This window comes from Streptomyces yokosukanensis, from assembly GCF_001514035.1.
Classification (GTDB): domain Bacteria; phylum Actinomycetota; class Actinomycetes; order Streptomycetales; family Streptomycetaceae; genus Streptomyces; species Streptomyces yokosukanensis.
Genome location: NZ_KQ948236.1, coordinates 1 through 43,981 on the forward strand (window position 1 = coordinate 1; position 43,981 = coordinate 43,981).

Below are 43,981 nucleotides of genomic sequence, written 5' to 3' on the forward strand. Positions count from 1 at the left end.
ACGTGCTGAGCCAGCAGGTAGCCGGACAGGCCCGCGCCGAAGGTACCGGTGCCCTCCACACCGGCCCGGCGCACCGTCCCCAGCTTGCGGGCCTAGGTCAGCAGCCGACGGTAGCGGCCGCTGTGGCCGGAAAAGACTCGGTGCTCAAGATCTGGCCCAGTGGGCGCACTGCTGCGGCGACATGGACCTCGCCGTTCGTGTCCACGCCCAGGACGACTCGCCCGGAACAGGAGGATCCGTGCTGGTGGAGTGTCGGCGACGGCACTGCGCAACCGTCCCATCGAACCCGGCACAACGGCCCGACTCGATCACTGCCGGATGGCTTCGTCCGAACCGGTACTCAACCTGGCCCGGACGGGCCGACAATGAGTCGACTCTTCGTCAACTCATGACCGGCATCGACGAACAGCCCTGTGGCCCGCCGTACCGGCTGTCCTTCGTCGACCGCCGCTGGAACGGCCCGACGAACGCTCGACAGGGCTGACCCCGCAAAGCGCGGCGAAGGACGCCTCGCTGCCCAGGTGTTCCGGGTTGTCCCCCGCCGTGTTGATGGGCCTCAGGCTGCGATCGTGGGCGGACGAGCGGCGGCTCGATCCTGCGGTTGCGTCCGTACGTCGTCGACCGCGGCGGTCTCGTACGGGCGAGCCGCGTCCAGCAGGGCGTTCAAGCCGAGAGGCCAGGAGGGTGGAGTCCACGCGGGGCCACGCCCGATAGCACGGGCCAGAGGCGGGCTTGCCATGATGTCTTACATGCCTTCTCTGGTCACCCCCGTCATGCCGCCCGGCGTCCTTAGCATGTCTGCCCAGCCGACACTGCGGATCGACGGTAATCTAGTGCTGCGGCCCTGGTTGCTTTCCGATGCAGCCGCTGTCACGCGAGTGTTTCAGGATCCGAGCATTCAGCACTGGCATCTACGCAGAGCGGACTCGGAAGACGAAGCCCGAGAGTGGATTAAGCAGTGGCGCGGCAGCTGGGAGGACGAGACCGCCTGCCACTGGGCCGTGGTCGATGCCAGCAACAACAAGGTCCTTGGCCGGGTCTCTCTCCAGTCGATCGTCACAGTGGGTGGCCAAGCAGCAATCTCCTATTGGACCGCCCCGGAGACCCGCGGCAAGGGCGTCTGTTCCCGGGCCGTAGCTCGAGTGTCGAGATGGGCATTGGAAGAGGTCGGATTCAATCGACTAGAACTCGGCCACTCCACGGAAAACGTGGCATCCTGCCGCATCGCTGAGAAGACTGGCTTCGCCCTGGAAGGCGTACGGCGTCGGGCACTGCTCCACGCCGATGGCTGGCACGACATGCATCTGCATGCCCGTGTCCACGAAAGCTGACGAAGTGACTGCAGAGCGAGGCTCGGCCGAGTGGCAACATGAGTTCATCGAGCTGCCGAACACGGACGGCCTGCACTTCCTACTGGCCGTTCTCTACTCATTCGCTGGGATGGGCGGTGGCGAGTTCGTCGGGCATGTGCGCGGCGTGCTGGGGCTGGAGGAGGACGTACAGCGCGGCAGGACTCTGACCGCACACTGCGGCATCACCGCACGGTCATCCGCGGACGGCTCGGCGTGGAGTACGACAAGGAGAAGGCCCGGCAGATCGCCTCGGCGGCGATCTACGAGGCGGTGCAGACCAAGGACAATCCGGCGGACCTGATCAACATGGCAGCAACCAGCTGATGTTCGCCTCCGGCCTGCTCGCCGACAACGACCCGGAGGACCGAGCTGCTGGCGAACTGCCTCATCCTTCATACCGCGGTGGACAACACGACGGTGGTCAACGACCTCATCGAGGAGGACTGGGAGGACGACGCGGTCGGCCTGGCCACCATCACCCCGTACATGCCCAGCAAGCTCCGGCGCTTCGGCACGTGACACCGGGACATGGAGCCCCCTGACGGGCAGGCGGTCGGGCATCTGCGGCTCGCGTCACCGTCCCGCGCACTGGGGTGCGCAGGGCCCATGGATCAGTGGGTTTGTTCCGCAGGTATCGCGGTGTGTTGTGTCCCGGTCATCGCGTTGTTCTTGTGGCCCTTCCCCGGGAGCAGGAGCAGGAGGCAGCCGAGCAGCGACGCAGCGGCGAAGGTGAAGCACCCCCACAGGCTGTACGGGCCGGTCCAGAAGGTGCCGGGGGCGATGCTCTGGATGCCGGTCACAGCCGCGACCCCGATGGCTCCGCCTGCCTGTTGGCAGGTGACCAGGAACCCTGACGCAGTGCCCTGGTCATCGAGGGACGCAGCCGCGCTCGCGAGCATGACCGCTGCCGGGTAGGCGACGGCGATGCCCGTGCCGACCAGGAGGGCCGCGGGCAGCAGGTGTGTGGCGTAACTGCCGTGCTCCACGGTGGTGTACAGCAGCTGCCCGGCGGTGATGACAGCGAGTCCGACGAGCAGCAGCCGGGACGCGGGCCTGCGGTTGGCCATGCGGGCGGCCGGTGTGGACAGAAGGCCCACGGCGAGTCCTTGCGGCAGGAAGGCCAGTCCGGCTGTCAGCGCCGAGTACCCCTGGTGTTCCTGCAGTTTGGTTGCCACGAGGAACAGGGCGCCTGTGATCGCCGCGAAGGCACCGGCGAGTGCGAGACAGGCTGCTGCCATGCGGCGGTTGGTGATGAGAGAGAGGGGCAGCAGCGGCACTGGGGCCTTGGCCTGGACGATGAGGAACGTGATGACTCCCCCCGTGCCCACGGCTGCGCTCAGCGCGACCTCGGCAAGGGAGCCGGTGCCGACGCGCCCCACGGCGTATACAACAGCGATAAGCCCACCGGTGATCAGAAGGGCAGGCAGCCAAGGCATCCGGCTTTGCGGTGTCCTCGTGTCGGTCTCGCGTTTGAGTACGCGTACGCTGGTGGCCAGGACCGCCAGGCCCAAGGGGACGTAGAGGAGGAAGGCCCCGCGCCAGCCGACTCCTTGGGTCAGGAGGCCGCCGATGACGACACCGAGCGAGAAGCCCGCCGCTCCCATGGCGCTGAAGACTCCAAGTGCTCGGTTGCGCGCGGCTCCTTCCGGGAATCCCCGGACGATCAGGGCAACAGCCGCGGGCGCGGTGATCGCGGCGCCGACTCCCTGAACGGCCCGGGCCGTGATGAGCAGGACTGCCTCTTGGGACAGCGCCGCGCCGAGCGATCCCATACCGAAGATTCCCACGCCGGTCAGGAACATCCGGCGGTGCCCCCACTGGTCCGCGCATTTGCCGCCGGCCAGGAGCAGCGCCGCGTACATGGTGAGGAACGAACTCGCGACCAACTGGAGCTGGTCGGGCCGCAGGTCGAGTGAGCGCTGGATACCGGCCAGCTGCACATTGATGCTCGACAGGCTCATCCCCTCGAAGAGGACGGCAGTGCACAGCACCAGTAGCTTGGTCCATGCGCGCCCGTCGAACCGGAAACCGTCCGTGGCTGACCGGGAACTGGGGGTCACTGATGCTCCTTGGAGTCGGGAGAGAGCAGTTTGCCGCGGGCGGGTGGCTGAGTCCGGGCGATCCGGTAGGCCACCCGCAAGTCGTCACCGTCGTACTGGTAGCGGGCGAGACCACGCAGGGCGTCATCGGCGTTCACGGCCATGGTGTGGCTCAGCTCTCGGAACAAGGGGATGTCCGAAGCGGAGTCTCCGTAAGCAATGCAGGAGTCCCGGCCGAGCCCCAGGGCCCTACAGACCCGGTCCACGGCCGTGACCTTATCCGCAGGCGAAAGGATCTTCCTGGGATCGGGCGCGGTGCAAAACGGCAGAGAGGGAAAGCCGGAGGCCACCACCTCGTCGACCCCATAAGCCCTCAGCCGGTCCGCGAAGAAGTCCGGCGACATCGTCACCACGATCGACCGCTCACCGCGGTGGCGGATGTCCGCAAGCACTTCCGCTATCCCGCCGATCCAAGGCGCCCGTGTGAAGATGTCTGCCACCAGCTCGGGGGTCAGGTCCTGCCACAATCGGCAGACCTCCGCCGCAAAACCACGGGTGTCGACCGCGCCGCGTGTGAACTCCGCCTCCAGCCGGATCAGGTCGGGCAGACACCCCAGGCGACGCGCGATTTCCAGGCTGGCGGTGGTCCCACGCAGCAAGGTGCCGTCCATGTCGAAGACATGGAGGCGGCTCACTGTCCTTCCTCCGCAGACGCGACCGTGGCGGCGGCCGGATATACCGTCCATCCCTCGGGCACGGGCTTTTCCTGCCAGACCGCGAGCAGTGCGGCGCTCGCGGGGAACAGCGGAACGGGGAGCTCCTCGGGGCTGGCCCAAACCCAGCGGTCGAAGACCTCGGGCTCCAAAGTGGCCGCCACGGCAACCTTGTCCGTCGGCCGCACCACCACGCCAGCGGTCACCTGGGTTCGGTCCGCCTCGGTGTGGAGTACGACGGCGAACACCCGTGCCCCGGTGACCTCCCTGATGCCACTCTCCTCGGCGATCTCCCGCACGGCGGCGGTCTCGAAGTCCTCACCCGCCTCGACGTGTCCGCCGGGCAGGCACCAGGACGCTGTCTCACCGGGTTTGATCCGGTGCCCGATCAGCACAGCACCGTCGGGCCGCATCACGATGGCCCCGACGCCGACGACCGGTTCACGGCGTTTCACGGACGCTGTCATCGCAGCACTTCCAGTTCCAGCAGTGCGGACTCGGCCGCATAATGGCCGCTGATCATGGCCGCGACTATGCCGCGGAACAGTCCGCATGCGTCGCCGGCCACCCAGGCGGGGGTGTCCAGGAGCCTGAGGTCACCGTCCACTTTCGGATACCAGCCGACGCCTTCCAGGGTGGGGCCGATCAGCTGTGTACCGTTGTCCCGAATGACGGGATATGCAGCCGCCAGTCGGGACAGACCCCGCACCATGATCTCACGCAGCTCAGGCCCGTAGACCCCTTCGAAAGCGGCAACCGTCTCCCGCTCGCTGTCCATGAGCGCGTCCAGGGACAGCGTGAAGTAGGACTCCTCCTTCGCCATCGCGGCGAGCGCGGGTGCCATGGCCCGTGTCGCCACTGCCTCGTCCAGGATGCGGGTGTTGAAGCCCACGTTGGACCGGCCAGTCGGCGGGCAGTCTGAGCGGCCGGACACCGTCCACAGCCCCTGCGTCTCGGTCAGCGCCGCCTCGCCGTCCCGGCAGGCGCAGAACGTACGCCATTCCACGCTGTCGTCCTCCTCGCGGAAGCGGAGCTTCGGATCGAGCTGCTTCATGTCCTTGAAGAACGCCTGGTCGGCCGGCTGCTCGATACGGAACCCGACCTCCAGACGGCGGAACGACCGCTCGTCCGTGAGGGCTCGCAGGCCGAGGGGGCCGAACCGGCCGCTGGCCAGGACCAAGCGACGAGCCAGCACCTGCGACTCCTGCCCCTTGGAGTCACTGAGCGTTAGCCGGAACACGTCGGTGGCAGGCTCGTACTCGGCCTTCACCACCTCGGTCTCGGTAAGGACAGTGGCGTCCGTGGCGGCGACCATGTCGGCGGTGAGCCGCAGGCGCGCCTCCAACGAGAGGTAGTCCGAGGGGTATTCCTTGAGAACCCATTCACCACTGCCCACCGTGAAGGCCGAGGGATCAGAGGGGAACGGAGGAGTGTCGAGCCCATAGGAGCCGAGCAGTTCGCAGGTCCAGTCGTACGCGGCCCGCAGATCGGCGGATCGAGGCAGCGCCCACAACTCGCTGGCCGAGGGGAAGAACGAGAACTTTCCGTCCGAGAACAGACCGGCCCCGCCGTGTCCGCGCGTCATATCGGCCGCGGCATGCCGGTCTCGCTCGCCGACCGGCTTTCCGCCGTCGACGAGCGCAACACGGTAGGACGATCCGGCAAGTCGCTGCGCGGCAGCGAGTCCGGCGGGACCGGCACCGATGATGACAAGATCGAAGGTTTCCACGATTCTCCAAGCAGGCATGACTGGTCACTGCTCCGCCAGTTGGGCGTCGGGCAGCGTCTTTGATGTGGAGGTTCTTCAGGCAGATGCCGTCAGCGCGGCTGAAGGAAGGCGTACCTCGTGGATGTCGCTGAGGTTGCGGTGCCGCTCGGCGTAGTCGATGCCGTAGCCGGCGACCCAGTGTTCGGTGATGTCGAATCCGACATACCGGGGCTCCATCGGCTTCGCGACGGTGTGAGGCTTGCGCAGCAGCACGCAACAATTCACCGAGGCGGGAGCCTGCTTCCGCAACCGTGCCATGAGCCATGACAGCGTGGCGCCGGAATCCAGGATGTCCTCGACGACCAGGACGTCACGTCCGGCCAGTTCTTCACCGATGTCCTTGAGCAGCGTGGGCGTTCCCGCTGTGCTGCCCCGTCCGTAAGTGGATACTGCGGTCCAGTCCATGACGACGGGCAGATCAATGGCCCGAGCCAGGTCGACCGTGAAAGCGGCCGCCCCCTTGAGCACGCCGATGATCACTAGATCCCGACCTCGGTAGTCCCGGGTGATCTCGGTGCCGAGCTGGCGGACCCGATCCGCTATCTGCTGGCTCGTTAACATCACACGAGCGAGTTCCTCGTGAGCAGTCACGCCTCATCCCCCTGGTGGCCGGTCGAAGGCATCCCCCTGTTGGCCGGCATCAGATTGCCGGCCGGAAGAAGTAGGTCCGTCGGCTGACGATCCTGCCGTCACGGACGTTGTACGTGTCCGCGAACTGCTCGTCGAGGTGCTCGCCGGTGCGGCTGGTACCGGTGAACCGGCCCCAGCAGGCGGCAACCGCCAGGTCACTCACGACGTGCCGAACGTCATGACGGCCGACAGCGACGATGCGCTCGACGCGGTAGAACTGCTCGATCTGTGCCAAGCCGCGCAGCGACTCGTAGCCGGGACGGTCGTAGACACAATCCTCGGCGAAGACACGGCCGAGGTCGTCCCAGCGTGCCGCATCGATGATGGAGAAGAGCTCCGTCACCAGTTTCTCGGCGGACCGGATGCCCGCCGTCTGTGAAATCACATCGTCCCTTTCTGCACGCGGTTCCGTGCACCCCAGGTCAGGCGAGTGACGCGGGGGGCACGCATCATCCCTTCCGCATACTTGAACTCGTAGGAAGAAGAACCGTCGGGCTCATCAAGATCGCGGCGGTGGTGTCTTACCGTCACAGGCGCCGAGATAACATGCCCATCTCATGAACCATCCCCCTGTCCGGGACGGCGAGCCGACAGCTCCACGGGGACAGCGTCCAGCCCTCGGTGGAGATACACCTTAGGTAGTCGGGCCGTGCGACTCAGGCAGCCGGAAACTTATATCAGCTGAAAACTCCCTCACGTCCATCTGCGCCTTCTGGAGGTTGCCCGAGTAATCCCAGTTCATAGACTGCCACCTCGTGAACTGATCGAGAACCCACATACCGGATTGCCTGCTGCCGTTCCCCGATTTTCCGTTCCCGCCGAAGGGCAGATGTGCCTCGGCGCCGGACGTGGAGTTGTTGACACTCACCATGCCGGCTGACACCGCGGCTCGGAATGAGAACGCTGCCTTCGCGTCGCTTGTGTAGATCGAGGCCGACAGTCCGTATCCTGGCGCGTTGGCGAGGTCAATCGCCTCCGAGAGTGTGTCGAAGGATGTCACACAGATCAGAGGACCGAACGTCTCCTCACGGAACAAGCGGTCTTCGGCACGGACGCCGTCAACTATGACGGGATGGTAATAGAGCCCTTCTTCCGGGGACCCCAGGAAGCCTGGCCGGGCATTGTCGGCTGAGATACGACCGATCCGTTCGGTCACCACCGTATGGTGTGGCTCGATCCAGCCGCAGTACTCTTCAAAACGCTCAGCGAACCGCACGCTCAACAGCGGACCGTAGAGGACGTCAGCCATCGGATCGCCGAGCGGTGCCTGGGCGACGGCCTTCTTCAGGCGGGCGATGAACTCCTCGTGCACCGACTCGTGCACGATCGCGGTGCCCAGCGACGTGCATCGCTGTCCTGCCGTTCCGAAGCCGGAGAAGACGGCACCCTCCACCGCGAGGTCCAGATCGGCATCAGGCATGACCACCATGGGATTCTTGCCGCCAAGTTCGAGGCAGGGCGTCTGCAGGTACCTGCCGCAGAGCTCGCCGATCCTGGCTCCGACCGCGGAGGAACCTGTGAAGCCGACCTTGTCGACCAACCCCTTGGCCAGGCCCTCTTCCAGGCCGGCGTATGTCTCCTCGCCGTCGCAGAAGACGATGTTGAGTACACCGTCGGGGAGTCCGGAGGCCACACAGAGACGGTGGAGCGCCTGTGCACTCGCTGCGGCATACTCGGCAGGTTTCCACACCACGCTGTTGCCGCACAGCAGGGCCGGAATGATGTACCAGGCGGGCACGGCCACAGGGAAGTTCCCAGCAGTGATCACTGCCACTGTTCCGACAGGGTTACGGAAGGTGAACAGGCTTTTCTGCGGCATCTCGGAGGGGACCGTCTGCCCGTAGAGGCGTCTGCCTTCTCCCAGAAAGAAATCACAGGTGTCCACGATCTCGCGAACTTCGCCGAGTGCCTCTTTGAAGGGCTTGCCGATCTCAGCGGCGACCAGAGCGGCCAATGTCTCCATGTTCGCCTCGACCAGGCGGCCGATGGAGGCGATCACCCTGCCTCGGACAGGTGCCGGTACTGCACCCCATTCCCGCTTCATGTCCGACGCGGCCGCGCAGGCTTGTGTGAAGACACTGGCATCCGCCATCCGCACCTCTGCCACCGTCTGGCCGAGTGCAGAGGGATTCTTCGAGCGGTAGACGCTTCCAGTGGTTCCGGAGATCTCACGTCCGGCTACGACAGACACTACATCGATCATCAGCTTTCTCCGTTATCAGCTAGAAGATGGCCTGACGCGGCATCAGTAGACAGGCCGTTCCTTCGCCCCGTCTTCCAGGGCCGCCCGCCAGGACGCGACGGGTGGCGGCGACACCAGGTGTTCGGGGATACGTACGTGGATCACTCGGGGTCCCGCGGCGTGGAGTGATTCCTTGGCCAGCTTGCGCAGCTGCGCAAGGTCAGCCGCCCGCACACCGTCCAGTCCCATGCCGCGCGCGAGAAGGACCGGCTCGACAGGTCCGGGCTCCACGCCGAAGTAACGTTTCTCCATATACAAGTGCTGGAGCATTTTGATCCATGCCATGGAAGTGTTGTCGAGCACCACATAGGTGATGGGGAGGGCCAGCCGCTGCGCTGTCTCCCAGTCGGCGACTCCCATCGCCAGGCTGCTCTCCGTTGTCACGCACAGGACGCGCTCCCCAGGATGGGCCACGGACACGCCGATGGCTGCGGGGATAGCGAAACCCATGGGCCCGATTCCCCGGGGGATCATCACCCGCCAGGCGCAGCCGGTGGATTCCCAGTAGGCCGCCAGGTTGGGCGTGGGGGTGCCGGGATCCGCCACCACCCAAGCGTCACCGCCGAAGACGTCGTGGAGACACTGCACCACCTCGCGGGGGTCCAGCACCCCCTCCTCCAGGCTCGCCCTCTTCTGGGCAGCTTCCTGTGCCCGCCACTCCTCCCGACGCCTGCCGATCCACCGCTTCCGCTCGGCAGCGACCGTGGGGGACGCGGCCGGCAGAACCTCTCGCAGGGCGCGCAGCGTGCCGGCAGCGTCGCCCACGAGGGCGAGGCCACGGGGGAAGTTCCTTCCCGCCCTCGATGGGTCGATGTCGATATGGACCACCTGGCAGGAGCCGTCGCGAGGTGGAGCGGTGAAGCCGTTCGTGTCCGTGGCGTTGGCCCTGCTGCCCACGATCAGCGTCACGTCGCAGTCGGCCAGGTAATCGTTGGCATAGCCACGACATCCGTTCCCGCCGGCTACGCCCAGCGACAAAGCATGAGCCTCAGGGAGTGCTCCCTTGCCATGGATGGAGGTGGCAACGGGAATGGCCGCGTGCTCCGTCAGGGCGAGCAATTCAGGCCAGGCGCCGCTCATGTGGACTCCGCCCCCCGCGAGGATCGCCGGCTGTGACGCCGACGCCAGGATTCGGCCGGCTGCCCCAACGGCCTCATCCGGAGCCTGCAGCCGGACGGTCGCCGCACGCGGCGGGAGCGGAGCCGAAGAGGTCTTCGCGCTCAGCACGTTCTCCGGGAAGACCAGGGCGACCGGGCCGGGTCGCCCTGACGTAGCCCTGATCGCGGCCTCGGCCACGGAATCAGCTATCTCGTCGGCGTCCTCCACCGTCTTCGACCACTTCGTCACCCCGGAGAAGAGCGCAGTCTGGTCGATCTCGGTTACGGCGCCCGACCTTCGGCTGCGCTTGTGGATGTCCGTGGTGATCACCAGGACCGGAACGCTGGAGGCGTAGGCCTCCGCAAGGCCGCTGGCCAGGTAGACAGCCCCCGCCCCGCTCGAGGCCTCGCACGCCGCGAGCCTGCCGGTACTACGGGCGTATCCGTCCGCCATGTACGCGGCATGACGCTCGTCGCGTGCCAGCACATGACGGATGACGTCGGTAGCAGCGGCTAATTCGTCGTAAAGGGCGATTCCCGTGTCCCCGGGAACACCAAAGACAACCCCGATTTCCATCTCGGCGAGTGCAGCAACAAGCCTGCGGGCACCGGAGACCTGGTCCGGCATATTCACGATATGTGTCATCTTCCTCAGGTGTTCAAGTCAGCAAGAGGTCGGAGCGCTGGGGTGGGGCGGTGTCTCAGCCGCCGGCCGATCGTTCAGAGCCGGTGGTTGGCGGTCAGGTCATCGACCAGGGAACGCAGTCTGTCCAGCCCGAGATCGATCTGCTCCGGCACTACCGAACTCACGCTCAGTCTCAACTGCCGTTCTCCGCCCTCACCCTGATAGAAGTGGCTCATGGGCGTCCACAGCAAGCGGTGCTTACCGGCCGAGTACTCGAGCGTCGCGTTGTCGGCTTGGAAGGGTACGGTGACCACGACGAAGAAACCTCCGATCGGCCGACTCCAGGAAATCCCGGGTTGGTGGCCGAAGCGGTCCTGAAGTCCGGTCAGCAGTCGTTCAAGGTTGCGGCTGTATCCGGCAATGGTGTCGGCGTTGGCCTTCACCAGGCTGCAGTCGCTCTCCAGCAGCTTGCCGCCGACGAGCGCCTGGGCCATGGGTGACGTGTTGACCGTCAACATGCTCTTGATCTTGGCCATCTCGTCGGCCAACAGTGAGCGGTCGGTACCGGGCGAGCGGACGGTCTGGTCTGCCACCGCGTAGCCGACTCGCGCACCGGGGAATGCCGTCTTCGCCAGCGACCCCAAATACACCACTTGACTGGTCGTGTCCAAGGATTTGAGCGTGGGCAGTCGCTCACCACCGTCGGCCCGGAAGAGACCGTATGGGTTGTCCTCCAGGAGGAGCAGCCCCAGTTCACGAGCCGCTGCCAACAGGCTGTGCCGAGCGTTCAAAGGCATGGTCAGGCCCGACGGGTTCGCGAAGTCCGGGATCAGGTACAGCGCTCGTGGGCGCAGACCCGCAGCACGGGCCGCCCGTACCTGTGCCGCGAGATCATCGAGGAGTACGCCATCCGCGCCCTCGCGTACGGGCAGCAGCTTCATGTCGACCAGTCGGGCAGCGCCCGCGATCCCCACGTAGCTGGGCGACACCGCCAACAGAACGTCCCGTTCGTCCCGGCGCAGGGCCCTGAGTGCGAGGAACATCGCCTCCTGGCATCCTACGGTGACGACAACGGCTTCCGGGTCGACATCGATCCCTTCGTCCACGCGGAGGTTGGCCGCGATCAGTTCATGGATGATTCCCTTGGTCCTCCCGTACTGGAATACGGTCCTTCGGACATCGCTCTCCGTGGCGTTCTTCTCCTCCCGCAGGTAACGACAGAAGGTCTCCAGGTGACGCGGAAGGTCGGCCAGGTCGAAGACAGCCTCGGTGGGACGGCCGGCAGCCAGCGACAGGGCGGTGGGGTACTGTTCGGCGATCTGGTTCAGGAAGTTCATCGACTCCATCGCCGGGTCGGCGAGGGACCCATGCAGTTCTGCCCGGTCAAACGAGTATGGATGATGGGTCATTCGTGCCTCTCCAGCCGCCGCGGCAGTTCGCCCATGAGTCCCAGTCCGGCGGCTGCTTTGAGATCGGCGCAGCCCGACAGGGCCAAGGCATCCTCCAGTTCGTCCCGCAGAAGGTCGAGGACCTTGCCGACGCCGTCCTCTCCGCCGAGAGCGAGTCCCCACAGCACCGGACGCCCGATCAAGGCGGCGGTCGCACCGCTCGCGAGTGCTTTGAGCACGTCTACGCCCGACCGGAAGCCTCCGTCGACCCACACTTCGCATGCCTCGCTCACGGCCTCCCGGACTGCGGGAAGCACGGAGAACCCCGGCACGGCTCCGTCCAACTGGCGTCCGCCGTGATTGGAGACGACGACTGCATGCGCTCCGAGGGACTCGGCGAGTACCGCGTCGCGGGGATCGAGGACTCCTTTGACCACGATGGGCAGGTCCGTGTGGCTGCGGAGCCACTCCAGGCAGGACCAGTCGAAGGCGGGGTCGAAGGACTGGCGCGTATGGGAAGCCACCGCCGACCGACCCGGCACCTGGTGCTGAGCCGCGAGCATGTCAGCGTCGGTGAGATGGACGGCGCCGACGTCCTCGGGTAGTGCGAAGGCGTTGCGGACGTCACGCAGGCGTCTGCCCATACGCGGGACGTCGACCGTCACCATCAGCGCGGCGCAGCCAGCGGCCTTGGCGCGGTCCACCAGCTCTGTGAGGAGCCCCCGGTCGCGCAGCCAGTACAGCTGGAGCCACAGCGTGCCGGCGCCCTCGGCGATTCGCTCGACAGGGACGCTGCTCAGCATGGGCACGACGAAGGGGACTCCCGCCGCCCTCGCCGCCCGGCCGACGGCGACTTCCCCCCCGGGGTGGACAAGCCGCTGATACGCCATGGGCGCGACTACGAGAGGAAGCGCGACTGGCGCGCCCAGAAGCCGGGTGCCCGTGTTCGGTTGGGCCGATGCTTGAAGGACCCTTGGCACCAGGAAGACGGAGTCCAGGACGGTGCGGTTGGCCCGCAGCGATCCTTCCTGACCACTGCCACCCTCGATGAAGTCCCAGACGGGCCGTGGAACGCGCTGCTCGGCGGTCCTCGCCACATCGTGGAGGTCGTACAGCGCTTCGAGATCAGTGCTCACGGCCGGTGCCTCCGCCACCGGACGCAGGAGCCGTCATGTCCTGCTCGACCGCCTCGTAGAGCGCCTTGATGTTGCCGCTGCCGAACGTCTCGGCGCCAAGCCGCTCGATGAGTTCCAGGAAGAAGGTGCCACGCGGGTGTGTGGACCGCGTGAATATCTGGAACAACTGTCCGGCGTGGTCACTGTCGGCGAGCAGCCCCAGATCCCGCAGTTCAGCGACGTCGTACTTGCGGAGACTCAACCGCTTGGGGAGGTTTTCGTAATAAGTGTCCGGACTGCTGAGGAAGACGACGCCCGCGGCCCGCAGCATCCGTACGGAGTCGACCACGTCACAGCAGGAGAACGCGATGTGCTGAACGCCTGCGCCACCGTGTTCACGGATGAACTTGTCGATCTGCCCGGGCTCCCGGGTGGTGTCGGGCTCAATGATGGTGAGCGTGACATCGCCCGCGGCGTTCTGCACCACCTGCGAGAGCATCGACTGACGCCCGACGATAATTTGCTCTTCGAAGATCTTCCGAAAACCCAAGGCCTGTTCGTAGTAGGCGATGGTGGCGTCCAGTTGCCCCGCCGGCACACACACAGCGAAGTGGTCCACCGCCAACAGGCCCACGCCTTCGTTCGGCCGGTCCTGAGCCGAGGCGATGATTCCCGGCGCGATGTGCTTAGTGTCCGCGCCGGGAAGCCACTGCAGGAAGGTGTGCCGGACGTTGCCGAAGGCCCGGATCGTTGCCGTGACGCACCGGGAGACGGAGTCCTCCACGGGCTCCTGCAACGCTATCGCACCCGCGGCCACGGCCTCCTGGAATGCGGCGCGGGCGTCGTCACATGCCAGCCAGATCACCGCCGGTGCATCACCGTGCGTGTCGGTATACGTATGAGCGGCATGTTCGGGAGTGAGGGCCTGCGTGTAGACGAAGGTTATGTCGCCCTGCCGTACGGCCACCGACCGGTGGTCGTCGGCGGTATTGCGACCGAACACCCGGAAGCCGTAGACCTCTACCATCTCCGCGGCGCGTGCTTCGGCGTCGGACACATAGAATTCCACATGGTGCAGCGTCGCACGATGCGCGTATTGCATGGATTGCCCACCTTCACATGGTCACAGTGGTCGGTTGTCGGAGCCGCCTCACCCTGTGGTCGCCGGTCCGGCCCACCTCTCGTCGGCTGACACAGCCTTGGAAATGCGCCTACAGACGTCGAGAACGCGTTCGACCCAGGCTCCGGGCCGGTCCTCCGAGTAGTCGCGCATGGTCTCGATAGCCCAGTACTCGTTGCTGCTAAGCAGCGTCGACTCCACTTCTTGGAATCGCCGTGCATGCCATTTCGGGTTGCGGGAATAGTCCCCTGCAGCGGTCAGAAGCGCGTCAACGACGTAGGTGAAGGCGATCCGGGCGGCCAGTACAGCGCTCCGGTGGTCCCCTGACCGCAGCATGCCCACGGCGTCCTCAATGGCTTCCCCGGCCAGCCTGGCAGCACGTCCCACCATGATCGCCTGGAACGCCGACTGCTCCACCCGCTCCCGGTGCTCTTGCCACCAGTCGGCACCGTGCAGCGGCACCGCGTACAAGAGCCTTTCGAGGAAGTCGCGTTCAGGAACGGTCACCGGACCGGCGGACGCTCCGTGCCTCCGGTATTCATCCCAGCCAACTCGGGCGAGCAGCGCTTCGACCTGCTCCGACAGCCAATATTCGAGGTCCCAGGCCCGCTCCGCGACCTTGGTCGTCTCCAGCGCTATGGGGTGCCGGCCGTTCGTCCCCTTCACGAAGTCAGCGGTGTCGCTCACCCAGGGACGGTCGGAAATCACGTACAGGTCGTAGTCGCTACCGGCATTCCCCCAGCCCCGAATGATGGATCCCGTGACATAGACGCACTCGTACGTCTCGGGAAGCAGTCCGCGTTGCTTCAGGATGCCGATGTCCGGGAAGTACTCATCAGACGTCATGTTCCGCTGGTCCCTCCAAAGGCTCCGGCCGCGATGTGAGTTCGGCGATCCGGCTGTTCAAGTAGTCGGCGACAAGAATCCGGCCGTGCTGGCCAAATGCCGCGTACTTCGGCACGCGCAGTTCGGGTACCGCTGCGGGAATGGCCTCGATGTCGAGCACCGGCCCTACCGACCACAGCCGTTCCCCGGCGCGCGTCGCGGCCGTCAAGCGACACGCGTCCGTGTCCACGATCAGGAGCGCCCCGCTGCCGTCAGGCATGGGCATGGCAAATCGTGGATAGAGCAGTGGACGGTGGTCCCCCGTGCCGGTGAGAGCGGTGCGGGCGATCTGGTACCGCAGGTTTCCGTCAGGGTCGAACTCGACGACGCGGTCGTTCGCGGAGTCGGCGACGACGATTCCGCCGTCGGCCAGCAGACATGCCTGATGCGGGTCCGACAGCCGCTCCTCCCCAGCACCCCACTGGCGAAGCACCGTGTCGTCCTCGCCGACCAACAGGACCCGTTCGAGGTCGGAGTCGACGATCAGCAGAACACCGCCCGGAAGCAGTTCCGCGTAGTGCGGATCCATCAGACGGACAGGCAGTCCGTCGGACGACACCTTGTCGACCTCGCGTGTGACCTGGCCCAAGTCGTCGAGGACGAGGACTCGTCCGTTGAGGCCATCGGACAGAGCGATCCGGCCGTCCTCCCCCTGCCGGGCCGAACGGGGCAGGTTCAGCCCCATTCCTTCACCGAAGGCCCACCGCTCGGCACCCGAGGGATCGATGGACACTACTCTGTCGGCATAGGTGTCGCACACCAATAGGTCGTCCGATGCCCGCAGCGGCTCGACCGTGCGCGGGAAGGAAAGCGTGTGACGTGGAAGGGTCCTCGGCCCGTATTCCCAGCGCACCTCGCCCTCTATCGAGCGCACGACGAGTCGGCGGTGAACAGTCTCCGTGACCAGCAAGTCTCCGTCAGGCAGCTGGCGTACGTAGGACGGCCCCGCGGTCAAGCCGCGGCCGATTCCCGGCAGATCGCGCACCCAGCGACCGTCGGTATCGAACTCGGCGAGCCGACTGCCGCGCCAGTCCGCGACGATGGTCCGGCCGTCCCGGAGCCGGCAGGCGGAGTACGGTGCCCCGACCCGGCCGTGACGCAGCCCCGGACGCCGCCACTGACCGAAGATCCGAACGCGCCGCCCGTATTCGTCCAGCTCGATCGCGCAACAGGTGAGCGCGTCGGACATGAGGATGTTGCCCGACGGCAACAACTGCACGTCCGAGGGTTCGATGAAACTGTCTTCGCTCGGTTTCAGATGACGCAGCAGCGTCCCGTCGAGCGTGAGCAGGAGTATCCCGTCGTCCCCGGCGAGGAGCAGCCGGTCGTCCAGCACCGAGCCGCAGTTGAATGCCCGGGTGACCGGAAGCGGCCGGTGCAGGGTCCGGCGGCCGGAGCGGTCGGCCCAGTACAGATCTGTCCCTTGACAGAAGAGGACACTCTCGGTGCCAATCCGGTGGGCGAAGTTCATCCGCGGCGGAGCGCTCAGGCTCCAAACCGTCTCCCCTTCGGCAGACACTTCGATCAGCCGGTTCTCGGGGAGCCTGCGGTCTACGATCAGATACGTCCCGTCCGCCGTGCGCTGGCCGAGGAATGGGAAAGCGAGGGGTGACGCGTCGCTGTCCGCGGGATGCTCGATACCCCATTGCCGGACCAGCCGGAATTGGTCGAGAGTCTCCCGTTTCACGATGCCTCTCGCAGCAGGGCCACGGCCGACTCGACGTCGTCAACGAGACTGATCCGTCCGCCGAGACGCCGCCCCTCTCCGAGCGCGCTGAGCAACGCCCAGGCCGGCAGCTTCGTCGTCCAGTGCTCCTTGCCGACCAGGATGATCGGCCTGATCGGGCCGTCGGTGTAATAGCTCGGCATCGCGGCCTCGAAGATCTCCTGGACAGTGCCTGCAGCACCGGGCAGGAAGACCAGGCCGGCGTTGGCCAGCCCCAGCACGCCGAAGTCTTCCAGGGTACGGGTGAGGAACTTGGCCATGACGGTGGTGAACGCGTTGGCGGGGTCCTCGCCGTAGACGTTGGTCCAGGGCGCCACGCCCAGGGAGGCGGTGCTGCGCGCGCCGGCCGGGTGCAGGTCCCGCACCTCGAAGGCGGACCGCGCCCAATCAGTGACCGAGGGCTCCACGTCAGGGATGGCGGCCAGGCGGCCGAGTGCGCTGTCCAGCACGTGGTCGTCTGCGTCGGCGAGGTAGGCACCGAGGTTGGCGGCCTCCATAGCGCCGGGGCCGCCTTCCGTCCCGACAACGAAGCCGTGCCTGGCCAGCGTACGGCCAAGACGCGCCGCCACGGCGAACCCATCGGTGCCGCGCTTGAGCGAGTGTCCGCCCATGATGCCCACGATCCGCTTACCCGCCGCGTACCTGTGCAGGGCGGCCGTCATCGCGCTGTCGTGCAGACCCTTGAGGATGCCGTCGTGGACACCCACTGTGTCCGCGACCTTGTGCGCCCACTCCCGAACACGCGCGTCCGGGGTCTGCTCGTAGGGCATCCCTTCGATGCCCTGCAGGAGTTCGGCCGAGGTGTAGAGGTCGAGCCGGTACGGATTGAAAGGCAGCTCGGGCGCGGAGGACAACACCAGAGCGCCTGCCTTGTGCAACTCGTTCTCGGCTTGCGAATCCATCGGGCACCCGAGGAAGGCAGTCCGATGGTGCGGCCGCCCGGCAAGCTGCAGGAGAACCTCCGTACGCCCGGTCAGATCCACTTCGTGGACGCGTGCTTCGTCCTCTCTGTCCGACGCGGCCCAATGGTCGAATGCGTCGAGGGACGTGATGGTGGGCATACCGAAGACTCCTCACTTCAAAGGGCGTGAAGACGCGCGCGACGTCGGGTCGACACGCCGCGGGTAACCGGTCTGTGGAGCGGGAGAAGACCGCGTTGCTATGCGAGGCCGCTCAGGAAGCGTCGAACAGAGCGCTCACGGACTCACCGTTGTGGATACGGCGCATGGCCTCGGCGAGGGCAGGGGCGACGGACAGGACCCGCAGCTTGCCGGTGACCTGTTCCGCCGGGATGGGAACCGTGTTGGTGCAGACGATTTCCAGTACGTCTTCCTGCTCCGACAGCCGCTTCAGGGCACCGGCCGCGAAGAGACCATGGGTGCAAGCGACCCGGATGGACCGCGGGCCCAGTTCCCGCAGCTTTCCGAGGAGTTCCAGCACTGTGCTGCCCTTGGCGATCTCATCGTCCAGGACGATGACGTCCTGGCCGGCGATGTCACCGATCACATGGCTGATGCTGACCCGGTCGTCGGGGAAGCGCTGCTTGGCGCCGGCGGCCACCTTGGCTCCCAGCAATCGCGCGAAGGCGGCCGCTTCCTTGGCATTGCCCAGGTCCGGGGAGACCACTGTGGTCCTCGACAGGTCGTACTGCCGGAAGTGCGACGCCAGTTCCCGCAGAGCGTGCAGATGGTCAACCGGCACCGAGAAAAATCCGTGTACCTGGGGCGAGTGCAGGGTCATCGCGAGGACCCGGTTGGCACCCGCCGAAGTCAGCAGATCGGCAACGAGACGGCCACCGATAGAGATACGCGGAGCATCCTTCTTGTCAGAACGGGCATAGGCATAGTGAGGCATGACGACAGTGATCCGGCCAGCGGACGCACCCCGAGCCGCGTCGCACATGAGGAGGAGTTCGAAGAGGTGCTCCTGCACCGGCGCGACGAGCGGCTGGATCAGGAAGACGTCCCGCTCTCGGCAGTTGGCCTGTAGCTGTACCTCAAGGCAGTCGTTGGCGAAGCGACTTACCGAGACCGGGCTCTGAGTGACTTCGAGGTGAGCACATACCTCTGCCGTGAGCTCGGGGTGGGCACTCCCACCGAATACAACGATGTCCTTCACCAACGGCTCCCTGAGAAGATCACTTGGGTCAGATCATGCTGACACAAAGACGATCATCTGGCCACGCTCCGCTGCCTCTTGACCATCCGTTTGTTCACGGACGTCAACTGGCCTGTGCTGCACGGCGCTTGAGCACATGCCCGGTGACCTGGTCTTTTCTGCGCAAGCAGCGCCAGGCCGATTCATGGTCGACGCAAGCTACTGTGGCCATGCTCACGCGTCAACCACTCGACGGTTCGTCCGAGGCGCCGGAGTCGCGTCCGTTCAGCTGGGTATCCCGCCTCCTGTCCTGACTTCATCAGGATTTTCGCGGGAAGATCGGGGCCTTGTGCTCAGTACCCGGGCCGGTCGCCCGTCGCGCGGTACGGAAGGCGGTTGGCGCAACTGAGCGTGCCGATCATTCCCGCCGAAATCCTCCCCGGCAGCGACGCCAAGGTGATGGCACGCACGTCCGAGGTGTGAGGAGAGCACTCCACCAAGTGCGTCGACGTACTCATGCCCGCTCGCATGAGCGGAACGCTTGCGCCTGCCCCCCCGGCTGACTGAGAATGTGGGTTCGAGTCCGAGTCGGAGTACTTGAGGACGCGTTCCGGCCCGATGTGCCATCGGATCATTGGCGTGTGCCTGCAAAAGACCCAGGAAGCACATGGTCTCCGCGCCTGGTCGGCCATCGGGATGTCCTTACTGCCGCCCTCCGCGGACTCCACAGGTGCAGGCCCCACAGCAAGCTCGCGCGGACCGCCGCACCGGCCCGAACGGCGCATAGCCGCGGGGCGTTCGGCCGCCGTCACCGCTGCGCTGGCGTATGCCCTCGGACTCGGCCCACATCGCCTAGAAAGAGATCCACAGGTGTCCCAAGACAGCTTGCCCGATGTCTCCGTCACCCGGTCCGGGGGACCGTCCGGCGGCCTTCCCGTGCTGATCGTGGTGTTCGACAAGGGAGCCGCCACAGCGGCGGACCTGTCGGTCGGCCTCGGCGATGTCGCACACCTGGTGTTCGCGGTGCCACGGTCGGACTTCACTGAAGCCGTGCTACCCACGCTCGGCGAGCTGGGGCTCGTAGTGGAGCTGTCGGAGGACGAGGAATGCGACGCCGAGGCGTTGAGGGCACTCTCGCCGTCCGGGATAGTGACGTTCTCCGAGTCCCGGCTGCGGCTCACCGCAGCGATCGCCCAGCGGCTGGGGCTACCCTTCCATTCACCGTCGACCGCGCTCGCACTGACGGACAAACACAGACAGCGTTCCGTACTGAACGCCGCGGGCGTGAGCCCGGTACGCACCGCTCTCGTGCGCGAACCACGGGACTGGGAGGACGCATGGGCCACCGTGGGGCTTCCGGCCGTGGTCAAACCGGTGCACGGGGAGGGCAGCCGAAACACCTTCTTCGTGCGTTCCACCGACGACGCCGTTCGCATCCAGGACGAGATGACGGTTGCCGGGGAGCTGGTCGCTCCGCTCGTGGTCGAGGAGTTCCTGCGTGGACGGCCATCGTCACCCTACGGCGACTATGTGTCCGTGGAAAGTGTGTCGGCTCCCAACGGGGTGACGCACATCGCCGTGACCGGGAAGTTCCCCCTGGAGCACCCCTTTCGCGAGCGCGGCCAGTTCTGGCCCTCCGCGCTCACACCGGAGGAGGAGACCACAGTCCGTCAACTGACCGACAAGGCGCTGACGGCACTGGGGATCGAGCGGGGTATTACCCACACCGAAATCAAGCTCACGCCCGACGGGCCTCGTGTCATCGAGGTGAACGGCCGACTCGGTGGCAACATCCAGGATCTTTCGGTGCGTGCGGGCGCGGGGAATCCGGTGAGGGCCGGCGGGCTGCTGGCACTCAACGCGCCGACCGGCCTGACGACGGCCCAACCGGACCGGGTTTGCTTCCAGTACATCTATCTCGCACCGGCCGTGCCCTGCCGGATGACGGCTGCCCGGGGCCTCGCCGAGGTACGGAGGGTGCCCGGAGTGGTCCGCTACCTCGCACATGTGCGACCGGGGGACGTCTTGCCCGGCGGCATCGGTACCCAGCGCGTGGCGGATCTCCGGGGCGAAGCGCCGGACCACAAGGCGATGTTCGAGGTACTCGACACGGCGCTCGGCTTGCTGGAGTACGACTTCCAGCAACAGGACGGATCGACCTTCACTCTGCGCCGGTCGCTGCCGGGCTCAGGGGCGTGAGACGACCAGACCCTGCCGATCGAACCGAAAAGTCCGTACCTGCGGCATACAGATGAGGGCGAGACAGGGCAGCCCCAGCACGGCGGCGGCCAGGCCCAGGGTGGCCTCGGCACCGATCCAGGTAGAGAGCGGACCCCAGACGGCCATGCCGAAGGGCAGCGCGACCATGCTCAGCATGAGGTCGTAGGAGTTGACACGCCCCATTACCTCCATGGGGAACGATTGACTCACGACCGCGGTCCAGACCTCGTTGAGAACGGCCAGGCCGAGACTGCTGAGACCGCAGCACACAACGACCACGGCAAGAGGGAGCCCATGCCCCAGACTCAACAGGGGCAGGGCTCCGGGAAGTAGCGCCGCGTTGGCGACGACCAGCGGCCTCCGCGGTGCCCACGTCAGCGAGATGAGGCAGCCCACGACCGCGCCCACGCCGAGCCCGGCGGACATCATCCCCCATGCCTTCGCCCCACCGAACTCCGACCGGCTCAGCACCGGAGCGATGACGAGGAACGCGGAGAAACCCATGTTCCAGCAGGCGTGCGCGATGATGTTCATCAGGAACCAGCCGCGGCCACGCACCTCCGCCCAGCCGGCCCGCAAATCCGCAACGAAGTCCTGGCGTTGCCCAGGGACCACGTTGGTCGTGTAGAGGACGAGAAGGCTTGCGGCGAGCAGGAAACTGAGTCCGTCCACCAGGTAAGCAAGAGGGACCCCGACGTACGCGAGCAGCAGGCCGCCGACCGCCGGCCCCACGACGTCCGCGATGCTTCGGGTGAGGCTGTTCAGCGAACTCGCGGGCTGAATCTGGGACGCTGGAACACTTTCTCGGAGCATCGCCGTCAATGCCGGCCGGGAAAAGGCGAAACCAGCGCCGAGAACCGCCGCCGCCAGGACCAGGTGCCACATTCGGCAGTGACCGGTCCACAGGAGAAAGGCCACCAGCAGTTGGACGGCGGCGCCGAGAACGAACGTGGAAAGCGCGACCAGACGCCGGGGAAGACGGTCCGACCACACTCCCCCCACGAGCACTAGCACAAGCCGTACCAGGGCTCTCACCGCGAGAACCATACCCACCTGGCTCACTGACCCGCCGACTTCGAGGACAGCGAAGGGCACGGCGACGGAGGCCACGGCGTCGCCCGCACTGGACAGTGACTGAGCTGCCCAGAGCAGCCGGAAATCGCGCTGCCGTATAGCACCGGTGGCGCGCTTGAACCTGGACACGAGTGAATACCCCTCAATTCATGGCCTATGCCCGGCGCAAACCAAGCGACAAAGCACTCTGCTCGCATTTCACGCACGGAGGAGATTTCGGGCAAGCGACCTTCGCCGGAGATCGTCACGATCCGGGACTCCGGCAGCCGTCCTGTCGTGCACCGCTGCTCTCGACCGCCGGGAGACTCGTTGTCCGAGTCGGCATTTGCCCTTACAGTTCATACAGTCAACATGATCACACGCGAGCGCGGCAATCCAGGCGGCGGGCGGCGAACTTTTTACCACGGCAGACGCCGCGCCCACCTCAAGAGTCGAGACCGCGTTCGTCCAGAATCGCCTCCGGTGCGGCCGGGACTGCGCTACATGCACACCTGGTCCCCCAGGCGGCATCTGCAGAGCCGGAGTCATTTTGTCCTCAACGACGAACACCGTCGAAGCCTGGCTGTCCGCGCGCCTTCCCGCCCACTTCGAGCAGGGCCGTGGCGCCGCCGTTCCGGTGCACGAGCGTCCATGGGCCAGCGTCTACCGTGTGCCCGTGGACGCCGGAGAGCTGTGGTTGAAATGCACCACGGGCCTGGCACGCCATGAGGCCTCACTCGTGGCCTTTCTGCGCGACCGCTTGGGTCCGGTCGTCCCCGAGGTGGTTGTCCAGGACGAGGCCGATGGGTGGTTCGTGACCCGCAGTGCGCTGACGCTACCGAGTGTGGACGGGGACCCCGACCGAGCCCGGCACCTCTGGGAAGCGGTTCTCGAACAGTACGGCGCGATGCAGCGCGAGATCGCGAAGAACACCGACGAGCTGATCGGCCTGGGTGTGCCGGATTTGCGTCCCGAGCGGCTGATGAGCCATCTCGACATACTCCTCGACGGGCCTGGCATGAACAGCCACGCAGAGCTGCTCCACCGGATCGCCGCCATGCGGCCGCAGCTCGAAGAGTGGTGCGCTCGACTGCGCGACACCGGCGTGCCCGCCAGCATCCAGCACGATGATCTGCATCTGGGCAATGTATTGCGCGAGTCCGGCGGAGCCGCCTTCGTGATCATCGACTGGGCCGACGCCGTTGTGACTCATCCCTTCGGGAGCCTGCTGTACCCCTTGTACGCCGCCCGTCGCAGAGGTGACACCCCGGCCCAGATGAACCGCCTCGTGGATGCCTATCTGTCCGGCCTGGGGCAGCCGGCGCGCAGCGCGGAAACCGATGCGACGATCACCGCGGCGCTGCGGTTGGCCAGCATCCCTCGGGCCCTGATGTGGCAGTCCTTGGCCGACATCACCGACCCAACGGCGCTGACGGACTACTACGGCTCGGGCGCACCGCGCTGGCTGGGCCGCATGGCTGACGGTACGTGGGCCCTGACAGGCACTGAAGAACACTCGTGAACAGGAACAGCGCATGACGAACGCAGCATTCGCGCGGACAACCCTGGAGGCGATATGGAAGGAGGTCCTGGGCGACGCCTACGCGTCGGGAACGCACGACATGTCCTTCTTCGAATTCGGAGGCAGCTCGATCCAGCTGCTGGAACTGTCACGACGCATCATGGCGGCCTTTGACGTGAAGATCCCGCTGCGGCAGCTCTTCGAGTTCTCCACCATCGAGCAGCAGGTGTCCTTGGTCGAGGGGTTGCGCGGGACGGGTGCCGAGGAGGTGCCGCCGCCTGCGCGGGGCGGCGCTCGCCCGACTGCTCATGGTGACCGGGCACTGGTCCCGCAGCAGGCGGTGAAGTTGAGACGGCTCAAGACGTCCAGCGGCGGGCGGCGCGTGTTCGCGGCTCTGCGCGTGGACGGCTCCTTCGATCCGCACCGCCTGTTCGACGCGTTCCGAGCCGTGGTGACGTCCCGCGACGCCCTGTGCGGCACCTTCGCCTGGCGGGAAGGGGAACCCGTCTGGCGCACTCTGCCCGCACAGGACATGCGCTTCGAAGCACCGCACGTCGAAGCGGTGAGCGACGAGGACGAGGCCCTCGCCTACCTCGCCGGACAGGCGGAACGTGAGCTGGCGCCCTGGGAGGGACAACTGGCCCGCCTCTCCGTCGCACGCGTGGACGAGACCACTCACTATGTCCTGATGGTGGTGTCCCACTTGGCGGTGGACGGCTGGTCGTTGGGCGTTCTCCTGGACCAACTGGCCCAGGAGTACAGCGGTGCAGCAGCAGATGTGGCGGACCTGCCGTCCTTCTACGACTGGGCCGAGCACTACAACAGCCAGATCGCTGAGCGCGGTGGCATGGCCGGTGTCGTACGGGACTGGCGGGAATACCTGGGGCCCCCCCCGTATCAGCGGGGGACACCGATGCCTCCGGCGGTGCCCGGTGCCGAGCGGGGCTGCACCAAGGCATACGTCCGGCTCGACGCCGCCACGACCCAGCTCCTCCGTCGTGCGGCGGCTCGCCACGATGCGACGGTGTTCAGCCTTCTGGTGGCCGCGCTGCACCGGCAGGAGTCCGATGGCTCCCGCCACGACCTGCAGTACTCCACCGCGACAAGTGTGCGGCACGAGCTGGGGTCCGAACATATCGCCGGGCTCCTGTCGGACGCTCGGGTCCTCGTGCGCTGCGTATCCGCTCCGGACACCCCCGCGGCCGCTGCCCTCGTAGAGACCGAGCGATCACGGCGGCAGGCTCTCGGCCTGCTCGCGCCGCCGTATCGGACATTGCGTGCCCACATGGGAGAGGACGTACTCGACGAGAGCACCACGCCGTACGTCGCGCTCAACCCGGCATGGCTGAGTACGCCCCGCAAAATGGGGTCCGCGATTGCGACGCCGGCCCCTTTGACAGCTCCTGAGGACTACCCGAAGTACGTGCAGTACTGGTGGACCGACGAGGGAGAGCAACTCGTCTGCACCTTGCGCGTGCCGTCCGACCGCTTCACCCCCGGCCAGGCGGACGCGTTGCTGAGGCGCACGGTGGACTCGACGCTCGCGTTCGCCCGCGCCTGCGACACCTGACCGTAAAGGGCTGCCGGTGAGGAGGCCGCTGAAACGCGGTCTCCTCACCCCCATGCCGATCAACCTCTGACAACCTGGAAATCGAGCCGGGGCAGACGCTCCGTCACATTACGGGTGTCGATCACGAGCGGCGCTCCCCCGACGAGCTGCTCCCAGTCAATGTCCGAATGGTCGACCAGGATCAGCACCGCGTCGTACTCCGCGGCCAGCCGGGTGCTCAAGGTCTTCGACTTGACGGCATCGGGGCCGACCGCGTTTTCGGGCAACTGCGGCACGTGGGGGTCGTGGTAGTCGACCGTGGCGCCCTCCTGACCGAGTAGCCGCATGATCTCCAGCGAAGGGCTCTCCCGGATGTCGTCCACGTCCCGCTTGTAGGCGACCCCGGCCACCAGCAGCCGGGCGCCCGTCAACTCCTTGTCATGCGCCAGCAAGGCCTCGGCCGTGCGCTGGACCACGTAACCGGGCATGCTTGAGTTGATCCGGCCGGCCAGCGATACGAACCGTGCCTCCATGCCGACCTGCCTGGCGTTCCAGGCCAGGTAGTACGGGTCCACGGGAATGCAATGGCCGCCGACTCCGGGCCCTGGGAAGAACGGGAGGAAGCCGAAGGGCTTGGTACTGGCCGCGCTGATCACCTCCCAGACGTCCAGTCCCATGCTGTCGCACATCATCTTCAGCTCGTTGACCAGGCCGATGTTGACCCACCGAAAGGTGTTCTCGAAGAGCTTGCTCACCTCGGCCGCACGTATGGAGGAGACCAGACGCACGCTTTCGAAGACCTGGGAGTACAACGCACGGACCGCTTCCTGACAGTCCGGCCCGTGGCCGCTGACGAGACGCGGTATGGATTCGAGGGCGAACTGCCGATTGCCGGGGTCGATGCGCTCCGGGGCGTAGCCGAGCAGGAAGTCCCGTCCGGCCACCAGGCCGCTCGCTTCGAGCAGCGGGCGCAGTACGTCTTCGGTCGTGCCGGCGAAAGTGGTCGACTCCAGCACCACCAGGCTGCCCGGCTTCAGCCTGGGGGCGATCGCCTGCGCAGCTGCCCGCACATGACTCAGGTCAGGCTCCGGATCGACCGTGTCACGCCGAACCGGTGTCGGTACGCACACGAGGACGCAGTCGAGGGTGGACACCACGTCGAAGTCGGTCGCCGCGCTCAGTCGCTGCGCCCTGACCTGTTCCGCCACTGCTTCACCGGGGACGTGCTCCAGATGGCTCTCCCCGCGGTTGATCTTCGCAACGCGCTCGGACTCGATGTCGATTCCGATGACGCGGAACCCTGCCTCGGCGAACGCCACGGCGTTCGACAGGCCCACGTATCCAAGACCGACTACACCGATGACGGCCGTGCGGTGTGTGATGGCAGAGATCAGCGCCTTTCCCGGGGTCTCGGTGATCATTTCACGGCTCCCTGTGCATCGCGCATGGCACGGATCAGCGAGGCAACACCGGTTTCCAAGTCGACCTCCGGCCGGTAGCCGAGCAGTCGTCGGGCCTTGTCGATGTCGGGTGACCGGTCCACCACGTCGGGGGTGTCGTCCCCGAGGAGGCGCACGGAGGAACGCGATCCGCTCAACTCAATGATCAGCTCCGCGAGTTCCCGAATGGTCAGCGCCGCGGAATCATTACCGAGGTTGAAGGTCTCGCCGAGTGCGGCGTCCATGGCCAGGCATCGATTGATTCCGTCGACGAAGTCGGTGACATGACACCAGGATCTGCGCTGCTTGCCGTCGCCGGTGACCGTGATCTCCTCGTCACGAAGGGCCCTGCTGACAAATGTGGTCATCGCGTTCCCCAGCGAACGATGTGGCCCGTAGACGTTGAAAGGCCGAACAATGGTCGTGGGGACTCCGCGCTCCGCCCGGTACGCCATGGCCAGGAACTCCGCGGCGACCTTGCTCGCCGCGTAGCTCCAGCGCAGCGAGTCGGTGTCGAGACGCAGGGAGGCCGTTTCCGGCGTGGCGTTCGCCTGCCGGCCGTAGACCTCACTGGTGCTCAGCACCACCGCGCGTCTCAAGTCACGTTGGCGGGCCGCGAAGTCGAGGCACAGCTGCGTACCACGGATATTGACGTCGAGGGTAAGCAGGCTCTCTCGCGCCACGCGCTGCACCCCGAGTACGGCTGCGGCATGCACGATGTGGGTGTAGTCGTCAGAGAGCTGTGCGAACGTCTCCGGTGCGGTGGCGTCACCGCGCGCGCACGTGACCTTTGGATCGTCAAGCAGTCCCAGTGCCTGAGCGGTGGAGCCCGGGGGCGTGCCGAAGTCTAGAAGTGTGACGGAGTTTCCGGCCTCCACCAGGCTTTTGGCCAGCGTGGCACCCACGAATCCCAATCCGCCCGTGATCAGGACACGTCCGTCTGTTATGCGGTTCAGAATGGTTGTGTTCCCCTCGTACTGGTGTGGATCGCCGACGTGACTCTGCGGTGCTCCGGGACCTGTCATGTCGGTCATCGGCCTGTGACCACCGCGCGCTCGACGCGATGGCGCACCATCTCGCGGACTTCCCTCGTACGCAGGTGGCGCATCCGCCGCAGATAGTCGTTCTGCTCGATCGGCTCACCTTGCCGCTGCTGGATCTGAGCGGTGTAGCAGAGAAATTTGCAGCACAGGAACAGCAGGGCCTCTGGGAAGACATCCGTGTCCGGCCGTGGACCCCCCGCCGCGACATAGGCGCGCAGCAACGCAGCGGCCAGGTCGAGGTCGATGACGTTGTCGGCCGGAGTGGAGAACTCCATGACGACCAAGGCCAGGTCGAGCAGTGACGATCCCAGGTAGGCGTCGTCGAAGTCAATAAACCCCACGAGATTGCAGTGCTCGTCGACCACGGTGTTCGCGAAGTACAGGTCCCCGTGCACCACTTGCCGCTCGGTGGGCGGTGTGAACAGCGGTGAGACCTCGGACCAGACGTCACCGACTTCGGCGGCCACTTCTGCGTCCTCGGCCTCAAGCCGCTTCAGCGCATCGTCCATCAGGCCACCGCAGAGCTGCTCCTCGGCGTTGTCCTTGCGTCCGTCCGGTACGAAGCCGTTCAAGAGCAGGCGCATCCGGGCGTACGCCGAACCAACCTGGGTGACGATGTCGTGAGCGAGTTCGTCCTGGGTCAGGGTTCGTCCAGGCAGGTAGGTCAGCACCGTGAAGAGCCGTCCTGCCAGTTCCCCCACCCGTTCCCCGTTGCGCGCGCACACATACCGGGGGACGGGGAACCCGGCGTCCCCGAGATGACGCAGCACGGACAGTTCGAGGTCGATCTCCTCGCGCCGACGATCTGCTGCGTAGAGGCGCAAAAGGTACGTGCCCCCGTCCGTGTCCAGGCGGTAGTTGGAGTTGACCATGCCCTCGCCACACTCGCGGAACTCCCGGACGTGGCCGAGACCGTAGGTGGACGCCACCGAGTTCACCTCGGCGGCTCCGACGACGGCCAGGCGGTTCAGTCTTGTGACCATGAGCCTTCTTCTGTTGGTGAATGAACTGGGCGTATGTGTCACCCGCGAGGGGCTGTCGGCGCTTCCACCGCGAGAAAGTGCGCAGACGCTCCCGACCAGCTTCGTTTGAATTCCTGGAGACTTTGCCGATGCGAATAACCCAGGTCCATCCGGCGGTCTCCGAGGTCTCCGAACTGGCTGAGCGCCGCGTGCATCAGCACGTAGTTCGGCGCGACGGCGGCGGCGTCGGACCGCCAGCCGTTGAAGAGGTACGCGACCTGACCCGCGAAGCGGATGAAGCCGCTGACCGCCAGCAATTCACCGTCCAGACGACAGGCGAGCAGCCATCCGAAGTCCTGTGCGTCGGCAGCCAGTGACGCGAGCAGGGGCAGGGGTGTCCGATAGGCGGCACCCACACGTGCCTGGGTCTCCCAGATGAGCTCAGCCGCCCGGTCCAGTTCCGCTTCGGTCAACGGTCCTGCGGTCAGTCCGACACGCAGCCCCTTCGCCACGGCACGCCGGGCCCGGACTCGGTAGCTCGGGAGCCGCTGGCCGGCGTCCGCCACTAGGGGAACCAGGTGTGTCGCGCGGACCTCGGCGCCGGACACCGCGCCAGCCGGAGTTCCGGGACCAGTTACCAGGCGCCTGCACGGTTTACCGAGAGCCTGCTCGACGGCCGCGATCGTGCGGACCTGGTCCGAGCAGGAGAGCGGCGAGCCGCTGGCGTCGAACACCCCGCCGTAGCCGAGGTGTCCACAGCAAAAACCGTCCCCGGCGAGCTGCCCGCCCTGCATGAGGGGCACATATCGAGGTGTGTGGTCGTCCACACGCAGGACGCGGAACGTACCGCCGAACGCGCGGGCGACCATCGAGCCCCAGCGACGGGTCTGGTAGGGACCGACGCCCGGCACCCCCGTGGCGGTCTCGTCCCAGTCGGCGGTCACGTCGGTCAGCCGCACCCGCCCGCGGCTAGGCACCCGGACTCCACAGCGTCAGCAGGGTCAGCGCCAGCACCTGGCAGTAGTCGGTGAGCTCTTCTCGCGTCACGTACTCGTCGGAGCTGTGGGCGCGGGTCAGACTACCAGGGCCGTAGACGATCGTGGGAATGCCGGCGCTCTCAAGCAGGCGCGCGTCGCAGGCGCTCGGGAAATCACCGCGTGCCAGTGCGACCCCACAGCTGCGGCCGCTGTCCAGAACGGTGTCACACCAGCGGGCGTCGTCGTGGGAGCTGCCGGGGAACGACAGTCCGTAGGACTCCAGTACCGGGGGCCTGCGCACGCCGGTCAGCCGGGAAAGCCGCGCCGCGAGCCGGTCCGTGACCTCATGGGCCGTGATCGTGGGCGGAAGGGCCAGTGTCACCTGGACCTCGCACGTCTCCGCCGGTACCGCGGCGTCGCTACCGCCACTGATCACCCCGTACATGACGTGACGCGTGCGGCTGGTAGATGCCGCCCGACCGGCGATCCAGTCGTCTAGCTCCTCCAGCTCGCGAATCACATCCGCGAGCACACGATGGGCGTTGTCGTACGCGTCGGCGAAGGCCATGTGGACCGGATCGCCGAAGCAGCGCACCGAGAACTGGTGAAAGCCGTAGGTCCGGTCGCACACGAGCCCGCCGGTGGGTTCGGCTATGAGGCCGACGTCAAAGCGGCGGTCGGACTCGGACAGCAATGCGGCGAGGGTGCCGTTGCCGCCGATCTCCTCGTCGAGCACCAGGTGCAGGGTGACGGCTCCTCGGGCCTCGGAGAGATGAGGGACTAGAGTCGTCAGAACCTGCACGTAGGCGGCGACACCACCGAGCATGTCGCAGGCGCCGCGTCCGATGATCCTGCCGTCCCGGTCGGCACCGGACCGCCATAGGCCGGGCTCCGCCCAGTCATGGGGCGCGGTCACGAAGTCCACGTCGACATGGCCGTTGAGCAGGACGTGCGGCCCTCCTGGGCCGAAGACGCGCTCAGCCGTGAGAAACCAGCGCTCACGGTCGGGATAGTCCGCGAACTCGGTACCGAGGGATGGTACGTCGACGTACTCCGCGGACGACGCGATCTCCTTCGCTGTGTGGCTGTGCATCCGTACCGAGAAGCCGACGGCCTCAAGCCGGGTACGCAGCAGATCGAGTGCGGCACGCTGTCCCTCGGATCCGTAGACCGGGTGGCAACGGATCAGGTCGCCCAGAAGACCGGTCAGCTCCTCCTCGCGGTCTTTCAGCGCGGTCAGCACGGCCTTGTCGACCACGTCACCGGGTCGCATCGGTTGGTCCCTCCTCGATCACCTGGCGGCACCAGCGCGCCACGGCGAAGACGTTCTCTCTTTGTGTGTAGTCCCGCTCGGCGATCTCCAGGGTGATCGCCTTCACGTGTGGCATGGCGGCCATGGAACGGAGTGCCGACGCGTACACCGGCTCGGGGACGTCCGCTTGCCAGGGGGGGACGCCCTCGGCGCAGACCCGGCCCCGGCTCGCGTCTGCGAATCCGGAGAAGGCGCTGAAGTGGAAGTGCCGCAGCGCCGACCCGAGTTCCTCGAAGTCGTCGAAAGACGGCAGTCCGACGTCCGGGTACCAGGACCGTGGCTCCAGGGATCCGGCAGCGATCCGCCGGGTCATTTCAACGGTGTAACTGTAGTGACAGAAGTCCCAGGTTATACCGACGTTACCGCCCACGAGATCCGTGTAGTCGGCGGGCACCAGCAGCAGGGGGTCGAGGTCCGTTCCGTCGTTCCCCGTCAGGGGCATGTTCTCCAGCCCGATCCACGGGCCGGCGCCGGTGAGCCGCTCGCGCAGGTTCGCCACTCGCTCGGCGAGGAGTGCCCGTTCCGCCGCGAGGTCGCGGCGCTGCCACTCGGCGACGGTCCGCCACCGGTTCGAGTGCAGCACGATGCCGTCCAGCCCGAGTTCACCGGCGCGCTCAATGGTCTCGTCGAGCCGTGCGCGCACCCACGGGTCGCCGATCCAGTCACAGTCGTTCACGGGGAAGTGGAAAGTGAACGACGGTGGGCGGTCGCCGCGGGCGATACGGCCGACCGTCCGCCACACCTGACGCCACGTCGCCTCGTCTTCGAGGTCGGCGCGATCGAACAGGGATGCCTCTGTGCCCAGCCCGTCCTCGGTCCAGCGCGGGTCGTACTGCACTGCCCGCGAGGCGAGGAAGGGAATGGACAGCACCGTGCTCACCTGGGCGCCTTCCGCACCAGGTCGCGCACGGTGTCGATCACCTGCTGCTGTTCGCCCTCTCCGAGGCCGAAGTACATAGGGAGGCTGAACGTGCCACGCATCACGTCGTCGCAGACGGGGAACCACCGGTCTCGGACCGTCGGCAAACCGGAGAAGGCCGGGAAGCGGTGCAGGGGCGTGTAGTGGACCTGGAGGCGGATACCCGCGGCAAGGAAGAAGTCGTACACCGCGGCCTTGGTCATGCCGAGCCGGTCCACGTTGAACTCGACCGGGAACAAGTGCAGGGCGGACAGCTCGTGCGGGTCGTCCGGGATACTGCGGATCGCGGGTGATGCCGACAGCTCCGCGCGGTAACGCCGCGCCATTGTGCGGCGGTGTGAGAGGCTTTCCGGCAGCCGGCGTAGTTGCACCAGGCCGATCGCGGCATGGATGTCGGAAAGCCGCAAGTTCAGACCCGGCTCATGGATTTCATAGGACCAAGGCTCGGCGGCCTCGGCGCCGGCGGTGTGCGGGCGCCGCATGTTGTGATTGCGGAAGGCCCTCAGCTTGTCGGCCAGTTCATCGTCACGCAAGGTCAGTGCACCGCCCTCGGCAGCCGCCACGGGCTTGGTCGGGTGGAAGCTGAAGGCGGCGGCCGTGCTCCCGGGATGCCCGCCCACCGGACGTCCACCCGGCTCGTAGTGGGCGCCGGCGGCATGGCAGGCGTCCTCGGCAAGCACCGCGCCGAACCGGTCGGCGACCGAGCGCAGGGCAGTCAGGTCGGCGGGTAGCCCAGCGAAGTGGACTGGAAACACGACGATCTGGTCGTATCGGGAGCCGATGCCGTGCAGCAGCTCCTCCAGCGACTCCGGCGCCATGTTGAGCGTGGCACGGTCGATGTCGGTGAACGCCACGTCATAGCCGAGCAGTCGGGCACTGGCGGGTACGGCGGCGAAGTTGAGCGTGGACGTGACCACCAGGCCGTTTCCGGCCGGCTTGCGGAGCATGGCCAGCAAGGCGTGGATCGCCGCGGTTCCGCTGGAGAAGCAGACAGCGTGCGGAGCGTCCATGGACTCTGCCAGCGCCTGCTCGAAGGCGGCCAGGGACACCCCGTTCGTCCACATGCCCGATTCGATGACCCGGGTCACTTCGTCGCGTTCCTCGGCCGTCCAGAACGGTCGGCTGTAAGGAATGGGGCCGGAAGATGTTGTCATCATCGGTCTCCGTCGGGTCGTTCCGGCCCTGCGTTGCCGACCCGGCTCTCCAGGTACCGGGTCCGGCCGTGCAGCAGCCCGGCCTGGCGCCACCAGGCGTCGGTGCCGGAATCACCGACCAGATTCTCGTCGCGGCCCGCGTACGCGGCGGGCAGGCTTCCGAAGTGCCGCAGCAGCGTCCAGCGGTCAAGAGTCGTCTCCTCACCGGCCGGCCATGCCCTGGCCAGCGGCGGGAACAGTTCCTCGCGGCGGATCGCACGGCCCGGGTGGGCCGACCGGATCTCCTGAGCCAGTTCGCGGATGCGATCGCGCACATTTGGGCCGGTCCGCTCGCGCAGCGCGGCGGCCAGGCCTTCCGGCCCGAGACAGATGCCGCCGTCGCGCAGGACGTCGACGGGCTCGTCGGCCGTATGGAAGAAGACCTCTATGCGATTGGTGCTGCCCAGGTGCGATCGGAGTTCCCAGCCCTGGCGGTCCCCCGGGTCGGCCTCACCCTTGGCATCGGCCATGAGGACGGAGCAAGGGACCGGAACCTCGCACGGGTCCGTGCGAAACAAGGCGAGGATGGCGGGTGACGCCTCGTAGAGCAGGTCGAACATTTTGAGCAGCTCGCCAGTGGCGGCGTTGAGCTGATAACGCCACACCTCCCGGACGACCGACTTCGTCATGACCACGGGAACAGCGAAGAACGGTTCCGTTCCGAGACGCGCGTAGAAGTCGAGGATGGTGTCCACCTTGCCGGCCGCGATGGCATCCGGGCGGAATATTCCCAGTCCGACGGTCTGCAGCGCCGCCGCCAGCTTCCCGTCATCCAGCTCCAGACCGGTGGCCGTCTCGTACAGGACCTCCCGGAACTGAGGCTCCCACGCGTAGAGCTGCGCCTTGTCGAGCCGGCTGGTCAGGTTTCCCCACGAGAAACGAATGACGGGATCCCTCTCCAGGAGGCGTTCCGCGTCGGTTCGTGTCATGTCCGTCATCTTTCTTTTCGAGCAGGGCTGAGCCGTGCGAGGGCTCTGACGAACGCAGATCCTCGGATGCCGTCCCCCTTGGGTACTGGGCGCGGCGGTGATTACGGCAGGGTGATCTCGGCCGCGGGATCACGCTGCCCCGGCAGACCGTCCGCTGCCATGACCTCCTCGATGAACGCGGATGCGGCCCGCCAGACGGATGCGGGGTGATCGACGGCCACGAAGTGTCCGCCCGGCACCGATGTGCCGGTGACTGCGGCTCCCCAGTCCCGCCATCGCCGTACATCCGCCGCGCCCAGGTGCTCGTCGTCCTCCCCGAGGACGACCAGAACGGGCGCGCCCAGGCCCGCTCTCTCCTTGGGCAGGGCCGAGAGGACTTCACAGTCGGCGCGCAGTTGGGGCAGGAGCAGTTCGAGCATCTCCTCGTCCTCAAACAGTCCTGGTGGAATACGCCAGGACGTCCTGAGCCAGTCGACGAACTGCGCGTCGGTCAGCCCCGAGGGGAGTACCGCCGCCGGCGCCACCGGAGCGGGTGCGCTGACCGCGATCAGTCCGGCTACCGTGATCCCCCTGTCTGCCAGTGCCTGCTGGGAGGCCAAGGCCAGGGAGGCACCACTGCAGTTCCCCAGCAGAAACAGCGGTCCCGAGCGTGACAGCTCGGCCGCGCTCCGGGTGATCTCCTCCAGGTAAACGTCAGCGCTGGAGACGGTGCCGGCCATGAACCGGGTCTCACGGCCGGCGAAACGCACGACTCCGGTTCTCAGCCACGGTGGTGACATCTGCTGCAACGCGTAGAGCGAGGAGACTCCGGCGCCGGCATGCGGGATGCAGAGCAGGGCGGCCCGATGTACGGACGCGTCGTGGCCCTGCGCCGCGAGGATCTTGCCGGTGATCGCGTCCTTTTCCGGTATCACGCGTTTCCTCCGTCAACGTATGGTGCGACCATCTGTCGCAGAGCCGTCACGTGCTCGGCAGCGAGCTGTTCCAGCAACGAGGCCGCAGCCGCCCCCTTCGCCCGTACCAGGCATCTGTGTGCGCCGGGGGCACCGTCCGTGCGGTTCACGACCTCGATGGTCAACGGGAAGCTGTTCTCATCGAACGCCTCGCTCGTCCTGATCACCGAGTGGACGGAATTCAGCACGTGGAAGTCGACGTAGTTGAAGAGAACGGGAGGCAAAGTGTCCGGCGCCGCCCCCAGTTGCACAGATAGCGGTGCGTAGCGTGTCTGCATCAGCACCCGTTCGGCGTCCCAGACGCGACGCGCCAGTTCCTCGGCCGATTCCCCCTGCTGCTGGGCGAGTCCGAGCAATCGCAGACGCACAAAGTAGCCGATGCAGGTGTCACCGCCCGGCAGGTCGGGACGCCCTGATACGGGAACACAGGCGCTGAGGTGCTTCGCCGTGTCCGTCTGCGTGGCCTTCATGTGAGCCGCGACGAACACCGACTTCAGGGGGACACCGGCCGCCGCTGCGAACGCCTTGGCCGCGTCGATCAACCGGTCATCCACAGGCACGCCGCTCTCCTGCGTGGTGCCGGTCATCGATACCGCCCACGAAAACACCGGGCGCAGGCTCGGGCGGGCGGGTGTGAGGGCACCGGCCGACGCCAAGGCATCCATGTCCCGCGTCTCCAGCTCCGGCAGCGCGGCCAGGACCTTGAGGTGGTCGCCGAAGCGGGCCGCCAGGTCTTGCGGCCGGCGCAGGCCCAGGCACAGGTCGTACAGGTCGCGCAGTAGCACGCTGAGGCTCCAACCGTCTGTGACGACGTGGTGAGCGACCAAGGCCACGGTGAAGGAGCCGTCTTGCAGTCTGCCCACCCGGAACCGGAACAACGGCCCTGCCGTGAGATCCATGGGTTCGGCGCGCCGTTGCTCGATCCACCGGCGTGCCCGCGAGACGGCGGCGTCATTGGAGTCCGCCGAGTCGTCATGGCTTGTCACGCTGACGGACGCGTCGCCGCTCAGGTCGAGTTCGCCCTCGGAACGGTCCAGACGCAGGCGTGCCCGCAGCACAGGGTGGACGGTGGACAGGAACGCGATGCGCTCGACGATGTCGTCCAACGTGCAGGAGAGGGACACGTGGTGGAGCAGTCCGTCCTGGTACGCACCGGACGACGACTTCGACCACTCGTAGACGATGCCTTGCTGAGCCCGTGTCAGGGGGAGCACGACGATACCGGGGGTGACGGGTTCGGCGGTCGTCCCGGCACGCGCCGGCTCTGGGGAGCGCTCGTGCCAGAGCTGGGCAAGGCCGCGGACCGTCGTCGTGGTGAACAGATCCCTGAGCGTGAGCCGTTCCCTCAGCTGCGGGGTGGCGGTGAAGACGGTGGTGGCCAGAATGCTGTCTCCGCCCAGAGAGAAGAAGTCCGCGTCAGGTTCGACTTCGTCAGTAGTCAGCGACAGGGCCTGCGCGAAGGCCGCGATGAGGGTCTCCTCCACGCCTCGGGCCGCGTCAGACGCTTCGGTGGCCGGTTCGTCGGCCGTATCGGTCCAGGGCGAAGGCAGCCGGGACGGGTCCAGCTTCCCGTTCGCCGTCAGAGGGAGCTGGTCGACGCGCACGAAGTGGGACGGGACGAGATACGGCGGCAGCAGCGCGCGGGTCTGCTCGCGGAAGTACCGGACCGGCCGCTGCGCGGCGTGCTCGTCGGGCCGTACGTAAGCGACGAGCCGGGGCTCCCGCAAGACCGGGTGCGGCTGGGCGAGGACGACGGCATCGCCTACTCCGTCGACTCGGGAAACCGCCGCCGCCACCTCTTCTGGGGCGACGCGATGGCCACTGATCTTCACTTGGTGATCGGCGCGCCCGCAGTGGTACAGGACACCGGTACGTGGATCCACGCGTCCGAGGTCACCTGAGCGGTAGAAACGCTTGGATTCGCCGTTCTCGCCGGGGAGGTTCACGAAGGCGCGCGCGGTCGCCTCGGGGTCGTCGAGATACCCGACGGCCAGACCGTGGCCGCCGACGAACAGCTCGCCCGTCTCCCCCGGCTCCAGGAGCCGGCCGTCGGCGTCCCGCACAGTGACGCTCCTGCCGGTCAGGGCGTGACCGACGGGAACCTGGACGTCGGCGAGGGAGTCGTCGCCGAGGACATGGAAGGTCGAGTGCACCGATGTCTCGGTGATGCCGTACATATTGACCAGGCGGGGTGCCGTGAGGCCCTGCCTGCTCGCCCACGGTTTCACCGTCGCCGACGGCAGGGCCTCACCACCGAAGATGACATGGGTCAGGTCTCTGCTCGACGTCGCCATGTCGAGCAACCGGGCATCGGTGGTGATCCGCCGGAATGAGGACGGGGTCTGGCTGAACACGTTTACGCGCTGCTCGACCAGGAACCGGCACAACGCCTCGGGGTCGGCGACCGTTCCGGGCTCCGGAACGGCGACGCATCCTCCGGTCAGCAGCGCACCCCAGGTTTCCCAGGTGGAGTAGTCGAAAGCCGGCGAGTGGGTCCAGCTCCACACCGCGCCGGCCGGGATGGCCAAGTCGGTGGTGGCCGCCGTGACCAGCTGGGCGACCGCGGCGTGATCGATGAGAACGCCCTTGGGCTCTCCGGTCGAGCCGGAGGTGAACATCGCGTAGAGAACGGCGTCGTCCGTTACGTGGAGGGTGTCCTCGGGTGCCGGAAGCACGCTTTCGACGGGCTTGACGTCGTCAAGGTGCAGCGTCGCCGTGCCCGCGTCGAGCACGGCGGCTCCGGCGTCGTCGACCACCACGCACACGCAGGAGGACCGCTCCACGACAGTGCGGAGCCGCTCGGAGGTGTGCCGTAGGTCGAGCGGTACGTAGGTCGCGCGCAGCTCAGCGGCCGCGATAATCGTGCTGAGAAACCAAGGACCCGGCAGGGCCGCGATGGCCACTCGGTCCCCTGCCCCCACGCCTCGCAGCCGCAGCGTCGCCTCGACAGCCTGAGCCGCCTGCGCCAGCTCCGAGTACGACATGGTGCCTTGTGCCGTCCGTACCGCCGGGGCATGCGGGCACGCGGCCGCGCGGGAGTAAAACATGGCACTGAGAGTGCGCAAGTCAAGAGCCTTTCCGTTGGGACCTCAGATGGCCTGGCAGGACTGCGCCAGCAGCTCGGCCGTCTGGAGGCGGTAGATGTCACGCACGGAGCACCGCAGGCCCGCGTCGCGCAGCATCGCGGCGAGCCTCATGGCGTCCAGGGATGAGCCTCCGAAGTCGAAGAAGTTGTCCTCTTCTCGGAGTGTCGGCGCACCGAGGACTTCGCGCATGCACGTGAGGACGACACCGGCTTCGCCGGAGGGGCGTTCCGGCTCCGCGGCCAGCGCTGCCTGCTGTGCGGGCTCGGCCGCAAGTCGGTCCTGGAGGACGCTTGTGTCGACCTTGCCATTGCCCGTCATGGGCAGCGCGGGCAGAACGACGATGCGCGACGGAACGAGATGGTCCGGCAGGGCGGCGGAAAGGGAGACACGCAGGGCCTGCGCGGTGAGGGAGACCCCCTCATCAGGAACGACGATGGCGCCGAGGTACTTGCCTCGCTCGCCGCCGTCCAGGACGCCGACGGCGACATCCGCTACCCCGGGCTGCTTCCGGATCGCGTGGTCGACCTCGCCTGGTTCGACCCGGAAGCCCCGGATCTTGACTTGCTGGTCGGCTCGGCCGACGAAGTTCAGTCCGGCGTCCGACCAGTAGCCGATGTCGCCCGTACGGTACATGCGCGCGCCAGGGGCTCCGAACGGGTCAGCGACAAAGTTGTCGTGCGCTTCTGGGTCGGCGGAGCGGTAGCCCATGGCCACGCCGTCGCCGGCGATACAGATCTCACCGGCACAGCCGGGCGGCACCGGCTTCAGTTGCCGGTCCAGTACATAGACGCGAGTGCCCGCAGTGGGGCCGCCGAGTGGTAGCCGCTTCATGCCGCTCAGATCCGTCGAAGCGTCGATGGCGAGGGTGGTGGCGAACGTAGTCGTCTCCGTCGGGCCGTACTGGTGCCGGACGACCAGGTCAGGGCAGGCGGCCAGCACGTCCCGGACGGCTTCGACGGTCACCACGTCCCCGCCGGCGAGCACCGTCTTCAGGCCTGCGAAGCAGGACGGGTCCGTCTGGGCGAGAACGCGGAACAGGCCCGCCGTGACAGCCATCGCCGTGGCCTGCGACTCCTTGACCAACCAGCGGTAGTCCGCCAGGTCGAACTGCCGGTCGGGCGCGATGAAGACGGTGTTGCCGCGTGTGAGCGGCACCCATATCTCGTAGGCGGCGGCATCGAAGCTGTGCGGCGCGTGGAAGACGACCACCTCGTGTCCGTCGTCGAAGTCGGGGTCCGCCGTGAACGACAGGAGGTTGGCGTGGGTCAGGTTGATGGCTTTGGGGGTACCGGTCGTACCGGAGGTCGTCATGACACAGAGCAGTTCGTCGGCGCGGACACCACCGCCTGGTTCGGTCGTCGCGGGCGCGTCACCCGTAGCAGTGCCGTCAGGACCTTCTGTCAGCCCTGCCAGCGACAGATGGACGACTCCCTCGACCTGGGGCGCGTCGCCGTCGGTGACCAGCCACCTGGCCCCCACGGCAGTCGTCAGGTTCCGCAGCCGTTCAAGCGGGGTGGCCGCGGCCAGGGGCATGTAGACGGCGCCCAGGCCCGCGACAGCGAGCATCGTCTCGACAACGGCCACGCCTCGGGGCAGGGCGAGGGCCACCACCTGCCCGGCCCGGACGCCACGGGAGTGCAGGCCGGCGCGGAGGGCACGGGTGCGCCGCATCAGTTCCGCGTATGTGATGGTGGAGTCGGTCGTGCGCAGCGCGACGGCCGAAGGCGACTCACGCTCCCACCGCGCGACAGCGTCCCACAGCGTCGCTGCCGAAGGCTCACTGCGTGCCCCTGTCCCACGCCGGACGATGGCCTCCCGGTCGGCGTCCGACAGCAGAGCGAAGGAACCGACCGGTTCGTCGAGGGCTGCCTGAAGAGAGTCGAGCAGCACGTGCCAGGAGTCGACGAGGGAGACGACCAGATGCTCCGGAAGGACCTCGTGAGCGAACTCGGCGGTGCCGGTGAGACGGCCGTCCGACACGCTGAAGGACACAGCCAGGTCGAAACGGGCAACCCCCAGGTCGATCGGCGTCGCGGTGCACCGTACGCCGTCAACCGACCCGAACCAGTCACCGGCCTCCTCATTGACGACGAGCATCGTTTGCGCCAACGGCAGCCGGGAGGCGTGTCGTTCCGCGCCAGCCAGCGCGACGATGCGGTCGAAACTGCAGTCCGAGTGCTCCAGGGCCTCCAGCAAGAGATCCTGTACCGACTTCACGAAGTGGCCACCCGGAAGCGCCGGGTCGACGTTCATACGCAGGGGCAGCGTGCTTACATGCATCCCGATGGCGTCGGCGGAGTCCTGCCGATGACGGCCGGAGAACGCGGTGGCCACGACCACGTCGTTCTGACGGGCGAAACGGCTCAGGACGACCGCGAAACTGGCGAGCAGTACGGAAGTGACGGTGCCGCCCGTGCGGCCAGCGACGGCCTCGACGCGCGCCAGCAGATCCGACCAGTCGAACCGGTAGGTGCGTCCGGCGCCGCTGAGCGCCTCCGGCCTCTGCTCCGGGGAGAGCTCCAGCGACGGCGGCGGACTGCTGAAGACCTCCAGCCAGTAGGCCACCGCCGCGGCACTCGGCTCCCGCTGCGGGGGTGCTGTGAAGCGATAACGCGACGAGTCGATGGGCTCGCCGGTGTAAGCGGCTTCCAAACGGCGCATGAACAAGCTCCGCGAAGCTCCGTCGAACACGACGTGATGCGCGACCGCGGCGAGCGTTACGCGGCCCGCCGAGTGGCGCAGCACCGCGCACCGGAAGAGCGCCTCGCCCTCGGTGAAAGGACGGGCGCACAAGTCCTGGACAATGGCCTTGGCCTGACGCTCGGCGTCCGCCGGTGACTCACTGGTGAGGTCCAGGAACATGGTCCTGGGAGGGTCCCCGACCGGGACGGTCCAGTAGACCCCGTCCCGACGGGCGAGCGCGCTCCTGAGCGCAATCTCGTTCGCCACCACGGTGTCCACCGCGTGACACAGGCGTTCCGGATCGACCTCCCCGGTCAGCTCGAACAGAAGCGGTACGTGGTAAACGGGTTTGCCATCAGCGAACATCTCCTGCATGAACAGAAGCGAGGCCTGTTCCGGTGACAGGGGCTGGATGTCTTCCTGCGGCTTGTCGGTCTGCCGTTCCGCCTCGGCCGTCTCGCGCGCCGCTTCCACCGCTAGGGCGAGTGCGCGCGGGGTGCGGTGCCGGAAAGCAGTGCCGGGGGGCAGAGCAACGAATGCCGCCTTCTCGATCGCCGCCATGACCCGCAGCGCGCTGAGCGAGGTGCCACCGATGGTGAAGAAGTCTTCGTCGCGCGCTATTTCACCGCACCCGAGCACCTGTTGCATGATCTCGCCGACGAGTCGCTCGGTCGGCGTCACCAGGCCCGCGGTAGCGTGCCGTGACCGCAACGGCACGAAGGTACCCGCCGCGAGCGCCTTGCGGTCAACCTTGCCGCTCCGGTTCAGCGGGATGGAATCGGCGGACCAGTAGCGTGCCGGAACCATGTAGTGCGGAAGGTTGTCATCGGCGTAGGCCTGTACGTCCTCCACCGTGAGCTCCGGCTCGCGGGCCGTGATCCAGGCATGCACCTGCAAACGTCCGAGACTGTCGGGAACAGCCGCGACAGCGACGTCCGCAACCCCCGGGTGGCGGCGCAACAGAGCCTCGACTTCATCCAGTTCGATCCGGAAGCCGCCGGCCTTGACTTGGGAATCCCTGCGCCCCAAAAACTCCAGTTCTCCCGTGGCCCCCCGGCGCGCCATGTCCCCGGTCCGGTACATCCTCAGCTCGCCGGAACCCCACGTGCAGGGGACGAACCTGTCGGATGAAGCCTGCGCCTCGCCCAGATAGCCCGCAGCGACCGGCAGGCCGGCGACGGACAGTTCACCCGGCACACCCGGCGGCAGCCGACGGCCGAGCGCGTCCAGCACCTGCACCTGGGCACCTTTGATCGGCGTCCCGAGAGGTATCCTCCCAGGGACGTCCGCCGCGCTCTCGTAACGTCGGGTGGTCACCCAGACCGTGGTTTCGGTGGGGCCGTACACGACCGTGACGGATCGGCCTTCGACCGCTTCCAAGGTGGTGCGTACGACCGCCGGGTCGACGACGTCGCCCCCGGTGAAAATCTCGACGGGCCCGTCGATCAGGCTGATGTCGTCCGCGGCGAGCGCCTGGAGCAGGCCGATAGTGACCCACGCGGTGGTGACACCGTGTTGCCGCATGAGCGTCCCCAGCGTCCGGGGAGTGACCCGGCCGGGCGGCGCAACGACCACGCGGTCACCCCTGATCAGGGGGGCCCAGACCTCGAAGGTGGTGGCGTCGAAGGACAGAGACGAGTAGTGGACGAACACCCGGCGGTACTCGCCGGGAAGGTAGTCCGCTTCCAGTGAGAAGTTGAGGACGCTCTCGTGCCTGATCCCCACAGCCTTGGGAACACCGGTGGAACCAGAGGTGTGGATCACGTGGGTGAGCTGGTCGCCGGTGATCGCTTCGTACGTCGAGGGTGTTTCGCCGCCTGGGTGACCTGGCGGGGCGTCGGTGACGAAGCCTCGGATCACCCGCAGGCCCGGTAGACGCCGGGCGAGCGACTCCTCGGCTCCCTCTTCACCGCCGTGGACGCGGTCCGCCTCGCCCTCGACCAGGACGGTGTCCGAGCCCAGCGCCGAAAGAGCCTGCACATCACGCTGGTTGAGCTGCTCGGCGTCGAAGCAGCTGTAGGCGGCGCCGACACGCATCACGGCAAGCATCGCGACGATCTCAAAGAGACCGCGCCGTGTCACGATCGGAACGATGGCACCGGCGCGGACTCCCGCCGCTCGTAGCTGCTCCGCCAGGACGCTGGAGAAACGTTCCAGCTGGCCGTACGTCGTGTCGCCTTCCTCCGTCGTCACCGCGACCAGGCCCGGATCCTCGGCGGCATGTGCCAGTACTTGGGCAACGATGCTCGAGTCAGCGAACTTCCGGGAAGGCTTCCTGTTCAGGCCGTCCTGTATCTCCGCGTCGGCCCGCCGAAGCAGGTCGATACTGCTGATCGTGCGGCCAGACACGTCGGCCCAACGGGCGCAGCACTCCTGGATCTCTTGTTTGATGGAATCCAGCGGCACACGGATCGCATAGGACTCCGAGGCCTGGAGGGTGAGCGTGGGAATATCTCGCCCTGTGAACCGGTACCGCACGGTCAAGCCCTCTGCCGGAGTGTCGATCTGGTCGATGCGCTCCGTGAACAGTCGGAATCCCAGCGACTCCGAGGAAGTGATGTCGCCCTGAATCACCCAGTCGACGCTTCCGCGAATGAAGTCCGCAAGCCGCCCGGCCCGTTCAGAGAGAGTCTCACCGCTTCGAGAAGCGAAGGACCGCCCTGAGTGGCCGATTGTGAAGTCGTCACCACCACCGGTACGCCATTGCAAGACCGTGAGTACGACACTCAGGAGCCGCGCCGACCCGTCGCCTTCTCCGGTGCTTCCATCCTGCGGTGGTATGACGGAGCGTCGGCCTCCAACGGCGTCCTCGCAGAAGCAGTCAGGAACCAGGACGACCTCGGTCACTTGCAACCCCAATCTCCCCCCGCAGCAACCCAGTTGGGGCACCACTCAGGTCCGACTCTTGACATCCCGGCAGCGCCGGAGCCGCCATGGAGCGATGATCATACTCACGAACGACCGCCTCCTGGAGGGTGAACTCCGACACTTCGGCAGGGCGGATGGGTCACCCCTTCACAGACCGTCCCCACATTGAGCACTGCGCCCGATATGTACCGATATCACACTTGCTTGGGTCATTTTTTACTCATTGTCAACCTCGGAAAATGGCGAGATTTGCCGCATATCGGCGACTGCACTTGAACGCAGATTCCCGGTGAGCACCCGCCGCCATGACTCCTGCCACTCGGGCCGGCAGGAGTCATGGCGTCAGACCGAAAGGAAAGGGCGCTCCGGACGCAACATGCCGGACAGGATGCACTGAACTCACGAAGGAACAGCCCAAGCCCACTACGAACCAGTCGCTGTGAACTTTGCCTCGACGGTGCCGCGGCAGGATATTCG

The 43,981-nt window shown here is 66.7% G+C and carries 32 protein-coding genes; 4 read left to right on the forward strand and 28 right to left on the reverse strand.

Annotation, left to right across the window (positions count from 1 at the left end):
- Positions 1–386 precede the first annotated feature (386 nt).
- Entirely contained in the window at positions 387–695 is a 309-nt protein-coding gene (locus tag AQI95_RS49560; protein ID WP_244189056.1) for a transposase, read from the reverse strand.
- 54 nt (positions 696–749) lie between these two features.
- On the opposite strand from AQI95_RS49560, the gene AQI95_RS45870 reads away from it, so the two are divergent.
- The gene (locus AQI95_RS45870) at positions 750–1,331 is read left to right on the forward strand and encodes a GNAT family N-acetyltransferase (RefSeq protein WP_079071926.1); all 582 of its coding nucleotides are present in this window, start codon (positions 750–752) and stop codon (positions 1,329–1,331) included.
- 632 nt (positions 1,332–1,963) lie between these two features.
- Here AQI95_RS45870 and AQI95_RS41385 read toward each other — a convergent pair.
- The 15 genes from AQI95_RS41385 to AQI95_RS41455 form a co-directional block, all read right to left on the reverse strand.
- The gene (locus AQI95_RS41385) at positions 1,964–3,412 is read right to left on the reverse strand and encodes an MFS transporter (protein ID WP_067136298.1); all 1,449 of its coding nucleotides are present in this window, start codon (positions 3,410–3,412) and stop codon (positions 1,964–1,966) included.
- Positions 3,409–4,086 carry an HAD family hydrolase gene (locus AQI95_RS41390; protein WP_067136300.1) on the reverse strand — a complete coding sequence of 226 codons (678 nt, stop codon included), beginning with the start codon at positions 4,084–4,086 and terminating at the stop codon, positions 3,409–3,411. The genes AQI95_RS41385 and AQI95_RS41390 overlap by 4 nt, the downstream gene beginning before the upstream one ends.
- Positions 4,083–4,571 (reverse strand): nucleotide triphosphate diphosphatase NUDT15, encoded by a 489-nt coding sequence (locus tag AQI95_RS41395; RefSeq protein WP_067136302.1) that lies wholly within the window; start codon positions 4,569–4,571, stop codon positions 4,083–4,085. The genes AQI95_RS41390 and AQI95_RS41395 overlap by 4 nt, the downstream gene beginning before the upstream one ends.
- A complete protein-coding gene (locus AQI95_RS41400; protein ID WP_067136304.1) occupies positions 4,568–5,833 on the reverse strand; it encodes an FAD-dependent oxidoreductase in 1,266 nt (421 codons plus the stop codon). The genes AQI95_RS41395 and AQI95_RS41400 overlap by 4 nt, the downstream gene beginning before the upstream one ends.
- Before the next feature lie 75 nt (positions 5,834–5,908).
- Positions 5,909–6,463: a hypoxanthine phosphoribosyltransferase gene (hpt, locus tag AQI95_RS41405; protein WP_244189057.1), complete on the reverse strand. Its 555-nt coding sequence runs from the start codon at positions 6,461–6,463 to the stop codon at positions 5,909–5,911.
- Between the two features lie 49 nt (positions 6,464–6,512).
- Positions 6,513–6,887: a nuclear transport factor 2 family protein gene (locus tag AQI95_RS41410; protein ID WP_208614395.1), complete on the reverse strand. Its 375-nt coding sequence runs from the start codon at positions 6,885–6,887 to the stop codon at positions 6,513–6,515.
- A gap of 249 nt (positions 6,888–7,136) precedes the next feature.
- Positions 7,137–8,705, reverse strand: a complete 1,569-nt coding sequence (locus AQI95_RS41415) for an aldehyde dehydrogenase family protein (RefSeq protein ID WP_067136306.1) — start codon at positions 8,703–8,705, stop codon at positions 7,137–7,139.
- A 42-nt stretch (positions 8,706–8,747) separates the two neighbouring features.
- Positions 8,748–10,469: a thiamine pyrophosphate-binding protein gene (locus AQI95_RS41420; RefSeq protein WP_067136308.1), complete on the reverse strand. Its 1,722-nt coding sequence runs from the start codon at positions 10,467–10,469 to the stop codon at positions 8,748–8,750.
- A 92-nt stretch (positions 10,470–10,561) separates the two neighbouring features.
- Complete coding sequence (locus tag AQI95_RS41425) at positions 10,562–11,803, reverse strand: aminotransferase-like domain-containing protein (protein ID WP_244189058.1); 1,242 nt, start codon at positions 11,801–11,803, stop codon at positions 10,562–10,564.
- Between the two features lie 68 nt (positions 11,804–11,871).
- Positions 11,872–12,990, reverse strand: a complete 1,119-nt coding sequence (locus AQI95_RS41430) for an alpha-hydroxy acid oxidase (RefSeq protein WP_107121904.1) — start codon at positions 12,988–12,990, stop codon at positions 11,872–11,874.
- Positions 12,980–14,071, reverse strand: a complete 1,092-nt coding sequence (gene hppD, locus AQI95_RS41435) for a 4-hydroxyphenylpyruvate dioxygenase (protein WP_067136314.1) — start codon at positions 14,069–14,071, stop codon at positions 12,980–12,982. The genes AQI95_RS41430 and hppD overlap by 11 nt, the downstream gene beginning before the upstream one ends.
- 48 nt (positions 14,072–14,119) lie before the next feature.
- Positions 14,120–14,935, reverse strand: a complete 816-nt coding sequence (locus tag AQI95_RS41440) for a hypothetical protein (RefSeq protein WP_067136316.1) — start codon at positions 14,933–14,935, stop codon at positions 14,120–14,122.
- Positions 14,925–16,661, reverse strand: coding sequence for an NHL repeat-containing protein (locus AQI95_RS41445; RefSeq protein WP_067136318.1), 1,737 nt, complete (start codon positions 16,659–16,661; stop codon positions 14,925–14,927). Before AQI95_RS41445 ends, AQI95_RS41440 begins: the two co-directional genes overlap by 11 nt.
- Positions 16,658–17,602: an LOG family protein gene (locus tag AQI95_RS41450; RefSeq protein ID WP_159056691.1), complete on the reverse strand. Its 945-nt coding sequence runs from the start codon at positions 17,600–17,602 to the stop codon at positions 16,658–16,660. Before AQI95_RS41450 ends, AQI95_RS41445 begins: the two co-directional genes overlap by 4 nt.
- 271 nt (positions 17,603–17,873) lie before the next feature.
- The gene (locus tag AQI95_RS41455) at positions 17,874–18,818 is read right to left on the reverse strand and encodes a ribose-phosphate diphosphokinase (protein ID WP_067136322.1); all 945 of its coding nucleotides are present in this window, start codon (positions 18,816–18,818) and stop codon (positions 17,874–17,876) included.
- 597 nt (positions 18,819–19,415) lie between these two features.
- Here AQI95_RS41455 and AQI95_RS41460 point away from each other — a divergent pair.
- Positions 19,416–20,996: an ATP-grasp domain-containing protein gene (locus AQI95_RS41460; protein ID WP_079071918.1), complete on the forward strand. Its 1,581-nt coding sequence runs from the start codon at positions 19,416–19,418 to the stop codon at positions 20,994–20,996.
- Here AQI95_RS41460 and AQI95_RS41465 read toward each other — a convergent pair.
- A complete protein-coding gene (locus AQI95_RS41465) occupies positions 20,985–22,220 on the reverse strand; it encodes an MFS transporter (RefSeq protein WP_067136326.1) in 1,236 nt (411 codons plus the stop codon). The genes AQI95_RS41460 and AQI95_RS41465 overlap by 12 nt on opposite strands.
- 526 nt (positions 22,221–22,746) lie before the next feature.
- Here AQI95_RS41465 and AQI95_RS41470 point away from each other — a divergent pair.
- Together AQI95_RS41470 and AQI95_RS41475 are read left to right on the forward strand one after the other, a co-directional pair.
- Positions 22,747–23,592 carry an aminoglycoside phosphotransferase family protein gene (locus AQI95_RS41470; RefSeq protein ID WP_159056692.1) on the forward strand — a complete coding sequence of 282 codons (846 nt, stop codon included), beginning with the start codon at positions 22,747–22,749 and terminating at the stop codon, positions 23,590–23,592.
- Positions 23,593–23,605: 13 nt separating this feature from the next.
- On the forward strand, positions 23,606–25,162 hold the full coding sequence (locus AQI95_RS41475) for a condensation domain-containing protein (protein WP_067136330.1): 1,557 nt from the start codon (positions 23,606–23,608) through the stop codon (positions 25,160–25,162).
- A 59-nt stretch (positions 25,163–25,221) separates the two neighbouring features.
- Here the strand turns inward: AQI95_RS41475 and AQI95_RS41480 are convergent, their stop codons facing one another.
- From AQI95_RS41480 to AQI95_RS41530, 11 genes are all read right to left on the reverse strand, one after another.
- The gene (locus tag AQI95_RS41480) at positions 25,222–26,562 is read right to left on the reverse strand and encodes a nucleotide sugar dehydrogenase (protein WP_067136332.1); all 1,341 of its coding nucleotides are present in this window, start codon (positions 26,560–26,562) and stop codon (positions 25,222–25,224) included.
- Positions 26,559–27,614: an NAD-dependent epimerase/dehydratase family protein gene (locus AQI95_RS41485; RefSeq protein WP_079071921.1), complete on the reverse strand. Its 1,056-nt coding sequence runs from the start codon at positions 27,612–27,614 to the stop codon at positions 26,559–26,561. The genes AQI95_RS41480 and AQI95_RS41485 overlap by 4 nt, the downstream gene beginning before the upstream one ends.
- Complete coding sequence (locus tag AQI95_RS41490) at positions 27,611–28,606, reverse strand: phosphotransferase (RefSeq protein WP_067136334.1); 996 nt, start codon at positions 28,604–28,606, stop codon at positions 27,611–27,613. Before AQI95_RS41490 ends, AQI95_RS41485 begins: the two co-directional genes overlap by 4 nt.
- Before the next feature lie 38 nt (positions 28,607–28,644).
- On the reverse strand, positions 28,645–29,544 hold the full coding sequence (locus AQI95_RS41495; protein WP_159056694.1) for a GNAT family N-acetyltransferase: 900 nt from the start codon (positions 29,542–29,544) through the stop codon (positions 28,645–28,647).
- 10 nt (positions 29,545–29,554) lie between these two features.
- The gene (locus AQI95_RS41500; RefSeq protein ID WP_067136338.1) at positions 29,555–30,835 is read right to left on the reverse strand and encodes a M20 family metallopeptidase; all 1,281 of its coding nucleotides are present in this window, start codon (positions 30,833–30,835) and stop codon (positions 29,555–29,557) included.
- Positions 30,822–31,754, reverse strand: a complete 933-nt coding sequence (locus AQI95_RS41505) for a TIM barrel protein (RefSeq protein ID WP_067136340.1) — start codon at positions 31,752–31,754, stop codon at positions 30,822–30,824. Before AQI95_RS41505 ends, AQI95_RS41500 begins: the two co-directional genes overlap by 14 nt.
- A complete protein-coding gene (locus AQI95_RS41510; RefSeq protein ID WP_079071923.1) occupies positions 31,751–32,950 on the reverse strand; it encodes an aminotransferase class I/II-fold pyridoxal phosphate-dependent enzyme in 1,200 nt (399 codons plus the stop codon). The genes AQI95_RS41505 and AQI95_RS41510 overlap by 4 nt, the downstream gene beginning before the upstream one ends.
- Positions 32,947–33,915, reverse strand: coding sequence for a hypothetical protein (locus AQI95_RS41515; protein WP_159056696.1), 969 nt, complete (start codon positions 33,913–33,915; stop codon positions 32,947–32,949). Before AQI95_RS41515 ends, AQI95_RS41510 begins: the two co-directional genes overlap by 4 nt.
- A gap of 101 nt (positions 33,916–34,016) precedes the next feature.
- On the reverse strand, positions 34,017–34,829 hold the full coding sequence (locus AQI95_RS41520; protein WP_067136344.1) for a thioesterase II family protein: 813 nt from the start codon (positions 34,827–34,829) through the stop codon (positions 34,017–34,019).
- Positions 34,826–37,915 (reverse strand): amino acid adenylation domain-containing protein, encoded by a 3,090-nt coding sequence (locus AQI95_RS41525; RefSeq protein WP_079071924.1) that lies wholly within the window; start codon positions 37,913–37,915, stop codon positions 34,826–34,828. Before AQI95_RS41525 ends, AQI95_RS41520 begins: the two co-directional genes overlap by 4 nt.
- Before the next feature lie 42 nt (positions 37,916–37,957).
- Positions 37,958–43,210: a non-ribosomal peptide synthetase gene (locus tag AQI95_RS41530; protein ID WP_067136346.1), complete on the reverse strand. Its 5,253-nt coding sequence runs from the start codon at positions 43,208–43,210 to the stop codon at positions 37,958–37,960.
- Positions 43,211–43,981: the final 771 nt, after the last annotated feature.

Bases quoted from the DNA above. Each gene is read 5' to 3' on its own strand.
- AQI95_RS41510 (WP_079071923.1), bottom strand. From the start codon at position 32,950: ATGATGACAACATCTTCCGGCCCCATTCCTTACAGCCGACCGTTCTGG.
- AQI95_RS45870 (WP_079071926.1), top strand. From the start codon at position 750: ATGCCTTCTCTGGTCACCCCCGTCATGCCGCCCGGCGTCCTTAGCATG.
- AQI95_RS41525 (WP_079071924.1), bottom strand. From the start codon at position 37,915: ATGTTTTACTCCCGCGCGGCCGCGTGCCCGCATGCCCCGGCGGTACGG.
- hppD (WP_067136314.1), bottom strand. From the start codon at position 14,071: ATGCAATACGCGCATCGTGCGACGCTGCACCATGTGGAATTCTATGTG.
- AQI95_RS41490 (WP_067136334.1), bottom strand. From the start codon at position 28,606: ATGGTCACAAGACTGAACCGCCTGGCCGTCGTCGGAGCCGCCGAGGTG.
- AQI95_RS41425 (WP_244189058.1), bottom strand. From the start codon at position 11,803: ATGAACTTCCTGAACCAGATCGCCGAACAGTACCCCACCGCCCTGTCG.
- AQI95_RS41395 (WP_067136302.1), bottom strand. From the start codon at position 4,571: ATGACAGCGTCCGTGAAACGCCGTGAACCGGTCGTCGGCGTCGGGGCC.
- AQI95_RS41485 (WP_079071921.1), bottom strand. From the start codon at position 27,614: ATGACCGACATGACAGGTCCCGGAGCACCGCAGAGTCACGTCGGCGAT.
- AQI95_RS41440 (WP_067136316.1), bottom strand. From the start codon at position 14,935: ATGACGTCTGATGAGTACTTCCCGGACATCGGCATCCTGAAGCAACGC.
- AQI95_RS41475 (WP_067136330.1), top strand. From the start codon at position 23,606: ATGACGAACGCAGCATTCGCGCGGACAACCCTGGAGGCGATATGGAAG.
- AQI95_RS41515 (WP_159056696.1), bottom strand. From the start codon at position 33,915: ATGACACGAACCGACGCGGAACGCCTCCTGGAGAGGGATCCCGTCATT.
- AQI95_RS41500 (WP_067136338.1), bottom strand. From the start codon at position 30,835: ATGCGACCCGGTGACGTGGTCGACAAGGCCGTGCTGACCGCGCTGAAA.
- AQI95_RS41420 (WP_067136308.1), bottom strand. From the start codon at position 10,469: ATGCCGGACCAGGTCTCCGGTGCCCGCAGGCTTGTTGCTGCACTCGCC.
- AQI95_RS41480 (WP_067136332.1), bottom strand. From the start codon at position 26,562: ATGATCACCGAGACCCCGGGAAAGGCGCTGATCTCTGCCATCACACAC.
- AQI95_RS41460 (WP_079071918.1), top strand. From the start codon at position 19,416: ATGTGCCATCGGATCATTGGCGTGTGCCTGCAAAAGACCCAGGAAGCA.
- AQI95_RS41450 (WP_159056691.1), bottom strand. From the start codon at position 17,602: ATGGATTCGCAAGCCGAGAACGAGTTGCACAAGGCAGGCGCTCTGGTG.
- AQI95_RS41415 (WP_067136306.1), bottom strand. From the start codon at position 8,705: ATGATCGATGTAGTGTCTGTCGTAGCCGGACGTGAGATCTCCGGAACC.